Source organism: Sphingomonas colocasiae (genome assembly GCF_019880585.1).
Lineage (GTDB): Bacteria > Pseudomonadota > Alphaproteobacteria > Sphingomonadales > Sphingomonadaceae > Sphingobium_A > Sphingobium_A colocasiae.
Window position 1 is genome coordinate 621,557 of record NZ_JAINVV010000004.1, and the last position, 56,569, is coordinate 678,125.

Sequence of the window (56,569 nt, forward strand, 5' to 3'; positions counted from 1 at the left end):
CGTCATCCCGAGCGTGGTCTATACCATGCCCGAGATCGCCGGCGTCGGCCTGACCGAGGAAGCCGCGCGCGAGAAGGGTGAGGTGAAGGTCGGCAAGTTCCCGATGGCGGGCAACAGCCGCGCCAAGACCATTCACGACACCGCCGGCTTCGTGAAGGTGATCGCCGATGCCGAGACCGATCGCGTTCTGGGTGTCTGGATCATCACCTCGGTCGCCGGCACGATGATCGCGCAGGCGGCGCAGGCGATGGAATTCGGCGCCACCAGCGAGGATATCGCCTATACCTGCCACGCGCATCCGACCCATTCGGAAGCGATCAAGGAAGCGGCGATGGCGGTGACGGGCAAGCCGATCCATATCTGATCCGCGACGAGCCGAGGAACGGAAACCTCGCTCGAGCACTGACTCCCGTAGTTGATACGGGAGTGAAACATGAACAAGGCTCTGCTGATCGTCCTGCCCGGCCTGGTTGCGGCGACGGTCGCGTGCGGACCCAAGCAGGTCGCCCTCTCCGCCGATCCGGTGGAGCGGGCTGCGACCTGCGGTGTCGTCGCCGCTGCCCATGCGCGGGTGAACACCACGGATATCAAGGCGCCGCTCAGCGTGGAGGCCAAGGGCGAGACACTGCGCTATGCCCTGTTGACCGGCGCACGGCAGGAAAGCTTTTCCGCCGAACAGGCCGGCGCGGTGGTCAAACGCATGCCCGAGATCGCCGACGAGGTGACCGACGGCAAATGGGAAAAGCTGGTCGAGCCCTGTGCCCAGGCCTATCCGGCCGCCGCGACGGCGCAACCCGAACTGCCCAAGGATCCGCTCGTCGCCGGGCTGGGTTGCGACATGCTGCGTCAGTTCGTCGGCCGGGCGCTGGCGAGCGACGGGCGTTATGAGGAGACGCTCACCCAATATAGCGCGCTGGAGCGCAAGCTGGATGGCAAGCTGGCGCCGTTGATGGCACGGCAGGGTATCGACAATGGTGCGGAAGGAATCGAGCAGAAGCGCAAGGCGATGAGTACCGTCGCGAAGCTTGGAAATCCCACGGCGGTGATGGATGCCTGCGTGCAGCGCTATATTTGAGAAACTGCGGCGCCGTTTCTCGCATTGTCATTCCCGAGAAAGCGGGCGCCGAAGTCGACCGCAGGTCGCGTCTTCTCTCCGATACTTCACGGAAAAGCGGGATCGGCCAAGCCGAACTGGCGTTTCCCGCTTTCACGGGAATGACAGGTGAGGAATAAGGGCGGCAAGGGGGATATGCTGCCATGGACAAGCTGCCGATCGCGCTATGGTTCGCGACGCTCGATCTTGTCGGGATCGCGGTCTTTTCGGCGTCGGGCGCGCTCGCGGCGGCGCAGAAACGGCAGACGCTCGTCACCTTCACCTTCTTTGCCGTCGTCACCGGCGTCGGCGGCGGCACGGTGCGCGATCTGCTGATCGGCGCCCCCGTCTTCTGGGTGCAGGATCAGCGCGTGCCCTTCGTCTGCCTGTCGATGGCGCTGATCGTCTGGTTCACGCCCCGGCGGATCTGGCGCGAGAATGCCCTGGACTGGTTCGACGCGATCGGGCTTGCCGCCTATGCGGTGTTCGGCGCCGCCAAGTCGCTCGCCTTCGGCATCCAGCCCTTGCCCGCGGTGATGATGGGCGTGATCACGGCCTGCGTCGGCGGTATCATCCGCGACGTGCTGGCCGGCGAGCCGTCGATCCTGCTCCGCCCGGAAATCTACGTCACCGCCGCTGCGCTGGCGTCGCTGTCGTTCGTCGCCCTGACCGTATTGGGCGTACCCTCGCTGACCGCTGCGGTGATCGCGGCCTTTGCCGGTTTCCTGCTGCGGGGCTGGGCGATCGTGCGGGGCGTCGGCTTGCCGGGCTACCAGCGCTGACCGGTCGCGACCGGGCTTATTTCGGCCCGACCAGCCCGCTCGTCGCGAAGGGCTTGGGATCGCGCGGCGGTTCGGTCGGTTCGGACAGTTCGCGCTGCCACATGCCGATATCGTGCCACTGACCGCTCTTGTAGCCGATCTCGCGGACGATGCCGGCGCGGCGGAAACCCGTCGCCTCGTGCAGTGCGATGCTGTGCTCGTTGGGCAATGAGATCACCGCGATCGCCTGGGTGAAGTCCTGCGCGATCAGCGTCTCGATCAGCGCGGAATAGAGCAGCCGCCCGACCCCCTGGCCGGCGACGCCGCCGCCCAGATAGATCGAGGTCTCAACGGTGTAGCGATAGGCCGGGCGATCGCGGAACCGCGAGGCATAGGCATAGCCGAGCACGGCGTCGTCATCCTCGGTGGTCGCGACCAGCCAGGGGTAGAGCTGGTCATAGCCGTGCATCCGCTCCAGCATCTCGGCGGCGCTTGGCGGCTTCGTCTCGAACGAGATCGCGCTGCCCGTCACATAGGGCATGTAGATGGCGGAAATCTGGTCCGCGTCGCTGTCACGCGCGGCGCGTATCTTGATCGTCATTTAAACCACTCCAGAAGGCGCGCGACGGTGGCGCCGCGCAATGGCGCGGTGCGCGCCGGTTCGATGGGGCATTCGAGGCACTGGACGCGGACGGCCGGGCCGTCGGCAAGGGTTTCCGCATCCTTGAACGCGGCGAACAGGGTCGCGATGCGTTGCCGCGAGAGGCGGGTCAGCAGATCGGCATCGCGGCTGTCCTCGGGATCGCTCTGGGTCCAGCCCTGGAACAGCGCCTCGAAAAAGCCCGGCTGCTTTTCCAGATAGACCGGAACGGCCTTGGCGGGATCGAGCCTGGCGCGCTTCGCCGCATCGGCGATCGCATCCTCGAGCGATCCGAACTGGTCGATCAGGCCGATCTGGCGCGCGGTGCCGCCGTCCCAGACGCGGCCCTGCGCGATCTGGTCGACGCGCTGGGCGGGCAGCTTGCGCGACTGGCTGACCAGCCCGACGAAGCGGCCATAGACATTCTCGATGCTCGCCTGGATCACCGCGTCGAAGGTCGGATTGGTGCCGCCGAAAACATCCGGCTGGCCCGAAAGCGGAGTGGTGGCGACGCCGTCGGACGTGACGCCGATCTTGGCGAGCGCATTCTCGAAGGTGGGAATGATGCCGAACACGCCGATCGATCCGGTGACGGTGGAGGGTTCGGCGAAGATGCGGTCACCCGGCGTCGACACCCAATAGCCGCCCGATGCCGCGACCGATCCCATCGAGACCGTCACCGGCAGGCCCTTGGCCTTGGCCTGGAGGATCGCGAGACGGATCTTTTCGGACGCGAGCACCGATCCGCCGGGCGAATCGACGCGCACGACCAGGGCCTTCAGGTCCTTCTCCGCCAGCCCGTCCAGGATCAGCTTGGAAATCGTGTCGCCGCCGGCGGTGCCCGGCAGCGCATTGCCGTCGACGATGTCACCCGCGACGGTGATCACGCCGATCTGCCCGCCGGCGGGGGCGGGATTGGCCGCGATCCAGTTGGCGAGTCTGGTGTGGCGGAACGAGCCCGGCTGCTTGTTGTCGCCTTCGCCCGCGATCTCCGCGACGCGCTTGCCGAAGGCGATGCGGTCACCCAGTTTGTCGACCAGGCCGGCCTGGAGTGCGGCCTTGGCGAGATCGCCGCCCGCCGCGCGGATCTGCGCGTCGGGGCTGGCGATGAACCCGGCGAGCTGCGCTTTGGGCCGCGCCTTGACGACGGCGTCCTGCCAGTTCTGCCACAGGGCGCCGGCGAGCGCCCGATCGGCTTCCTTCGCCTCCGGTGACTGGTCGGCGCGTGTATAGGGCTCGACGAAGCTCTTGTAGGTGCCGACACGATAGACATGGGTGGTGACGCCCAGCCGGTCGATCAGACCCTTGTAATAAAGGCGCGAACCGCCGGGCCCCGTGAACAGCGCCATGCCGAAGGGATCGAGCCACACTTCCGACGCGTGCGACGCCAGCGCATAGCTGTCGTCGGTATAGCCCGTCGCGAAGGCGAGCACCGGCTTCCTGGCGGCGCGGATCGTGTCGACGGCGGCGGCGGCGCGCTGGATCGTCGTCTGGCCGCCGCCGACAAAGGTATCGAGGTCGAGTACGACCACCTTGATCCGGTCGTCCTTCGCAGCGGTTTCGAGCGCGCGGACGACGTCGCGCAGGCGGTGCTGGCGCGCGACCGAGGCGCCGCTGAGCATGGCGACGGGATCGCTCTCCTCCGGCTGTTCGACCAGGCTGCCGCCCAGATCGACGAGCAAAGCGCCGCTGGTCACCTTGGCCGGGTTGGGCTTCGCGGACAGCGCGGCCCAGATCATTCCGAAGAAGAGCAGCAGGAGGAACAGGACGAGCGCGTCCTTGACCCCCATGAGGATTCTCCACGCACCCCGAACGAACGCCAAGACCAGACTCCCGAATGAGCGTTACGCCCTTGGGGCTATAGAAGCTTGCCCGGCCTGTCCATGGCCGCGAGTCGCGCGAAACGGGCATGCGGGCTCGCGTCGCGATCGGCTCGGCCGACACGTGGGGCGCCGTATCGCAGCGGGATTTGGCGCGAAGATTATTTTGCCCACAACGCTTGACCTCGTCCGGACCGACACACATATGCGCGCCGCTGGCACTCGACAGGTGCGAGTGCTAATAGGTTCGCAATCGCAAGGGCCGATGCCCTGCACAATAGAGGAAAGGGTGACGCATGAAGTTTCGTCCGTTGCACGACCGCGTTCTCGTCCGCCGCGTCGAGGCTGAAGAGAAGACCGCGGGTGGGATCATCATCCCCGATACCGCCAAGGAAAAGCCGCAGGAAGGCGAAGTCGTCGCCGCCGGTTCGGGCTCGAAGGCCGAGGACGGCACCGTGACCCCGCTGGACGTGAAGGCCGGCGACAAGATCCTGTTCGGCAAATGGTCCGGCACCGAGGTCAAGATCGACGGTGAAGACCTGCTGATCATGAAGGAAAGCGACATCCTCGGGATCGTCGGCTGATCTTTCTCCCGTTTCGCGTCATGCCGGCCCTGGCCGGCGCTTCGCGCAGGTCCGGCCAAAGGCGCCGGTGACGCGGGGCACGACGACGGTTTCAACTTCTAGGAAGGAACATATCAATGGCAGCGAAAGACGTTAAATTTTCGCGCGACGCGCGCGAGCGCATCCTCCGCGGTGTCGACATCCTGGCCGATGCGGTGAAGGTCACGCTTGGCCCCAAGGGCCGCAACGTCGTGATCGACAAGAGCTTCGGCGCGCCGCGCATCACCAAGGACGGCGTCACCGTCGCCAAGGAGATCGAGCTCAAGGACAAGTTCGAGAACATGGGCGCCCAGATGGTGCGCGAAGTGGCCTCGAAGACCAACGACGTCGCGGGTGACGGCACCACCACCGCCACCGTGCTCGCTCAGGCGATCGTCCGCGAGGGCATGAAGTCGGTCGCGGCCGGCATGAACCCGATGGATCTGAAGCGCGGCATCGATCTGGCCGTCGGCAAGGTCGTCGAAGACATCAAGTCGCGTTCCAAGCCCGTCTCGGGTTCGAACGAAGTCGCCCAGGTCGGCATCATCTCGGCCAATGGCGACAAGGAAGTCGGCGAGAAGATCGCCGAGGCGATGGAAAAGGTCGGCAAGGAAGGCGTGATCACCGTCGAGGAAGCCAAGGGCCTCGAATTCGAGCTCGACGTCGTCGAAGGCATGCAGTTCGACCGTGGCTATCTGAGCCCCTATTTCATCACCAACCCCGAGAAGATGACGGTCGAACTCAACGATCCGTACATCCTGATCCACGAGAAGAAGCTCTCGAACCTGCAGGCGATGCTCCCGATCCTGGAAGCCGTCGTCCAGTCGGGCCGTCCGCTCCTGATCATCGCCGAGGACATCGAGGGCGAGGCGCTGGCCACGCTCGTCGTGAACAAGCTGCGCGGCGGCCTGAAGGTCGCGGCCGTCAAGGCGCCGGGCTTCGGCGATCGCCGCAAGGCGATGCTCGAGGACATCGCGATCCTGACCAAGGGCGAAGTCATCTCCGAGGATCTCGGCATCAAGCTCGAGAGCGTCACGCTCGGCATGCTCGGCACCGCCAAGCGCGTCTCGATCGACAAGGACAACACCACCATCGTCGACGGTGCGGGTGAAGCCGATGCGATCAAGGGCCGCACCGATGCGATCCGCCAGCAGATCGAGAACACCACCAGCGACTATGACCGCGAGAAGCTCCAGGAGCGTCTCGCCAAGCTCGCCGGCGGCGTTGCCGTGATCAAGGTCGGCGGCGCTTCGGAAGTCGAGGTGAAGGAGCGCAAGGATCGCGTCGACGACGCGCTGCACGCGACCCGCGCCGCGGTCGAAGAGGGCATCGTCCCCGGTGGCGGCACCGCGCTGCTCTATGCGACCAAGGCTATCGACGGCCTGACCGGTTCCAACGAGGATCAGACCCGCGGTGTGGACATCGTCCGCCGCTCGCTGACCGCGCTGGTCCGTCAGATCGCGGCGAACGCCGGCCATGACGGCGCCGTCGTCTCGGGCAAGCTGCTCGATCAGTCGGACACGTCGTTCGGCTTCAACGCCTCGACCGACACCTATGAGAACCTGGTTTCGGCCGGCGTGATCGATCCGACCAAGGTCGTCCGCACCGCGCTCCAGAACGCCGCGTCGGTCGCCGGCCTGCTCATCACCACCGAAGCGGCGGTGAGCGAGCTGCCGGAAGACAAGCCCGCGATGCCGATGGGCGGCGCAGGCGGCATGGGCGGCATGGGTGGCATGGACTTCTGATCGACCGATCGGACGTTCGACACCCGCCGACCAGGCGGAAAAAGGAAGGGCCGGGGAGCGATCCCCGGCCCTTTTCTTTTGGTGTCCTGACTGATCCGGATCAGGATGCCGGCACCGGCGCATCCGCGGGCGGCGGCGGCACGGCGCTGTTGGCGGCGCCCTCGTCGAGCATTTCCGCCGCCTCGTTCAGCGCCTTGGCTTCGCTCGGCGAGACGCCGCCGACCGTTGCATTGTCACCGGCCGCATCGCACGCGGCCAGCGCCGCGCAGGCCGGTATGATCAGCCAGCGCCGGGTCACGAACCCTTGCGTGCGTCGGCAGCGCCTTCTTTCAGCTTGTCGCCCGCTGCGTCGAGCGTGTTCGCGGCGCCGGCCTTGACCGCCTTGGCGCCGTTCTCGATCGCATCGCCCGTCCTGTCGGCGGCGTTCTCGGCCGCGCCCACCGCATCGGCGCCGATATTGGCGACGTCGGCGGCGGCGTTGTCGATCGTCGCGGCTGCGTCGCTGGTGATCGCGTTGGCGGCTTCGCCGGCTTCGTTCTGCGCCTTCTCGCTGCAGGCCGAAAGGCCCATCGCAGCGGCAAGGATCAGCGATGCGGTGATGGAAATCCTCATAAGCGCACTCCTGTTTCAATTTCGACCGGCCCGCGATACGGGCCGTGGCCAAGCCTATCCCGCCGTCCAGAACCGTGCAACGGGGCGGCGGTTCCGGGTCGGGCCGGAGAAATCCGTGCGTTGACCTCATATAAAGATATCTTTATATGATGCTATATGTCCGTCGAGCTCGAAGTCTTCCGCGCGCTTGCCGATCCGACCAGGCTTCGGATCTTCGCGTTGCTGCGCGCGATGGAATTGTCGGTGGGCGAACTGGCACAGGTGCTGGGGCAAAGCCAGCCGCGCGTTTCGCGCCATGTGAAGATCCTGTCCGACGCAGGGCTGACCGAGCGGCGGCGCGAAGGAAGCTGGGTGTTCCTGGGATTGGGCGATCAGCGCATCGTCGATCCCCTGGTCGCGGCGCTCGATGCGTGGCAGCACGGACGGCAGGTCGATCATTGGCAGGCGGCCGATGCCGCGCGGCTCGCGGCGGTGCGGGCCGACCGGGCGGAGGCGGCGGGGCGCTATTTCGATGCCCATGCCGAACAATGGGACGCGATCCGCAGCCTGCACGTCGCCGAGAGCGAGGTGGAAGCGGCGATGACGGCGCTGCTCGGGCCGGAACCGATCGGCCGGCTGGTCGATATCGGCACCGGCACGGGCCGTATGATCGCGCTGTTCGGCCATGGTGCCGAAGCGGCTTTGGGCATCGATCGCAGCCCGCAGATGCTGCGGCTGGCGCGCGCGCGTCTGGCGGAGGCGGGGCTCGATACCGTCGATCTGCGCCAGGCCGACATGTACGCGCTGCCGCTGGACGATCGATCGGCGGACACGGTGATCCTGCATCAATTGCTGCATTTCGCGCAGATGCCGGAACTCGCCATCGCGGAGGCGGCGCGCCTGCTGGCGCCGGGCGGGCGACTGCTGATCGCGGACTTCGCGCCGCACGATCGCGAGGAATTGCGCGCCGAACAGGCGCATGCGCGGCTCGGCTTCGGCGACGAGCAGATCAGGCATTGGTATGAGGAGGCGGGACTGGAAACCGTGGCGATCGAAGAATTGAAGGGCGGTGCGCTCACCGTGAAACTCTGGCTCGGTCGCCGTGTGCCAGCCGCGCTTGACCAGCGGAGGGCCGCATGACGCTCAGCATCAACCAGCTCGAGGAAGCGCGCCGCGCGCTCGACGCGCCGCTGTTCGCCGATCTGGCCGGCGACGCGCAGGTCTCGTTCGAATTCTTCCCGCCCAAGACCGAGAAGATGGAAGAGACGCTGTGGAGCGCCGTCCAGACGCTCGAACCGCTTGCGCCGCGTTTCGTGTCGGTCACCTATGGCGCGGGCGGATCGACGCGCGAGCGCACGCACGCCACCGTCGCGCGCATCCAGCGGGAAACCGCGATCCCCGCCGCCGCTCACCTGACCTGCGTGGAGGCCAGCCGCAACGAGATCCGTGAGGTCGCCGAATCCTATTGGGTGGCCGGTGTCCGCCATATCGTCGCGCTGCGCGGCGATCCGCCGGTTGCGGGCGCGCGCTTCGCCCCGCATCCGGAGGGTTATGCGAGCGCGGCCGAACTGGTCGCGGGCCTCAAGGAGATCGCGCCGTTCGAAATCTCGGTCGCGGCCTATCCCGAGACGCATCCCGAAGCGGCGAATGCCCAGGCGGATCTCGACAATCTCAAGCGCAAGCTCGATGCGGGCGCCAATCGCGCGATCACGCAATTCTTCTTTTCGCCCGACGCCTTTTTCCGCTTCCGCGATCAGGCCGCCGCCGCCAGCATCGATGCGGAGATCGTGCCCGGCATCCTGCCGGTGTCCAATGTGGCGCAGACGCGCAAATTCGCCGCCATGTGCGGCGCAGCGATCCCGCCCTGGATGGACCGGCTGTTCGAGGGGCTGGACGATCATCCCGCCGCGCGCCAGCTTGTCGCGGCGACGATTTCGGCCGAACTGTGCCGCAGGCTCTACGCGGGCGGCGTCCGGCATTTTCATTTCTACACGCTCAACCGCGCCGAGCTGAGCTATGCGATCTGCCATCTGCTCGGATTGCGGCCGGACGCGAATGCACGAGTGGAGGCGGCATGACGACGGTACGCGAACGGCTTCTCGCGGAAGCGGAGAAGCGCATCCTGCTCACCGACGGCGCTTTCGGCACCGAGATCCAGAACTGGAAGCTCGTCGAGGCCGATTATGCCGGCACGCTGGGCCTGGCCCATGACCAGAAGGGCAATAACGACATCCTGGCGCTCACCAAGCCAGAGGTGCCGGAGACGATCACGCGCGAATATCTGGATGCGGGATCGGACATGGTCTCGACCAACACATTTTCCGCCAATGTGATCAGCCAGGCCGATTACGGCGCCGAACATCTGGTGAAGGAGATCAATATCGCCTCCGCGCAGATCGCGCGGCGGCTGGCCGACGAATATGCGGCGAAGGACGGCCGGCCGCGCTTCGTGGCGGGCGCGCTGGGGCCGACCAACAAGACGCTGTCGCTGTCGCCCGACGTCAACGATCCCGGCTATCGCGAGATCGATTTCGACTATCTGAAGCAGGTCTATCGCGAGCAGATCGACGCGCTCGTCGAAGGCGGGGTGGATTTCATCCTGATCGAAACGGTGTTCGACACGCTCAATGCCAAGGCGGGCATCATGGCGGCGATCGAGGCGGGCGAGGCGCTGGGGCGCGACCTGCCGATCATGTTGTCGATGACGCTGACCGACCTTTCGGGCCGTAACCTGTCCGGCCACACGGTCGAGGCGTTCTGGCACGCGGTGCGCCACGCCCGGCCGGTGACGATCGGCCTCAACTGCTCGTTCGGCGCCGAACAGCTTCGCCCGCATGTACGGACCTTGAGCGGTATCGCCGACACGCTGATCATGGTCTATCCCAATGCCGGCCTGCCCAATGAACTGGGCGCCTATGACGAACTGCCCGATCAGACCGCGGCGCTGGTCCGCGAATGGGCGGATGCGGGCCAGGTCAACATTTTGGGCGGATGCTGCGGATCGACGCCGGCGCATATCGCCGCCATCGCGAAGACGGTGGCGGGCCTGCCGCCGCGCAAGGCGGCGAAGCCGGAGGTGCGCACGCGGCTGGCGGGCCTGGAACCGATGATCATGGCCGCCTGAGCTATTGGAACAAGCCCGTTCGGGCTGCGCCTGTCGAAGCCCCGTTCTTCTTCCGCACCGAGAGCGAAGAAGGACCGGGCTTCGACAGGCGCAGCCCGAACGGGGATTGAGGATTGGACGAAGTCGATCGCAAGCCGCATCGATTTCGCTTGGAAAACGGAAATTCGAATGACCCTGCAATCCGCCTCCTTCGTCAATATCGGCGAGCGCACCAACGTCACCGGTTCGGCGGCGTTCAAGAAGCTGATCATGGCGGGCGACTATACGCGCGCCGTGGAAGTGGCGCGCCAGCAGGTGGAGAACGGCGCCCAGATCGTCGACGTCAACATGGATGAGGGGCTGCTCGACTCGCAGGAGGCGATGGTCACCTTCCTGAAGCTGATCGCCGCCGAACCCGATATCGCGCGTGTGCCGGTGATGATCGACAGCTCCAAATGGTCGGTGATCGAAGCCGGGCTGAAATGCGTTTCGGGCAAGCCGATCGTCAATTCGATCAGCATGAAGGAAGGGCTCGACCAGTTCGTCGCCCAGGCGAAGCTGTGCATGGCCTATGGCGCCGCCGTCGTCGTGATGGCGTTCGACGAGGTGGGGCAGGCGGACACGCGCGAGCGCAAGCTGGAAATCTGCAAGCGCGCCTATGACGTGTTGACCGGCATTGGCTTTCCGCCCGAGGACATCATCTTCGATCCCAATATCTTCGCGGTGGCGACGGGGATCGACGAGCATCGCCGCTACGCGATCGATTTCATCGAGGCCTGCCGCGACATCAAGGCGGCATGCCCGCACGTCCATATCTCGGGCGGCGTTTCGAACCTGTCGTTCAGCTTCCGCGGCAACGAACCCGTCCGCCGCGCGATGCATTCGGTGTTCCTCTACCACGCCATCCAGGCGGGCATGGACATGGGCATCGTCAACGCCGGCCAGCTCGACGTCTATGATGCGATCGATGCCGAACTGCGCGACGCGTGCGAGGATGTGATCTGGGACCGGCGCGACGATGCGACCGAGCGGCTGATCGCGCTCGCCGAGCGTTATCGCGGCACCGACGCGGCTGCGGAGAAGCAGGCGGCGGAATGGCGTGGCTGGGATGTCGCGCGCCGCCTGGAACATGCGCTCGTCAAGGGCATCGACATGCATGTCGTCGAGGACACCGAGGAAGCGCGGCTTCAGTTCGCCAAGCCGATCGAGGTGATCGAAGGCCCGCTGATGGACGGCATGAACGTGGTCGGCGACCTGTTCGGATCGGGCAAGATGTTCCTGCCCCAGGTGGTCAAGTCCGCGCGCGTGATGAAGAAGGCGGTGGCCCATCTGCTTCCCTTCATCGAGGCGAGCAAGGAGCCGGGCGCCAAGGGCAAGGGCAAGATCATCATGGCGACGGTCAAGGGCGACGTCCATGATATCGGCAAGAACATCGTCGGCGTCGTGCTCCAGTGCAACGGCTTCGAGGTGGTCGATCTGGGCGTGATGGTGCCCTGGTCGAAGATCATCGAGGCGGCGAACGAGAATCATGCCGACATGATCGGCCTGTCGGGCCTGATCACGCCCTCGCTCGACGAGATGGTGACGGTGGCGGAGGAGATGCAGCGCTCGCAGATGACGATGCCGCTGCTGATCGGCGGCGCGACGACGTCGCGTGTGCATACCGCGCTTCGGATCGAGCCGGCCTATAAGGGGCCGGTCGTCCATGTGCTCGACGCGAGCCGCGCGGTCGGCGTCGCGACCACTTTGGTCAGCGAGACCCAGCGCGACGATTATGTCGCCAAGGTCGCCGACGAATATGCCGCGGTGCGCGCGGCGCGCGAGGGCAAGGGCCAGAGCGCGCTCGTGCCGATCGACAAGGCACGCGACAACGGCTTCGAGGCGGACATGGCGCTGAAGCCCGGCAGGCCGCGCCAGCCTGGCGTCCACGTCTTCGACGACTGGGATCTCGCCGATCTGCGCAACTATATCGACTGGACGCCCTTCTTCCGCGCCTGGGAACTGGCGGGCAATTATCCCGCGATCCTGGACGACGATGTGGTGGGCGAAAGCGCCCGATCACTGTTCAGCGACGCGCAGGCGATGCTCGACAAGGTGATCGCCGAGCGCTGGCTGGTCGCGCGTGGTGTCGCCGGGCTGTGGCCGTGCCGGCGCGAGGGCGACGACGTGATCGTGCATATGGAGGATGAAAGCCATGTGCGCCTGCCGTTCCTGCGCCAGCAGATCGCCAAGCGCGAGGGGCGGGCGAATATGTGTCTGGCCGACTTCGTCAGCCATGACGGTGACTGGATCGGCGGCTTCGCGGTCGGCATCCACGGCATCGAGCCGCATCTGGCGCGCTTCAAGGCGGCGATCGACGACTATTCGGATATCCTGCTGAAGGCGTTGGCGGACCGGCTCGCGGAAGCGTTCGCCGAACGGTTGCATCAATATGTGCGCACCGCGCTCTGGGGCTATGCCGAGGGCGAGCAACTGACCAACGAGGCGCTGATCCGCGAGCAATATCGTGGCATCCGCCCGGCGCCCGGCTATCCGGCCTGCCCGGACCACAGCTTGAAGCCGATCCTGTTCAAGATGCTCGACGCGCATCATGCGACCGGCATCTCGCTGACCGAAAGCTTCGCGATGCTGCCGACCGCCGCGGTTTCGGGCTTCTATTTCGGGCATCCCCAGGCCGAATATTTCGGCGTCGCGCGGATCGACCGGGATCAGCTCGAGGATTATGCGGCGCGGCGTGGCGTGAGCCTGGAACAGGCGACGCGCTGGCTGCGGCCCAATCTGGATTGAGTGGAACTTCTCGGCCCGAATGGGTGGAGCGGCGGCGCTTGAGCCGTTTTCGTCTCAGCGCCGTTCGAGCTGCTTCATCCAGCGCTGGCGGCCCCATTCGGTGATCAGCCGGTCGGCGCGAACGCGGTCGGCACCCGACAGCGCCGAATAGCGCGCGCGCCTGCCGGTATCGCCGAACCACATATCCTCTGTATCGAGGGTCAGGGTGGTGAAGGCGCCGCCGGCTTCGACGATGCCGATCGCGGTCGGCGCGTCGAGCGGGCCGATATGAAGGAAGGTCGGTTTCGCCGTCGTCGGAACCGCCGTTCCGCCGAGCGCCGCAAGGAACAGTCCGCGCATGTCCTTGAGGCCCAGGGGCCGGGCATCGCCCAGGCCGGGCAGGCTCAGCACCAGCGGAATATGCGTCTGATCGGGGTCGATGACATGGCCGTGGCCGAGAAATCCGTTCTCGAACAGCGCTTCGCCATGGTCGCCGGTCACTGCGAGCAGCGTATCCTCCCACACTCCCAGCGCTTTCAGTCGTGCGATGACCGCGCCCAGTTGCGCGTCGGCATAGGCGACCGCGTTCCAATAGGTCTGCTGCACGCGCGCCGCGTTTTCCGCGCCGATCCGGTCGCGCGGCAGCGGATCGATGCCGAGCGTGTCGGGCAGTCCGGGATGATGATAGGGGAAATGCGGCGACTGGAAGTTGAAATAGACGAAGTGCGGGCGGGTCCAGTCGGCCTTGTCGCCCATGCCCCGATCGAACTCGCGGAGCAGCTTGGTCTCATCGACCCTTAATGAGCCCTTGGCGGCGAAATTGAGGGCGCGCTCGTCCTTCAACGTCTCCGCATCGACGAAGATGTCGGCCGAACGCTGCATGCCGACCACCGCCGAAATATCGCCGAAGCTCTCGGGCTGTCCGGAAAAGACGCCGATACGATAGCCGTTCGCCTTCAGGTCGGTGAACAGCGAGGGATCGCCGGTCCGGGGATCGAGCCGGCCGGAGAACAGGCTCTTGAGCGAGGCGGTGGTGAAGCCGACATGGCTGTAGGCGCGGGGGAACAGGCTGCCGTCCTGCGCCAATGCGTTCAGATTGGGGGCGACGGGCCGCCCGTTGATGCGCTTGCCGATCACGTCGCCGCGCGTGCTTTCCATCACGACGATGACGAGGTGTTTCGGCCGGCCCTGCAGCCGGGGTGTCGCGATCACCGGATCCGGTCCGGTGAAGACCAGGTCGCCGCCAAAGCCGTCCTCGTCGATGCCGTTGCCCGGAATGTCGAGCGCAAGGGGATGGCGCGTCGCGTCGAAGGGGTGCCGGTCGATATGCGCCGAATACCAGCCATAACCGTCGCGATCGAAATCGGTCGCCTGTTCGAGGATCATGTTGGCAAGGCCATAGGCCGTCATCCGGGTGAGCCCGTAACGGACATCGGGATCGCGGTTGGCGAACGCCGCGACCAGCGGCATCGCGACCGCGAGTATCAGGACCCAGCGGCCGATCTTCAGCGCGGGCGGCGCATGATGCCGGCCGGCGCGCCTGCGGATATAGCGGACGCAGACCAGGTAGAAGAGCAATGCTATGGCGGCGATGCCGAGTATCAGCCCGCCTTCGCTGAGCGCGAACAGGAAGGCGTCGAACAGGCTGCCACCGCCCAGATTGCGGATCAGTTCGAAGCTGACGGCATCGCTGAAATAGCTCAGCACCTCGAACTTCGCGATCAGCGCGGCCGAAAAGGCGGCGACGCCGAAGAAGAGCAGGCTGAAGCGGAACAGCAAGGGATCGCAGAGCCGGCCGTGCAACCGGCGCAGAATCAGGAAGAAGACGCCCAGCAGCAATGCGTGTCCGGCGAGGGCGCTGATCGCGAATGTCGCGATCTCCCCCGGCGTATCGAGCACATGCGACTGGCCATAGCCGCCACCGAAGATCGCGAATTTGCGTTCGACGAGCACGAGTTCGAAGAGCTTCGTCAGCACGAAGGCGAACGCCAGGGTCCAGAGATCGCGGCGGCGCTCGGTCTGCATCGCCGCCGCTTAGTCCGGCCATGGTTAAGGGCGGGTTAGCTTCCGCACGTATCCTTCGGTCCCGCATCGAGATCGAGGCAGCGGCCGTCGATTTCCTGGCCAGGCACGTCGAGACCGATCAGCTTGGCCAGCGTCGGCATGATATCCACCGTTTCGATGCTCAGCGGCTGTTCGAACGGCACCGCACCTGGGCGATAGAAGATGATCGGCACGCGGCGATCATAGATCCAGGGCGAACCATGCGTCGCGACGCTGTCCTTGGTGGGGTCGGCGATCGGCGTGACATAGGGCTTCAGGAACATCACGAGATCGCCCGATCGTTCGGCGTTGAATGAAGCCCGGGCGCGTTCGGCGAGCGACCATTCCTCGACCGGGGGTTGGGGATCGGGCATGCGGCGCAGTTCTTCCGCGGTGAAGACGGCGGCGACCTGCCGATGCGCGAGCAGTTTCGCGCGGATCGCGGAGAGGACCTGTGGCCGGATGTTCGCCGGCACCTCGCGCGACAGATAGACATTGCCGCTTTCGACGCGGGTCAGCGGCCCGTCCAGCTTCAGTCGGAATTCGTCGGCGATGGGCTTCAGGAAACTGCCCGACCATAATGTGGCATCGACGCGCTCGGCGCGGGCGAAACCGCGCGCGGCGTTGCGCTCGGGCAGGTCATGGCCGCCATGATCGGCGGTCAGCGCGACCACATAGGGAACGCCCGTCGCATCGAGCGCGGCCAGGATGCGCCCGATATTGGCATCGAGCCCGATCTGCTGCGCACACATCTCCGCACCCTCGGGGCCGTAATAATGGCCGACATAGTCGTTGGCGGACAGGCCGATATCGATGATGTCGGTTGCCGGGCCCTGGCCCAGCTTCATGTCGCGGATCAGGCCGATCGCGAGATCGGCGGTCGCCGCGTCGAAATCGATCGCTGCGCGGAAATTCTTGAAATCCTCGGCCTTTCGGTCGGCGAGCACGCCCACCTGCTTGCCGCCGCCGACGGGAACCGCCACCGATCGCGCGCGGCAGATCGCGGGCAGCACCGGCTTGCCGGGTTTCGCGACGATGCCCGCGACGCGCGCGTTGATCTGGTCGACGATCGCGGGCACCGGGCCGGTGCGGCCGGGCAGGGTGACATAGCTCTTGCCGCCCCAGAACCAGATCTGATCGGTATTGTGCCCGCCCATCATGATCGCCGCGCGATCCTTGCCGGCGACCGAGACGCTGCGGCTGGCGGGGTTGGCCGCCTTCATCCGGTCGCCCAGCGTCGGCACCTTCAGGAAGCCGGTGGAGGTGGTGTAATTCTCCGAATCGCTGCCCGGCACCGTCGGATCCTCCGAGCAATAGATGCGCTTGTCGGCGCGCGCGACGCTCAGGTCGATCCATTCATTGGCGATGATGCCGGTGCGCGAGGGGCGGGATCCGGTCAGGATCGTCGAATGGCCCGGGCAGGTCTCCGTCGCGCCATGGCTTTGATAGCCCGAGGGAAAGACCGCGCCGTCCATTTCCAGCCGCTTCAGCCCCTGCGAATAGAGCTGGCGATATTCGGCGAAGAGGTCGGCGGAGAACTGGTCGACGGAGATGGCGACGACCAGCCTGGGCGGCTGTGTCGGCTTTTCCTGGGCAAGTGCACCGGTCGCGGCTCCGGCAAGAAGGGTTGCGGTGGCTGCGATGCGGGTAAAAGCCTTCACGAATATCTCCTGTCGCCAATCGGCCGGCCGGTCCCTATAGCGTTCCTGCGACCGAATGAAGACGTCTATGCCCTTGCTCAGATTTGTTCTGCTGATCCTCGCGCTGATCGCCACGCCGGCGATGGCGCAGCGTGCGCCCACCCATATCGCCCCCCGCCTGATCGCGGAAAGCGAGGTCCCGGCCGCCGGCCGCACGGTGATGCTGGCGCTGGCCATGTCGCCGGAGAAGGGTTGGCACGGCTATTGGGCCAATCCCGGCGATGCCGGCATCGGCCCCGAGTTCAAATGGACGCTGCCCGCCGGGGCCAAGGCCGGCCCGGCGCAGTTCCCGGTGCCGCACCGCCTGCTGATCGGCGGGCTGATGAACTATGTCTATGAAGGTGATTACGCGCATCTGATCGCGCTCGACATTCCGGCGGGCCTTGCGCCGGGGACGAAGCTGCCGATCAGCCTTGCCGTCGACTGGCTCGCCTGCACCGAAGAAATCTGCGTGCCTGAAAGCGGCAGCTTCGCGATCGAACTGACGGTGGGCGACGGTACGATCGACGGCGCGCGCAAGGCGCAGTTCGATCGCTGGCGTGCGGCCCTGCCGCGTCCGCTGGGTGCGGATGCGCGGTTCCAGGTGAAGGACGGGGTGTTCCGCATTGGTGTGCCGCTGCCGGCCAGCGCCGCGGCGCAGGACGCCTATTTCTTTCCGCTGACCGATGGCGCCATCGATTATGCCGCGCCGCAGACGGTGCGCCGCGATGGCGATCTGCTGACGATCGAGGTCAAGGCGCATGGTTCCGCCGCGTCGCTCCAGGCGGTGGAGGGCGTGCTGGCGCTCGATCGCGATACGGGGTTGTCGTTCAAGGCCGCGCCGGGCGCGGTCGCAACGGGCGGCGCATTGCTCGGATCGGATGGCGGCGCCGAGGGCGCGGGCGGTCTCGCCGGCACCATCGCAACGTCCTTCGGCCTGGCGTTGCTCGGTGGGTTGCTGCTCAACATCATGCCCTGTGTTTTCCCGATCCTGAGCCTCAAGGCGCTGAGCCTGGCCAGATCCGGAGAGGACGAACGCACCGCGCGGCGCGAGGCGCTGGCCTATACCGCGGGCGTGGTGCTGGTCTGCGTCGCGCTGGGGGCCGCGCTGCTCGGCCTGCGCGCGGCGGGTGCGGCCGCGGGCTGGGCGTTCCAGCTTCAGGATCCGCGCGTTATCCTCGTGCTGCTGTTGCTGGTCAGCGGGATCGCGCTCAACCTGGCCGGGCTGTTCGAGATCGGCTCGATCGGCGTCGGCGGCGCGCTCGTCTCCTCGGGAGGGGCGAGCGGCGCCTTCTGGACCGGCGCACTCGCCGCCTTCATCGCGACGCCCTGCACCGGCCCCTTCATGGGGGCCGCGCTGGGGGCGGCGCTGGTGCTGCCCGCCACCGCGGCGCTCACCATCTTCGCCGGGCTCGGCATCGGGCTGGCGCTGCCGTTTCTCTTGCTCGGCTTCGTGCCGGCGCTGCGGCGGCGGCTGCCCAGGCCGGGTGGCTGGATGGAGACCTTCCGCCGCCTGCTTTCCATTCCGATGTTCCTGACCGCGCTGGGCCTTGCCTGGATCCTTGGGCGCCAGTCGGGCGTGAACGGCATGACCATGGGGCTGGGGGCGGCGCTCGCGCTTGCGGTCGCGCTGTGGTGGATCGGCCGGCGTCAGTCCGCCGGCAGGCCGGGCTGGTTCGCACTCGCGCCCGCGCTCGCTGTCGCCATCGCGCTGATCGTCGTGCTGCCTCGCCAGCCGGCACAGGCATCGACCGCCGAGGCCGGCGGCATTCTGGCGGCCGAACCGTTCAGCGAGACGCGTCTTGCCGCGCTCCAGAAAGAGGGACGGCCGATCTTCGTCTATTTTACCGCCGACTGGTGCCTGACCTGCAAGGTCAATGAAAAGGGCGCGATCGAACGCGCGGAGGTAGCCGACGCCTTCAAGGCGAAGCAGGTGGCCGTGCTCGTCGGCGACTGGACCGATGGCGATCCGGCGATCGGCCGTTTCATCGAGAGCCATGGCCGCTCGGGCGTGCCGCTCTATCTCTTCTACCAGCCGGGCGCCGCGCCGCGGATCTTGCCGCAGGTGCTCACGCCATCGACTCTGACCGCGCTTGCGGGTTAGGTTGGGCACCGTCTTATCGGGCGGCGGGCGCGGACTGATCTGTTAGGAGGACCCTGGACATGACATTGCGTTACTGGATCGGCGGTACGGTCGCGGCGGCGGTCGCGGTTGCGGCGCCACTGCTGGCGGAACAGACCACCGGCGCCAAGGCCGGCAATTTCCGCCTGAACGATGCGAGCGGCAAGGTGGTGGAACTTTCCCAGTTCGCGGGCAAGACGGTGGTGCTCGAATGGCACAATCCGGGCTGCCCCTTCGTGCAGAAACATTATGACAGCGGCAATATGCAGAAGACCCAGGCGGCGGCGCGCGCGCAGGGCGCGGTGTGGCTGACGATCAATTCGGGCGCGCCCGGCAAACAGGGTTTCATGAGCGGCGCTGAAGCCCAGAAGCTGGTGGCGACGCAGGGCGCAAAGTCCAGCTATTATCTGCTCGATCCCAAGGGCGTGGTCGGCAAGGGCTATGGCGCCAAGACGACGCCGCACATGTATGTGATCGCGCCTGACGGTACCCTGGTCTATCAGGGCGGCATCGACGACAAGCCGACCGCGAACAAGGCCGACATCGCCGCCGCGCGCAACCATGTGCTCGCGGCGCTCGGCGAAGTGAAGGCGGGCAAGCCGGTATCGGTGAAGGAAGCGCGGCCCTATGGCTGCTCGGTCAAATATGAAGGCGTGAGCTGAGAGACTTTCTCGATCCTCTGCCTCAATCTTTGTCATTCCCGCGAAAGCGGGAATCCAGCTATTCCGTGAAGTATCCGGAAAAAGAAGAAGAAGCTGGATCCCCGCTTTCGCGGGGATGACCTCGAGGGAGGTACCCTATTTCCGCGTCCAGACCGGCCGGCCGTTGACCCAGGTTTCCAGCACCTTGGTCGCGCGGATTTCCTGCGGGGTCGCCATCAGCGGATCCTGGTCGATGAGGATGAAGTCGGCGCGCATGCCCGGCTCCAGCCGGCCCAGCCGATCCTCCGCGAAGCCGGCATAGGCGCCCCAGCTCGTGAAGCCCGCCAGCGCCTGTTCGCGACTGACCCGGTCTTCCGGGCGCCAGCCGCCGAACGGCTCGCCCTTGGCATCCTCGCGCGTGAAGGCGGCGGCGATGCCCGCGAAGGGATCGGGGCTTTCGACAGGCGTGTCGGATCCGAAGGCGAGCTTGCCGCCATCCTTGAGGATGGTCTGCCAGGCATAGGCGCCCGCCAGCCGGTTGGGCCCGAGCCGCGCCTCGGCCATCAGCCGGTCCGATGTCTGGTGGACAGGCTGCATCGACGCGATGATGCCGTTCCTGCCCAGGCGCGGCAGATCGACGGGATCGATGATCTGTGCATGTTCGATCCGCCAGCGGCGATCGCCGGGATAGCTCTGGACGAGTTCGTCGATCGCATCGAGCAACTGGGCGTTGGCCTGGTCGCCGATGGCATGGACCGCCACCTGGAAACCGTCCATCGCCGCGCGGCTCATCAGGTTGCGCAACTGCGCGTCGGTCAGGAAGCCCAGGCCGCGTTCGCGCGGGGAATCGTGATAGGGCTGCTTCAGCCAGGCGCCGCGCGATCCCAGCGCGCCATCGGAATAGAGCTTCACGCCCACCAGTTTCAGCCGGTCCTCATAGAGCCAGGGCGAGGGGCCGGGGCCGCCGATCTGCACCATCGCATCGACCCCTCCGGCATAGGAAAGGATGCGCATGTTCAACCGGCCGGCGTCGCCCGCGCGGCGAAAGGTCATCCAGTCGTCGAGCGTGGTGCCCATGTCAGCGATCGTCGTGATGCCGTAGGAAAGCAGGGTCTGCTGGGCCTTTACGAGCGCCAGATCGCGTTCGCGCGGCAGCGGTTCGGGCAAGATCTTCTCCACCAGCGGCATCGCCGCGTCGATGAAGACGCCGCTGGGCGCGCCGGTCGCGGTCTTCTCGATCTTGCCGCCGGTCGGCGCGATCGATTTGGCGGTGATCCCGGCGGCGGTCATCGCCGCGCTGTTGGCCCAGCCGGCATGGCCGTCGATCCGTGTCAGCCAGACCGGCCGGTCGGCGACGGCGGCGTCGAGTTCGGCGGCGGTGGGGAAACGGCCCAGGCCCCAGTTTTCCTGGTTCCAGCCACGGCCGATGATCCAGCGGCGATTGGGATTGGCCTGCACATAGGCGGCGACCTTGGCCTGGACTTCGGCGAGCGAGCGCGTGTCCGACAGGTCGAGGATCAGCTCCTGGAAACCCACGCCCATCACATGGCCATGGGCGTCGATGATGCCCGGCATCAGCGTCCGGCCCTTGCCGTCGGTCTTGAAATCGGGGCGTTCGGGGCGCTTGTCCTTGCGGTCGAGCAGCTTGGCGACCTTGCCGTCACTGGTCATCACCAGCCCGTTGAAACGGACGATGCGCCCGTCCTTGTCGATCGTGATGCCGTTGACATTGTCGATCAGCGCATCCGCCAGCGCCGGGGTGGGAAGGATCAGGGCAAGCAGCGGAAGCAGCAGGCGTTTCACTTGGGCAGTCTCCGGATCAGGGCGCTCGTGTCTTGTCTGTGGCCGCCCATCGCCTGGACGTCGGCATAGAATTGGTCGACCAGTGCCGCCACCGGCAGCACCGATCCATTGGCGCGCGCTTCGTCGAGCGCGAGGCCGAGGTCCTTGCGCATCCAGTCGACGGCCAGGCCGAAATCGAACTGTTCCTGCGCCATCGTCTTCCAGTGATTGGTCATCTGCCAGCTCGACGCGGCGCCGCCCGAGATCGATTCATAGACCTTGTCGAGATCGAGGCCCGCCGCCTGGGCGAATCTGATCCCTTCGGCCAGGCTCTGGATGATGCCGGCGAAGGTGATCTGGTTGACCATCTTGGTGGTCTGCCCGGCACCGGCCGGGCCGACATGGACGATGCGCGACGCATAGGCGCCGAGCAGCGGCGCCGCCGCCGCCATCGCGGCATCCGATCCGCCGCACATGATCGCGAGTGTGCCGCTCTCTGCGCCCACCTGTCCGCCGGTGACCGGGGCGTCGACGATGTGCAGTCCCCGGCTCTTGCCCTCGACGGCGAGCTGGCGCGCGATCCGCGCCGACACGGTGGTATGATCGATGAACACCGATCCCTTGCGCATCGCGCGGAACGCGCCTTCGCGGCCGAGCGTGACTTCGGCCAGATCGTCGTCATTGCCGACGCAGGTGATCACCGCATCGGCATCCGCAGCCGCGCTGGCGGGATCGGGGGCGGCGGTGCCGCCATGGGCGGCGACCCAGGCATCCGCCCGGGCATTCGTGCGGTTGTAGACGGTGAGTATGTGCCCGGCCTTCGCCAGATGCCGTGCCATCGGGCCGCCCATCACACCGATGCCGATAAATGCAATCTTCGCCATGCGCGCCTGCATAGCATCGTTTCCATCATGGGCTAGGGGCCGGCGCCATGACTGATGAGGTCGTGATGGTATCGGATCGCCCGATATGATGCCACCCTTCGGGCGAGGACGGATCGCGGCCTGGTCGTGGCAATTGAGTGCGTGCGCCAGATGGGCTAGTGGCCTCGGCTATCATGGCAAGCGAACCCATCCCCTCCGATCTCACGGCCGATCTGCCCGTGACCCTGCCCGACGTGCGCGCGGCGGCGGAGCGGATTAGCGGCGCGGTCGTCCGCACCCCGACATTGTTCAGCCAGACGCTGTCGAACCTGACCGGCGCGCGGGTGTGGCTGAAGTTCGAGAATCTGCAATTCACCGCCGCATACAAGGAACGCGGCGCGCTCAATACCCTGCTCCAGCTCGACGAGGCGGCGCGCCGCAACGGCGTGATCGCGGCGTCGGCGGGCAATCATGCCCAGGGGCTGGCCTATCATGGCGCGCGACTGGGTATTCCCGTCACCATCGTGATGCCCAGGCCGACGCCGATCGTGAAGGTGATGCAGACCGAGGGGCATGGCGCGACGGTGGTGCTGCACGGCGAAACCTTCGATGCGGCCTATGCGCATGCGCGCGAACTGGAGGTCGAGCGCGGGCTCGCCTTCGTCCATCCGTTCGACATGCCCTCGATCATCGCGGGGCAGGGCACCGTCGCACTCGAGATGCTGGAGGACGCGCCCGAGATCGATACGCTGGCGATCCCGATCGGCGGCGGCGGCCTGATTTCGGGCATGGGCGTCGCCGCGCGGACGCTGAAGCCGGAGATCACGCTGATCGGCATTCAGGCCGAGCTTTATCCCAGCATGTATAATCGCGTGAAGCACGCCTCGCTGCCCTGCGAGGGCGATACGCTGGCGGAAGGCATCGCGGTCAAATATCCCGGCGAACTCACCGCGCGTTTCGTCGAGGCGCTGGTCGACGATGTGCTGCTGGTCAGCGAACGCAAGCTGGAGGAAGCGCTCAGCCTGCTGCTCCAGATCGAAAAGACCGTGGTCGAGGGCGGCGGCGCGGCGGGCCTAGCCGCCATGCTTTGCTATCCCGAACGCTTTCGTGGCCGCAATGTCGGCATCGTGCTGTCGGGCGGCAATATCGATACGCGGCTGCTGGCGAACGTGCTCCTGCGCGATCTCGCGCGATCGGGCCGGCTGGCGCGGCTGCGTATCCGGTTGCAGGACCGGCCGGGCGCTCTGTTCCATGTCGCCAAGATCTTCCACGAGCAGCAGGTGAACATCATCGAGATCTATCACCAGCGCGTCTTCACCTCGCTGCCCGCCAAGGGGCTGATCACCGATATCGAATGCGAGACCAAGGATGCCGCGCATCTCGACGGGCTGATGGCGGCGCTGCGCGAGGGCGGTTATTCGGTGAGCATGGTGGAACTGGCGTGACCGGTGCTGTCGGGCCGGTTTCCGTCCCGTTTTGAATCGGATCGCGGCCCCCTTTGATGGGGCGGGCGCATCTTTCGTGGTAAACGCGCTTTTCAACCTCGCATTGTGAATCCATAACTTCGAAACAAGGTGAAGCACTCGTAAAGGTTTCGGGGGAAAATTTCAGGTGAGCGCACCGTTCCGCTTTCCACGTTTTTTCGTGACCAGCCCCAGCCCGTGCCCATATCTGCCGGGCAAGGTGGAGCGGAAGGTTTTCACCGAGCTTTCCGGGCCGCACGCGGCGGAGCTGAACGACGCGCTGGGGCGCATCGGCTTTCGTCGCAGCCAGGGTGTCGCCTATCGGCCGAGCTGCGCCGATTGCCAGGCCTGCGTCTCGGTGCGTGTCGTCGCCGACGATTTCGTGCCCAATGCCAGCCACCGCAAGCTGATGCGTCGCCAGGGCGATCTTCATGTCAGCGCCTGCAAGCCATGGTCGACGGGCGAGCAGTTCGATCTGCTCCAGCGCTATCTGGGCGCGCGTCATCCCGGCGGCGGCATGGCGCAGATGGACGAGATCGATTATGCCGACATGGTCGAGCACACCCCGGTCAACAGCCATGTCATCGAATATCGCGAGCCCGCCGCCGATGGCGGACCGGGGCGGCTGATCGGCGCCTGCCTGACCGACCAGCAGGCCGATGGTCTCTCGATGATCTACAGTTTCTTCGACGCCGCGCACGAGACCCGGCCGGGCCTGGGCACTTTCATCATCCTCGACCATATCCGCCGGGCCGCGAGCGCGGGCCTGCCCTATGTCTATCTGGGCTATTGGATTCATGGTTCGCAGCGCATGGCGTACAAGACCAATTTCCGCCCGATCGAGCGGCTGACGCCGGGCGGCTGGGAAGTCTTCGATCCGCCGGCACCGGGTTTCGTCGAGCGCCGCGCGCGCGAGCGTGAGACCGTGTTCAGCTGATCTCAGTTCGGCGGAGCCTCCGCACCCGTCGCCACATCGATCACCCGGCCGCCGTCATAGGCGAGCACGCCGGGGATGGCGGCCAATCGGCTGATCAATAGCGTGTTGGGATCGACAAAGGGGCCGATGGCGCGGAAGCGGGCGGGCAGTGTCCTCGCCGGATCGAGCCCGGCGGGCACGTCTTCCCCGGCGCGCTGCGGGCGCAACGCGATCGCCCAGAGCACATAATCCATCAATGCGCTCGGGCCCTGGTCGATCTCGCCGGCCAGTTCGGCAATGGGTGACGGGTCCGCTGCACGGGCGACGATCATCGTGCCCAGATCGGTCACCTGCCCGGCGGGCGCGGTAAAGCCGACCGTTCCCAGGCAGAAACATTGATAGAGAAAGCCGGCAAAGCCCTCGCCATAGAAGATATAGTCGCCGGGCGGCAGCTCGGCGAGCACGGTCGCGGTCTTGCCGGCCGAAACGATCGGCTTTTTCGCGGTCAGTTCGTAGAAATTGGGACGGCCTTCATAGACGAAGGCGAAGGATTCGAGCGGGCCGGCCTTGTCGCCGGCCTTGGCATGGGCTGCCTGTTTCGCCGCTTCATAGGCCTCGATTTCGGTCTTCTCTGGAATACGCAGGATATCGGCGGAGAATTTGCTGATGCTGGTATCGAAGCGCAGCAGCACATAGGCGCGATCGGGCTTGAGTTCGAGCGGCTCCCCCGCCTGGACCTGGCGAAAATCGGACGAGATGTCGGGCTTTGCAAAGGCCGGCGCGGCGATGCCGAGCGCGAGGCAGGCCGGCAGGATCAACGAACGCATCATCATGGCGCGACCCTCGGCGTGGGCGGGTTGGGGCCGGCCGCGATCAGCGCCTGCAGGCGGATCGATCGGGCGGCATCGTCCGAATTGAGCTGTTTCCACACCGTTTCGGATGTGCGGTAACGAACATAGCCACGCGGCAGCATGCAGCGATAGAGCCGCGACTGGCGCACGCTGCGGTCGAGCGGCCCGGCGATGATCGCGCCGATCGCGTCACCGACCAGCCCATAGGGATTGACGGCATAGGGCGCCTGGCGCGGCGCATCGGCCCGGTGCCAGGGGACGAAGCCCGGTGCCCGGCGCTGGACGCCGCGCGCCAGGAAGCGCCAGCAAAAGGCGAGGTCGGCCTCCGCCTGCGCGGCGGTGACGCCCGGTTTGTGGAACAGCACATATTTGCGCGCATCGCCAAGGTCTTTGGCGGGTATGTCCAGCACGGGCGGGGTGTCGCCCGTTTGCGCCCATGCCGAAACCGGCATTCCCGAACAAAGGGCGATGAGGACCCATGAATGGCGAGATCGCATGTCGTTTCCTAAAACCACATATCGCGGACGCATCTGCCATCACTCGGCAGATCGTCGAAGCTGTCGAGGCCGTCGAAATGGTCGATCGGCAGATGGGCGACCGCATCCGGCGGCGCCAGCCGCAGATTGACCGCGATGCGGCGGCGGCCATCCTCTTCCAGCCGCAGGCCGCGCCAGCAGATCACGCCGCCGCAGGATGGGCAGAAACGGATCTCGAGCGCCGGATCGGCCTTGCCCGGGCGCCGATAGGCGGTGCTCTCCCCAAAGACGCGGATACGACCGTCCTCGAAATCATAGGCCCACAGCGCGCCATAGCGGCGGCAGAGCGTGCAATTGCATGCGGTGACGGGGCCGGGATCGCCTTCCAGCGTCCAGCCGGCGCCACCGCAATGGCACGAGCCCTCAAGCATCGATCCCCCCTTTGCGACACCGATCGGTCTGGAGTCGTGACGCGATCTGCGTCATCATCCGATCTTCCACGGGGGAGGCGGCGTTTCAATGGGGTATCGGTTGCGTTCGGCGGTGACGGCCGCGCTCTGGCTTGTGTCGGCAAATGGCGCATATGCGCAAGGGGCGGCGCCGAAATCCGTGGGAGATGCCGCGCCCTCCGCCTTCAAGGGCACGGTCGCGCATGCCGGGCTGATGCGCGTCAATGTCGATGCCGATAACGGTCGCGTGCTGGTCACCTTGCCCCGGCCGGGGACGGACGGCATCGCCGCACGCTATCTCTACACGCCGATGTTGCGATCGGGCCTGGGCGCTGCGCCGGCGGTGCTCGATCGCGGGCGGATCGGGGATACCCAGCTTCTGGTCTTCCGCCGCATCGGCAAGAAGATCGCGATCGAGTTCGAGAATCCGCGCTTCCGCGTGCCCAACGCACCGGGCGCGCGATCGCCCGATTTCGCGACGTCCCTGGTCTGGATGGGCGAGATCGCGCATGTCGCCGCCGATGGCGCGATCACGGCCGATATCGCATCTTTCCTCGCCGCCGACATCCTCGGCATCGCGCGTGCGCTGGGGCAGGAGGGCGACGTGTTCGGCACCGGCAGCGGCCCGCAGGGCGCGGGGCGGGGCTTCCGCATCGATCCCGCGCTCTCGGCCGTCGATGCGGGCTCGGCCAAGGTCTTTCCCGGCAATGTCGAGATCGACGCGGTCCAGACCTATGTGTCCGATCAGCCGGGCGACGAGGTGGCGAATATCGCGCCCGATCCGCGCCGCGTGACGTTGAGCGTGCATCACAGCTTCGTGGCTTTGCCGCCGCCGGGTTTCCGTCCGCGTCCGCTCGATCCGCGGGTCGGCGGCATTTCCAGCCAGGCGGTGGATTACGGCGCGCCGCTGGGCGCGGACGTGGTGCGCGACTATGCCAATCGCTTCCGTCTCGAAAAGCTCGATCCCGCCGCCCCGCGATCGCGCGTCAAGGCGCCGATCATCTGGTATGTCGATCGCGCGGCGCCCGAACCGATCCGTTCGGCGTTGATCGAGGGCGGCAATTGGTGGGGCAAGGCGTTCGACGCCGCCGGTTATATCGACGCCTTTGAAGTGCGGCTGCTGCCCGAAGGCGCGGATCCGCTTGACGCGCGCTACAATATGATCAACTGGGTCGATCGCGCGACGCGCGGCTGGGCCTATGGCCAGCAGGTTGTGGATCCGCGCACGGGAGAGATCGTGCGCGGCATGGTCGTGCTCGGTTCCGAACGCGCGCGCCAGGATGTCGAGATCTATCAGGGACTGGTGGGCACCGCGTTGACGGGGCGGGGCGGCCCCAACGATCCCGCGCAACTCGCGCTCGCCCGGTTGCGCCAGTTGAGCGCGCACGAGATCGGCCATTCGATTGGCTTCCAGCATAATTTCGCGGCGAGCACGCAGGATCGCGCGTCGGTGATGGATTATCCGGCGCCGCGCATCGGCCTGGTCGATGGCAAACCCGATCTGTCCGACGCCTATGGCGTGGGCATCGGCGCATGGGACGTGGCGAGCGTGGATTGGCTTTATGGCGAGCCGGCGCCCGGCGCCGACCCGCAAGCCGCGCTCGATGCCAAGGCCGCCGCGATCGTCGCCGCCGGCTGGCGCTATGTGCAGGACGATAATGCGCGCGCCGCCGATACCGGCCAGCCATGGGCGGCCCTGTGGGACGACGGCTCCGATCCCGTCGCCGAACTGGACCGGATGATGGCGGTGCGCCGCACCGCGATCGACACTTTCGGGCTGCGCAATCTGGCGCCCGGCGAAACCGTCGCCAATCTGCGCCGCCGGTTCGTGCCGATCTACCTGCTCCATCGCTATCAGATGATCGCGGCGGCCAAGGCGGTGGGCGGTGTCGATTTCGCCTATTCCGTGGCGGGTGATGGTCGCGAGACCGCCGCACCGGCCCCCGCCGCCGTTCAGCGCGCCGCGATCACGGCGGTGCTGCGGACGATCGCGCCCGATGCATTGCGCCTGCCTTCAGCGACGTCGCTGTTGCTGTCGGCGCCGCGCAACGGCACCGGCAACCGCCAGTTCGATATCGAGCTGTTCGGCACGGCGGGTGGGCCGGTGTTCGATCCGCTGGTCGCCGCCGACACCGCCGCGGCGATGACGCTCGGCACATTGCTCGCGTCGAAGCGGCTTGCGCGGCTGGAGATCCAGCATGCTGCCGATCCCGCCATGCCGGGGGTTTCGGATCTGCTCGATGCGATCGAGGCACAGGCGGTGAACCTCCGGAGCGACGCGCTCGGCCGCCGCATCGCCACGCGCGCGATCGTCGCCATGGCGCAGGCCGCGCGCCGCACGGATACCCCGCCCGAGGCGGCGGCGCTGCTGGGCGACCGGGTCCACCGCATCGCCCAGTCGCTGGCGAAGGGGCAGGGCAAGGGATCGGGCAGTGCCGACGAGCGCGCCTGGGCGGCACAGATGTCGCGCCAGCTCCTCGATCCGCAGGCGCTCGACCGGCTGATCGCCGAACGCCCGCGCGCACCCGCGATCCCGCCGGGGGACCCGATCGGGGAAACCGACTGGATGGGGCCGCCGGGGCGGTGAGGCGTCTGTTCCAATTTTCGATGGCTCCGTCTAGCGTGCACCATCGCATGCAGTTCGGTCGTAGGCGCATGTGACTGAGAGACCCGCGCGCTCCCGCTTACATATGGGAGCGAGCGATGACCGTCATGTCAGCTGGCCGCGAGCGCGGATTCCAGCCCGCCGGCGCCATGTCCGCGAAGAGCCAGTCGGGGGACGCAGCGGTTGCTCTTGCATACGCCACGCTGAGCCGGGGCGCGCGATTCCTGGGCGCGGGACTGGTGATCTCTCCGGTCGCGTACAGGGCATATCCGATGGCCTATGGTGCGAAAGTACTTGGAAACGGGCTTCGCGAACTGGATCGTTTCCTCAACATATTGATCGGGGAGGTGGCGCGGGCCTGCGGCGCTCCCGTTTCGCCGAACGAGCGCAACACCGCGAACAAGCTTCGTCGGCTGCGTCACGCGCTGGCGGTCAGCGATTCCGATCATGCGCGCCTCGTCGCAATGGGCCGATCGCGCGACTGCCTGTTCCACTGTTCGGGCAGGGTCCATCGGGGCGACCGCCCGGGCGACTCCCGGATTACCGCTGGCTGGCCGGAGGCCGTGCCCCACCGCGTCGCGGTGGGTGGAGAACTGACCATGACCGCCAGCGAGCTCGCTGAAATCTGCGACTTCTATGTCGCGATTGCGGACGGCCTGATGCCATTGGCATCGGTGCCGCATCGTTCGGCCCGAACGAGCCTCAATCCACCGGCATGAACGGCGGATCGGGGATCGTCGCGCGCGCTTCGTTGAGCAGCATGCCCCAGCGCACCGACAGGTCGTTGAAGTAACGATCGTCCCAGTCGATGCGGCGGCGGATATCGGGCTGGGTGCGGTCCGCCGGGATCACGATCAGGTCCAGCGGGCGGCCGACCGCCAGGTTCGATCGCATCGTGCTGTCGAACGAGATCAGCCCAACCTTCACCACTTCGCCGAGCGAGGTGGTGTAGGAAAGCGCGCGATCGAGGATCGGCTTGCCGTATTTGGTCTCGCCGATCTGCAGGAACGGCGTTTCCGGATAGCATTCGATGAAATTGCCCTGGCTGTAGATCATGTAGAGGCGAAGCTGCTCGCCGCCGATGCTGCCGCCGATCAGGAAGGAGACGCCGGTATTGATGCTGGTGCCCTGCAGCGTGCTTTCCAGATCGCTGCGGGCATGGTGGATCGCCTCGCCGACAAGCTGGGCCGCGCGGAAGATAGTCGGCATATCCTCGATCCGCCGCACCTGGCCTTCATGCTGGGGATCGGGCAGTCCTTCGCGCAGCATCGCCAGCGCGGACTGGGTGACCGAGAGATTGCCCGCCGTCATCGCGACCACGATGCCGCGTTCGCCGTCTTCCAGCATATGCAGCTTGCGATAGGTGGAGATGCTGTCGACGCCCGCATTGGTCCGGGTGTCGGCGATCATCACCAGGCCGGCCTCGACGAGCATTCCAACACAATAGGTCATCGTCGCTTAATTCTGCTGCTGGCTCTGGGACATGCTGACGCGCACCGCGACGGACAGGTTTTCATGGCCGCCGCCGGTACGCGCCCCGGATAGCGGAGCCGCGGCGGCATAGTCCAGCCCCGTGGCGACGCGGACATAGGCGTCGTCGCCGCAGATGCCGTTGGCGGGATCGAAGGCGATCCAGCCGAAACCCGTGACATAGGCCTCCGTCCAGGCATGGGCGGCGGGCTGTTCCTCCAGCCCGTCGCGGCGGAACAGATGGCCGGAGACATAGCGCGCGGGCGTGCCCATCGCGCGCGCCGCCGCGCAGAAGATATGCGCGAAATCCTGGCACACGCCGTGGCCCGCCTCGAACGCCGATCCGGCATCGGTATCGACCTGCGTCTTGCCCGGATCGAAGCGCATCCGCCGGTTGAGCTCGCGATTGAGCAGGTGCAGCCGGGAAAGCTCGTCCTTCTCCACTTCGGCCAGTCGCGTCGCGAGATCGACGATCGCGCCATTGGGCCGGCTGAGCGGAGTCGATCGCAGGAAGATCGCGGGCGGCAGCGGCTCGGGCGCATCGCGGATCACGCCGGCGGTGTCGTCGGTGAACACTTCTCCCCACACATTGACGCTGACATGATCGACCGGGCCGGGCACGTAGAGCATCGTCACCTTGTTGCCATAGCCGTCGACATGGTTGCGCAGCCGCGCATCGCATTCCACGTCGAGCGTCCAGTTGACGATGATCTGCCCGGCATGGCTGTCCGGCGTCACGCGCAGCAACTGGATGATCCGCGTCTGCGGCTGGCTGAACCGATAGTCGGTGCGATAGTCGATCGTCAGGTGCATGGGGCCTCAGGTGAACCGGAACTGCTCGGCGATTGCAGCATCCAGCTCGTTATTGTCACGAATGAAGCCCAGCAGGAACTGGTGAAGCCCGTTCTGGAAGACGCTGTCGATGGTCAGCCGCTCCAGTGCCGCCTCGCGCCGGCGCGCCAGCCGGTCGGCCTGGCCCTGTTTGCCGATCGCGCCCGCGATGGCGCTGAGCATCTGACTGGCCTCGTCCGCCGTCGCGACCAGCGATCGTGGCATCGCGCGGCGGAAGATCAGCATCTCCGCGACCAGCCAGGGCTTCAATCCCTCGGGATAAAGCATGTGATAGGCGGTCCGCGCGGAGACGACCTGCAACAGCGTCAGCCATTGGTCGCGGTCGATCAGGCCGCCCACTTTCTCACCCTCGGGCAGCAGCAGGTGATATTTCACGTCGAGCAGCCGGGCGGTCGCCTCGCCGCGCTCGATGATCGATCCCAGCTTCACGAACCAATAGGATTCGCTGTGGAGCATGCGGTTGATCGCGCCTTCGAAGCCGCGCGCTTCCGCCTTGATCTGGTCCGCCAGGTTGAGCGTCGCCTGGGTGCCGCCCGTGCTGGTGCGGCCTTTCAGATTGTTCCAGGCGCGGTTGATCGTTTCCCATGCCTCGCGCGTCAGCGCGACGCGGGCGGCGCGGGCATTGGAGCGCGCGGTCTGGATGCAGGACCGGATCGAGCTGGGATTGTTTTCGTCGAGCGCCAGATAGCGGCTGACATGCATGGGCGAGATCGTCTCGCCCGTCGCCTTGAAGCCCTGCGCGGCGGACGCGACGGCGAGTGCGCTCGTCCAGGCGCCCATGCCGGCGGGGCGGGCGGAGAGCGAGTCGAGCCGGATCGTCGCTTCCAGCAGCCGCGCGGTGAATTCCGCGCGTTCGACATAGCGGCCGATCCAGTAGAGATTGGCGGCGGTGCGCGACAGCATGATCAGGCTCATCGCGCGGCCCCCGGAGACTGGGACTGGGTTTGCGATGGGGCCTGGGATTGTGGCTGGGATCGAGACTGGCCGGCGTCGTCGTCCATCAGCACGAAACTGTCCTTGGTGCCGCCGCCCTGGCTGGAATTGACGACCAAAGATCCTTCCTTGAGCGCGACGCGCGTCAGCCCGCCCGGCGTGACGGTGATGCCGTCGCGGCCCGTGAGCAGGAAGGGACGGAAATCGACATGGCGTGGGGCGATGCCCTTGGCCGTCCAGGTCGGCACCGTCGAGAGCGCCAATGTCGGCTGCGCGATATAGCGCGCGGGCTCGGCCTTCAGCGCGGCGCGGAAATCCTCGATCTCGGCGCGGCTCGCGGTGGGGCCGACCAGCATGCCATAGCCGCCCGAACCATCGACCAGCTTGACGACAAGCTGTTCGAGATTGTCGAGCACATATTTGAGCGCTTCCGGCTCGCGGCAGCGCCAGGTTTCGACATTGGGAAGCTTGGCCTCCCCGCCCGAATAATATTTCACGATCTCCGGCATATAGCTGTAGATCGCCTTGTCGTCGGCGATGCCGGTGCCGGGCGCGTTGACGATGGTGACGTTGCCCGCCTGCCAGGCGGACATCAGCCCCGCGACGCCCAGCATCGAATCCGGGCGGAAGACCAGTGGATCCAGGAAGTCGTCGTCGACGCGGCGATAGATCACGTCCACGCGCACGCGGCCGGAGATCGTGCGCATATAGACGACGTCCTCGTCGACCTCGAGGTCGGATCCCTCGACCAGCGCGATGCCCATCGTATCGGCGAGGAAGCTGTGTTCGTAAAAGGCCGAGTTGAAATGGCCGGGGGTCAGCAGCACGCAGACCGGATCGCGCCGCGCGCTTTCGGGCGCGACCGAAACGAGGGTGCGGAACAGCGAGTCGTTATAGGTATCGACCGGACGGATCGGATAGGTTTCGAACAATTCGGGGCACAGCCGCAGCATCGCCTCGCGATTCTCGATCATGTAGCTGACGCCCGATGGCGTGCGGGCATTGTCCTCCAGCACGAAGAACGCGTCGGGGCCGGTGCGCACCAGATCGATCCCGCAGATATGCGCATGGATGTCGTGCGGCGGCCGCGCGGCAGATGCCGGAATGCAATATTGCGGGTTGGTGAAGATCAGTTCCGGCGGGATGATGCCGTCCGCCAGGATGCGCTGCGGCCCGTATATGTCCTTCAGAAAGGCGTTGAGCGCCTCGACGCGCTGGACCAGCCCTTCGGAGAGCGATGCCCATTCGGTAGCGGTGAAGATGCGCGGCACGATGTCGAACGGGATAATGCGTTCCGCGCTGTCTTCTTCGCCATAGACGGCGAAGGTGATGCCGAGATCGCGGAAATATTGTTCGGCGGCGCCCTGCCTTCGTTCGAATTCGGCGCGCGATGTCGCCTTTGTCCAGGCGGCCAGTTCCTCCAGGCCCGGGCGGGCGTGGCGCCGTGCGCCGAAGCCCCAGATCTCGTCGAATGTCCCGCGTGATGCCATGCCCGTGATATCGAACCCGCTTCCCCAGTTGCGTTCCGAACGCGAGACTGCACGGCTTTGTTGCATCGCACAAGGGGGCGTTCATGCACTCAAAGCATGAAGCTGCCTTCGATCACGGTGACGCAGCGGCCGCCCAGGATCACGCGATCGCCATCGAGCCGGCAAGTCAGGTGCCCGCCGCGGCGGCTGGCCTGATAGGCGGTGAACTCTGTCCTCCCCAGCCGCTTCGCCCAATAGGGTACCGAAACGGCGTGCGCCGATCCCGTGACGGGATCCTCGTCGACACCGACACCGGGGCCAAAGGCGCGGCTGACGATATCGGTCTTGTCGCCCGGCGCGGTGACGACGGTCAGCACGTCACCATCGGCGGCGAGCGCGCGGAAGTCGGGTCGGATCGCGCGGACGGTCGCTTCATCCTCCACCACGATCAGGCCGTAGCGGCTCGAATGCCATAGCGTCTCGACCGCGCCGGCAAGCCCGAGCGCCGCGACCAGATCGGGCAGGGGCCTGGGCTCGGGCGTCCAGACGGGAAGGGCGAGCGCATAGCCGTCGCTTTCGCGCGCGACTTCGAGCACGCCCGCCCGGCGCGTGCGGAAGCGCACCGCCGGCCGCGCCGGATCGGCCGAAAGCACGACATGGCCGCTGGCGAGCGTCGCATGGCCGCACAAGGTCACTTCGCCGCCCGGTGTGAACCAGCGCAGTTCATAATCGGCTTCACCGCTTGCATCGGGCAGGATGAAGGCGGTTTCGGACAGATTATTCTCCCCCGCGATCGCCAGCAGCACATCGTCGTCGAGCCAGGCGTCCAGCGGCATCACCGCCGCCGGATTGCCGGTGAAGGGGCGATCGGCAAAGGCATCGACCTGGATGATGGGCAGTTTCATTGCGGCGTTTCCCTCAACCGTTCGTCATCCTCGCCCGCACGGTCGATCTGGCCGACCGGATCGGGGTGGATCAGGATCTCGACATCGGGAAATTCGACGGAGAGCTTCGTCTCCACTTCGTCCATGATGCGATGCGCTTCGGCGACGGTCAGATTCGGATCGACCCGGACGTGGAATTGCACGAAATCCTGCGAACCGCTGGTGCGCGTACGCAGATCGTGAATGTCGACCAGTTCGGGATGCCGCGCCGCGATCTCCAGGAAGCGCGCGCGTCGCTCGGCGGGCCATTCCTTGTCCATCAACTGATCGAGCGCCTGGGAGGAGGCGCGCCAGGCGCCATAGAGCAGCCAGAGCGCGATCAGCACGCCGAACACCGGATCGGCGCCTGCCAGCCCCAGATAGTGTTCGATGACGAGCGCGGCGATCACGGCGCCGTTCAGCAGCAGGTCGCTCTGATAGTGGACATTGTCGGCGCGGATCGCCACGGAGCGCGTGCGTGCGATCACGTTGCGCTGATAGGCGACGAGGCAAAGCGTCAGCAGGATCGCGACGATCGAGACGCCGATGCCATATTCCGCATTGGCGGTGGTATCGCCCGTCATCAGCCGCGATGCCGCGCGCACCGCGATCGCCAGCGCCGAAACCGTGATGACCACCACCTGGAACATGGCGGCGATCGCCTCCGCCTTGCCATGGCCGAAGCGGTGCCCCTCATCGGCGGGCTGGGCGGCGATATGGACGCCGAACAGCGTGACGAGCGATGCCAGCAGATCGAGGCCGGTATCGGCGAGCGAGCCCAGCATCGCCACCGATCCCGTCGCCCAGGCAGCATAGCTCTTGAGCAGGAGCAGGATGAAGGCGACCGACAGGCTCGCGATCGCGGCGTTGCGCGTCAGTCGCGCGCGATCGGCGGGCGTCGCGGCCACGGTCATGGATAGAGGAGCGTCTCGCTCCATCCCGCGCCGGCGGCGGCATCGGCGCGCAGAAACAGGCGGCGCTCATGCAGCCGATATTCGCGATCCTGCCAGAACTCGATCCGCTCGGGCGTCACCAGATAGCCGGACCAATGCGGGGGGCGGGGGACGTCACCACCCTCAAACCGGGCCTTCGCCTCGTCGAACCGGCGTTCGAAGGTCTCGCGCGTGTCGAGCGGCCGCGACTGGTCCGATGCCCATGCGCCAAGCTGCGAATCGCGGTGGCGGGTCGCGAAATAGGCGTCCGCCATCGCGTCGCTGACGGTCGAGACCGGGCCTTCGATCCGCACCTGCCGACGCAATGATTTCCAGTGGAAGAGCAGGGCGGCATTGGCGTTGGCGGCAAGCTGTCCGGCCTTGCGGCTCTGCTGGTTGGTGTAGAAGACGAAGCCTTCGGGGCCATGGCCCTTCAGCAGCACCATGCGCACCGATGGGCGGCCCTCGCCATCGACGGTGGCGAGCGCCATCGCATTGCTGTCGTTGATCTCGCTGGCGCGCGCGGCGGCGAACCAGTCGTCGAAAAGGGCGAAGGGATCCTGCGTCATGGCGGCGGTTTAGGCGATTGTGCGGCAATGCCAAAGGGCCAGTTGCATGGGGGTGGCGTTCATGCCGGCCCAATCCCTTGTCTCCGTTTGGGATCGAACCATTCGTCATGGTTGCCGGAAAGCGCGCCACGCACTAGCTAGGCGGCATGGCAGATCCTTATGCGACTTTGGGCGTGGCCCGCGGGGCCAGCGAGGCCGAGATCAAGAAGGCCTATCGTGGCCTGGCGAAGGAGCTTCATCCCGATCGCAACAAGGACAATCCGAAGGCTGCCGAACGCTTCAGCCAGGTGACGGCCGCCTATGACCTGCTGACCGACAAGGACAAGCGCGCGCGCTTCGATCGCGGCGAGATCGATGGTGACGGCAATCCGACATCGCCCTTCGGTTTCGGCGGCCATCCGGGCGGCGGCCGGCCCGGCGGATCGCAGCATTTCGAGTTTTCGGAAGAAGGGCTCGATCTCGGCGATATCTTCGATGGCCTGTTCGGCGGCGGCGGGCGCCAGCGTCCGAGCGGCGGATTCGGTGGTTTCGGCGGGCAGCGCCGCGCGCCGCCGCAAAAGGGGGGCAATGTCTCCTACCGGCTGGCGGTGGCGTTCGAGGATGCCGCGGCGCTGAAGCCGCAGCGGATCACCCTGCAGGATGGCGCGACGATCGATCTGAAGCTGCCCGGCGGGGTCGAGACCGGCACGCAGATGCGGCTGGGCGGCAAGGGCCAGCCCGGGCCGGGTGGAGCGGGCGATGCGATCGTCACCGTCGAAGTGCGGCCGCATCGCTTCTTCACGCGCGATGGCGACAATGTCCGCGTCGATCTGCCCGTCACCCTGTCCGAAGCGTTGCTCGGCGCGAAGGTGAAGGTGCCCACGGTCGATGGGCCGGTGATGCTGGGCATCCCGGCCGGATCGAATTCGGGCAAGGTGCTGCGGCTGAAGGGCAAGGGGTTTCATGGCAAGTCCGGCACGCGCGGCGACCAGCTCGTCACGCTGATCGTCGACATTCCGGCCGACGATGCCGCGCTCAAGGCGTTCGTCGGCGAGTGGGAGGGAGACGCCGCGCGAAACCCGAGGGCCGCGCTCGGCGTTTGATCCCCGATGCAGAATATATCGCCCCAATCGCCGGAGGAGAGGCGCAAGCGGCTCTCCGGCGCGCGCGCGGCGATGCAGGGCGGGCTCGATCGGATCAGGCCGGGCACCTATCCCTTCACCGTCGCCAAGCGGGTGGCGATCGGCGTCTATAGCGACGGTTTCATCCATGCGGGGAATCTCGCCTATCTGGCGCTGGTCACGCTGTTTCCCTTCTTCATCGTCGCCGCCGCGGTCGCGCGCCTGTTCGGCCGCACCGAGGATGGGTTGCATGCCGTCGACGCGTTCCTGCGCACCGTGCCCCCCGGCGTCGCGGAGGTATTGGCCAAGCCGATCGGCGATGTGCTGGGCGCGCGTTCGGGCTCGCTGCTGTGGCTCGGCGCGCTTGTCGGCCTGTGGACCACGGGCAGTTTCATCGAGACGATCCGCGATATCCTGCGCCGCGCCTATGGCGTCCGCTATTCGCGGCCCTTCTGGGAATATCGGCTGGGGTCGATCGGGCTGATCGTCGGATCGGTGATCCTGGTGATGATCGCGTTCAGCTTTCAGGTGATCCTGCTCGCGGCGGAGCAGTTCATCATCCGCGTGCTTCCGGTCGAATCGGAACTCGCCAATCTCGTCACCTTTTCGCGCGCGGCGCCGGGGCTCGCGCTGTTCGCCGCGATGTACATGCTGTTCGTTTCGCTGACGCCCAAGGCGTATCGCGGCCGCGAATATCCGAAATGGCCCGGCGCGCTGATCGTCACCGCTTGGTGGCTGGGCGTCAGCGCGCTGCTGCCGATGGCGATCGCCCATTTCGGTTCGTACGATCTGACATATGGAAGTCTCGCCGGTGTCATGATCTCGCTCATTTTCTTCTATCTTGTTGGCTTCGGCGTGGTTATCGGGGCCGAACTCAATGCGGCGCTGGCGGAAAGCCCAGGGACGCGGCGCGGGGACGACAGCCCGGCGCCGGTGGCGAAGGCAGCGTCGTCGACAGTTACGGAGGACGTGTGAACGGCTTGATGACCGGAAAGCGCGGGCTGATCATGGGGCTCGCCAACGATCGCTCGCTGGCATGGGGGATCGCGCAGCAACTGCGTGCGGCAGGCGCGGAGCTCGCCTTCAGCTATCAGGGCGAGGCGATGGAGAAGCGGGTGCGCCCGCTTGCCGAACAGGTCGGTTCGGACCTGCTGATCGATTGCGACGTGTCGGACATGGCGAATCTCGACGCCGCGTTCGCGACGCTGGCGGCGCGTTGGCCGACGATCGATTTCGTCGTCCATGCCATCGGCTATTCGGACAAGAACGAGCTGCGCGGCCTGTATGTCGATACCAGCCTCGACAATTTCCTGATGACGATGAACATCTCCGCCTACAGCTTCGTCGCGGTGGCGCAGCGCGCGCGCGCGATGATGCCCAATGGCGGCGCGCTGCTGACGCTCAGCTATTATGGCGCGGAAAAGGTGATCCCGCACTATAACGTCATGGGCGTGGCGAAGGCCGCGCTGGAGACGAGCGTCAAATATCTGGCGATGGACCTGGGGCCGGAGAATATCCGCGTCAACGCGATCTCCGCCGGGCCGATCAAGACGCTGGCCGCATCGGGCATCGGCGATTTCCGCTATATCCTGAAATGGAACGAGCTGAATTCGCCGCTGCGCCGCAACGTCACGATCGACGATGTCGGCGGTGCCGGCCTGTATCTGCTGAGCGATCTCGCCAGCGGCGTGACGGGCGAGACGCATCACGTGGACGCGGGCTATCACGTCATCGGCATGAAGGCCGAGGACGCGGCGGACATCGCGCTGGCTTAACACCTTCCCTGCGGGGGAAAGGGAAGAAGCAGATGAGCTTCAACACGTTCGGCCGGGTGTTCCGCTTCACCAGTTGGGGCGAATCGCACGGGCCCGCGCTCGGCGCGGTCGTCGACGGCTGCCCGCCGGGGCTTGCGCTGTCCGAAGCCGATATCCAGCCCTTTCTCGACAAAAGGCGCCCCGGCCAGTCGCGGTTCACGACGCAGCGGCAGGAACCCGATCAGGTGCGCATCCTGTCGGGGGTGTTCGAGGGGCGGACGACGGGCACGCCGATCTCGCTGATGATCGAGAATGTCGACCAGCGCTCGAAGGATTATTCGGAGGTCGCCAGGGCCTATCGCCCAGGCCACGCCGATTATGCCTATGACGCCAAATACGGCTTTCGCGACTATCGCGGCGGCGGGCGCAGTTCCGCGCGCGAGACGGCGGCGCGGGTGGCGGCAGGGGCCGTGGCGCGGCTGGCTATCCCTGAAGTGTCGATCCTGGCCTGGGTATCGGAGATCGGCGGTGACGCTGTCGATCCGGCGCGCTTCGATCCGCGCGAGATCGATCGCAATCCCTTCTTCTGCCCCGATCCGCAGGCGGCGATCCGCTGGGAGAAGCTCGTCGACGATGCGCGAAAGTCGGGATCGTCGCTGGGCGCGGTGATCGAATGCGAATGCAGCGGCGTTCCCGCCGGATGGGGGGCGCCGCTCTATGCCAAGCTCGACAGCGAACTGGCAGCGGCGATGATGAGCATCAACGCGGTGAAGGGTATAGAGATCGGCGACGGCTTCGCGGCCGCGCGGCTGACCGGCGAGCAGAATGCCGATCCGATGCGACCCGGCAATGACGGCCCCACATTCCTCGCCAATCATGCCGGCGGCATCGCGGGCGGCATTTCCACGGGGCAGCCGGTGCGGTTGCGCGTGGCGTTCAAGCCGACCAGCTCGATCCTGACGCCGGTCGAGACGATCGATCGCGACGGTGCGGCGGCGGAGATCCGGACCAAGGGACGTCATGATCCTTGTGTCGGAATCAGGGGCGTGCCCGTGGTCGAGGCGATGGCGGCGCTGGTGCTGGCCGACCAGAAACTGCTCCATCGCGCCCAGTGCGGTAGCTGACGACGGGCTGGGCGACGGTTGAACCCGCCGGTTCCGCTATCCGTCCCGCGCATCCAACGCCCTGTCTTCGCGGTTCGGCGGGCGGGGCCGCTGCCGGGATGAACCGCGCATCTTAACCGCGTGCGCGACGTTGGTTCGTCGCTGATCAAGGCACGCTAGTCAGGAGTTTTCATGCGCAATCTCATCATCTTCGCGGGCTCTGCCCTGTTCTTCGCCGGTGCCGCCCAGGCCCAGGATACCGCCGCCCAGCCGCCCCAGGCGCCGGTCGAAACCACCACGCAGGACACGACCACGGCCCCGGCAGATCCGGTGGCGCAGCCCGCCGATCCGATGGCGCAGCCGGCCGAGGCGCCGAGCGACAGCGCGGCCCCGCCCGCCGACGAGACGGATCACAGCAAGCACAAGAAGGGCAAGAAGAAGGAAAAGAGCCCCGAATAACCGGGCCTTTCCGAAGATCGATCAGGCCGATCGCCCAAGGCGGTCGGCCTTTTTGCAGTGGATCAGCCGCGCCGGATGCCGATGACGGTGCCCTTGGCGCCGCTCAGGTCCAGCCGGAACTCGAAATCGGGCCAGCGTTGCCGCCAGCGCTGGAGCAGGATGCGTTCGCCCGGTCGCGCACCGTCGTCGAGCAGCACCACGCCGCCGGGCGAAATGCGATCGAACAGGCATTCTGCGGCGCCCCGCACCTGGGGATGAATGGTCCAGGGTGGACCATCGATCACCAGCATGTCGATACGGTCGGGCAGGGCGGCGATATCGTACCAATAGCCCGGCCAGTCGCCCGGTGCGGGCAGCAGCGCCGCCCCGCGCATATCCGCGTCCATGCCATGCTCGTTCAGCCAGCCGCGCGTGGCCTCGACGAAATCCTGATGCTGGTCGAAACTGATCAGGCGTCCGCCGCCATGGCGCTGGAGGGCGCGGGCGGTGATGAAGGACGATGCGCCGGCGCCCAGTTCGACCACCACCGCCGGCCTGGCCCGTTCGATATGATCGACGATCAATCCAAGCAGCGCCGTATCCGCTTTCCAGCTTCCGAGATTGGGCAAGGAATCGTGCGGCAGGCCCAGCCGGTCGAGCAGCGCGATCTTGTCCTGAAGGCGTCCGCCGGACAGGCTGCGCAGCAGCCATGGCCATCCGATCGCGCCGAAAAGCAGGATATGCGCCCAGTCGGTGAGCGAGGTCACGATCTCGCGCGCATGCGCGCCATGCGATCGCGGCAGCAGCCCGGTGGCGTCGCGTGTGGTCATATAGGGGTGCTACACGGCATCCCAAGCCAAACAAGCCGGCTCGGCTTCGGTTCCCCTTATGCCAAGGCCGGATGACCTGACTCCGCGGGGCGTTGGTTGTCTTCCAGACCCGATGAGCATGGCTCACCGGGTCTGGCGCCGTTCGGCGGTCAGTCCGAGAAGGGATCGCGGACGAGGATCGTGTCCTCGCGCTCGGGGCTCGTCGAAACCAGCGCGACGGGGCACTGGATCAGCTCCTCGATGCGACGGATATATTTGATCGCCTGCGCGGGAAGCTGCGCCCAGCTCCGCGCGCCCGCCGTCGATTCGTGCCAGCCCTCGATCATTTCGTAGATCGGCTCCACGGCTGCCTGGTCGGCGGCGTTGCTCGGATAATGGTCGATCACCTGCCCACGCAGCCGGTATCCGGTGCAGATGCCGACTTCGTCGAAACCGTCGAGCACGTCGAGCTTGGTGAGGGCGATGCCGGTGACGCCCGACACCGCGACCGACTGGCGGACCAGCACCGCATCGAACCAGCCGCAGCGGCGCTTGCGGCCGGTGACGGTGCCGAATTCATGGCCACGCGTGCCCAGCCGCTCGCCGATCTCGTTTTCCTGCTCGGTCGGGAAGGGGCCGGAGCCGACGCGCGTCGTATAGGCCTTGGCGATGCCGAGCACGAACCCCACCGCGCCGGGGCCGAGGCCCGATCCGCCGGCGGCGGTGCCGGCGATGGTGTTGGAGGAGGTGACGAACGGGTAAGTGCCGTGATCGACGTCGAGCAGCACGCCCTGAGCGCCCTCGAACAGGATGCGGCGGCCGCGCTTGCGCGCGTCGTTCAGCATCAGCCAGACGGGCTTGGCGAAGGACAGCACGAAATCGGCGATCTCGCGCAATTCGGCGAGCAGCGCCTCGCGATCGACGGGCGGTTCGCCGAAACCGGCGCGCAATGCGTCGTGATGCGCGGTCAGCCGGTCGAGCTGCGGACCGAGATCGTCGAGATGCGCCAGGTCGCAGACGCGGATCGCGCGGCGGCCGACCTTGTCCTCATAGGCCGGGCCGATGCCGCGGCGCGTCGTGCCGATCTTGCCGGCGCCGCTCGCATCCTCGCGCAGCGCGTCGAGATCGCGGTGGAAGGGCAGGATCAGCGCGCAATTGTCGGCGATGTGCAGCGTTTCGGGCGTCACCTTCACGCCCTGGGCCGTCAGCTTCTCGATCTCGGCCTTGAGCGCCCAGGGGTCGAGCACCACGCCATTGCCGATCACGCTGGGCGTGCCGCGCACGATGCCGGAGGGCAGCAGCGACAGCTTGTAGACATTCTCGCCGATGACGAGCGTGTGCCCGGCATTGTGGCCGCCCTGGAAGCGGACCACCATATCGGCCCGCTCCGCGAGCCAGTCGACAATCTTACCCTTGCCCTCGTCGCCCCATTGAGCGCCGATTACCGCGACATTTGCCATAAATGCGAGTCTCCGCCTGCCGAGCGGATCCGGGACGCCCTTCGACAGGACTCGGCGACCGGATGTGATGGGTGCGGGTATTTACCCGCGTTCGGGCGCTCCTCTGCCTCCGGTACGCCCGAAGGTCAAGCGATCAGAGCGCCTGCGGCGCTCCGTCGCGCAGGATGTGCGAACAGATCTGCGCCGCCGGACTGTCGTCTTCGGTCAGCGCGGCGACCGTCACCCAGCCCTGCTCGCGCAGCCGCGCCGCTTCCGCCGGATCGGCGCCGAAGGGCACGAACAGGCGGCGGCGCGCCTCGGCGGCGAGGCCCGCATCGACCAGCGGATCGCAATAGAGCGAAAAGCCGATCGCGGGTTCCTCGCGTCCGTCGGGATGGACGATGCTGTACGATCCGCCGCGCCCGATCTCGCCGCTGACGCCTTCGGCGAACAGCGAGAAGCCGAACCAGTTCTGATATTCGAAGCCGTGGCGCTCGGTGGGGTCGAGCGTGATCGCGACCTTGTCGCGAATCGCCGCGGCGATCCGTTCCAGCCCGTCGAGCCGCGATGCGAGCGCGCCCTGGGTGTCGAAGGTGCGCAGGCGCGCGATCGCGGCATCGAAGGTGCCGGCCGCCTCGATCAGCGGCAGGAATGCCGCGCCGCCGCGCGCGACCAGCCCGCCGGCATCCTTGGCGTCGAGCAGCGCGCGGATCTCTGAAACCGCGCCGGCCTCCAGCGGCAATGGTCCGGCGGACAGATGGTCGACCAGATCGGGCAGGGTGAAATCGACGGTGACGCCGCTCACGCCCGCACGTGACAGCGCTTCCACGGCGACGCTGACGATCTCGAGTGCGGCGGCGACGGTGTCGAGACCGATCAATTCGGCGCCGACCTGCATCATCTCGCGCTCGGGGCGAAGCTGCGTCGCCTTCAACCGGAGCACCGGCCCGCCATAGCTGAGCCTGAGCGGGCGGGGGTGGTGCGCCATGCGAGTTGCGGCGATCCGGCCGACCTGCGTGGTGATGTCCGGGCGGATCGCCATGGTCCGTTGCGAGACGGGATCGACGAAGCGGAGCAGGTCCTGGACGCTCGCGGTCTTCAGCCCCGCGCGCAACCCGTCCTCGAATTCGGCGAGCGGCGGCGAGACGCGCTCATAGCCATAGCCGGTCGCGGTATCGAGGACGCAGCGGACAAGCCGCGCCGACGCATCCGCCTCGGGCGGAAGCCGGTCGCGATATCCTTCGGGAAGCAGGCCAGGCAGGATCATGCTGGGGCTCTTAGCGGATGATGCGTCCCTTGCCACCCTTGTCATTCCCGCGCATGCGGGAATCCAGCTTTTCCGTGAAGCATCAGGATAAAGAAGAAGAAGCTGGATCCCCGCTTTCGCGGGGATGACACCGTATAAGGCATTGATATGCCGGTACAGGAAACGGGGCGGGTCCGTTTCCGAACCCGCCCCGTCAGCGTCAGAATTTGAGCGCCTTGACCCGCTTCACGCCAGGCAGGTTGCAGACGGACCACAGCACCGGTTCAGGCACGGGCGAATCGACCGAGAGCAGCAGCGCCGCCTCTCCGCCGGGGCCGCTGCCGCGGCGGCCGAGATGGAAGGTCGCAATGTTGACTTCGGCCTCACCCAGCGCCGATCCGATGCGGCCGATGAAACCGGGTGCATCCTGATTGACGACATAGAGCATCTCGCCGTCGAGATCGGCCTCGACCTTGATGCCGTGCAGTTCGACGAGGCGCGGTTCGGTGTTGGAGAACAGGGTTCCCGCGACGGAGCGCTCACCCGCCTCGGTCGAGACGGTCACGCGCAGCAGCGTGTGATAATCGCCCTCGCGGTCGTGACGCACTTCGCGCACGTCCAGGCCGCGCTCGCGCGCCAGATAGGGCGCGTTGACCATGTTCACCGTGTCCGAATAGGCGCGCATCAGGCCCGAGAGCACGGCGGCGGTGATCGGCTTGGGGTTGAGCTCGGCGGCGGCGCCCTCGACCTCGACCGCGACGCCCTTGATCTTGTCGCCCTCAAGCTGGCCGACCAGCGAACCGAGCTTTTCGGCGAGCGTCATATAGGGACGAAGCTGCGGCGCTTCCTCGGCGGAAAGCGACGGCACGTTGAGCGCGTTGGTGATGCCGCCATTGACCAGATAATCGGCCATCTGTTCGGCGACCTGGAGCGCGACATTGACCTGCGCCTCGCTCGTCGATGCGCCCAGATGCGGCGTCGAGATGAAGTTCGGCGTGCCGAACAGCGGGCTTGCCGTGGCGGGTTCCTCGACGAACACGTCGAGCGCGGCGCCGCCGACCTGACCGGAATCGAGCGCCGCCTTCAGCGCGGCCTCGTCGATCAGCCCGCCGCGCGCGCAGTTGATGATGCGCACGCCCTTCTTGGTCTTGGCGATGTTCTCGGCGGACAGGATGTTGCGGGTCTGGTCGGTCAGCGGCGTGTGCAGCGTGATGAAGTCGGCGCGGGCGAGCAGCTCGTCCAGCGTCACCTTCTCGATGCCCAGTTCCACGGCGCGCTCGGGCGTCAGGAAGGGATCATAGGCGGCCACCTTCATCTTCAGGCCGCGCGCGCGATCGGCGACGATCGAACCGATATTGCCCGCGCCGATCAGGCCCAGCGTCTTGTTCGTCAGCTCGACGCCCATGAAGCGGTTCTTTTCCCACTTGCCGGCCTGGGTGGAGGCGTCGGCTTCGGGAAGCTGGCGGGCGAGCGCGAACATCAGTGCGATCGCATGTTCGGCGGTGGTGATCGAATTGCCGAACGGGGTGTTCATCACCACCACGCCCTTGGCGGAAGCAGCGGGGATATCGACATTGTCGACGCCGATGCCGGCACGCCCGACGACCTTCAAATTGGTCGCGGCATCCAGGATTTCCTTCGTGACCTTGGTGGCGGAGCGGATCGCGAGGCCGTCATACTGGCCGATGATCGCGATCAGTTCTTCCTTGGTCTTGCCGGTGATCTCATCGACTTCGACGCCGCGCTCGCGGAAGATCGCGGCGGCCTGGGGATCCATTTTGTCGGAAATAAGGACTTTTGGCATTGCTTCATTCTCCACTCTCCCTCTCCCGTTTGCGGGAGAGGGCTGGGGTGAGGGCAATTTCGGGAAAGCGCGCCTCGGCTGGTCGGGCCCTCACCCGACCTCGCGTCGCTCGGCCACCCTCTCCCGTGAACAGGCGAGGGGTTATGCGGCCTTCACGGTCGCATAGGCCCAGTCGAGCCAGGGGCCGAGCGCTTCGATATCGGCGGTCTCGACGGTGGCGCCGCACCAGATGCGAAGCCCTGCGGGCGCATCGCGATAGCCGGCGATGTCATAGGCCGCGTCCTCTGCTTCGAGCAGCGAGGCGAACTTCTTGATCATCGCCTCGTCCGCGCCCTCGACCGTCAGGCAGACGCTGGTGGTCGAACGCGTCGCCGGATCGGGGGCGAGATGGCCCAGCCAGTCACGGTCGGCGACGATCCGGTCGAGCGCCGCCGCATTGGCGTTCGCCCGGCCGATCAGCCCTTCGAGGCCACCGATCGACTTCGCCCATTCGAGCGCGAAGATCGCGTCCTCGACGGCCAGCATCGATGGCGTGTTGATGGTTTCGCCCTTGAACACGCCTTCGGCCAGCGCACCCTTGGAAACCAGACGGAACACCTTGGGCAGCGGCCATGCGGGCGTATAGCTCTCTAGCCGCTCGACCGCGCGGGGGCCGAGGATCAGCACGCCATGCCCGCCTTCGCCGCCCAGCACCTTCTGCCACGAGAAGGTGGCGACATCGATCTTGTCCCACGGAATATCGTAGGCGAAGACCGCGCTGGTCGCGTCCGCGAAGGTCAGGCCTTCGCGAGTCTCGGGGATCCAGTCGCCATTCGGCACGCGTGCGCCGGACGTGGTGCCGTTCCAGGTGAACAGCACATCGTTGGTCCAGTCGATCTGCGTCAGATCGGGGATATGGCCATAATCGGCGCGCAGCACGGTCGGATCGATCTTGAGCTGCTTGGCGGCATCGGTGACCCAACCTTCACCGAAGCTCTCCCAAGCGAGCGCGGTGACGGGGCGGGCGCCGAGCATCGTCCACATCGCCATTTCGAAGGCGCCGGTGTCGGATCCGGGAACGATGCCGATGCGATGCGTATCGGGCAGGCGCAGCATCTCGCGCATCAGGTCGATGGCGTATTGCAGTCGCGCCTTGCCGATCTTCGAACGGTGCGAGCGGCCGAGCGAACCCGTCGCGAGGCGCTCAGCCGACCAGCCCGGAGGCTTGGCGCAGGGACCTGAGGAAAAATGGGGGCGCGCCGGCTTGGTGTCGGGGCGAGTCGTCGCGATATCGTGCGCATCGCGCAGAGTCGCAGAAGCGTGCGCATCGCGCACCGGCGGGGTATTCGTCATGTCAGTCTCTCCTTACAGAGAGCACGCGCTGCGTTGGGACAGCGTGGCCCGGCGCCGCTCCTAAAGTCGCGCCCGCCGGTGTCAAGCGACGAGTTTGTGAAACCGATATCTTAGGATGTTGTTAACCATCGATGGCCTAGGGTTCGCGCCATGGTTTCGCTTCGTGGAAATCGGATTTTCCTGGCCGGGCCGCTGGTTGCCGTGATGGCGCTGGCGGCCTGTGTCGGTGCTCCGGACGTTCGCAGGAGCGTGCCGGTCAAGCGGCCGGTGGCACAGAAACCGGTCCTGACTCCCGCGCCGCGCTTCGCCGACGACGTTTCGACTCGCCAGTGCATGGCCGATCTCGGCGCGGCTTCGGTGCAGTACAGCGCCTTGCCTGACCGCCAGTTCGATGGCGGCTGTTCGACGCTGGGCAGCGTGAAGCTGATCGATATCGGCACGCCCGTCACCAATCTCGGCGCGATGACCTGTCCGCTGGCGAAGAATTTCGCCGCCTGGGCACGTTATGGCGTGCGCCCGGCGGCACGGCAGATCCTGGGCGCCGAAGTGGTGAAGATCGAGACGATGGGCACCTATAATTGCCGCACCGTCAACGGCAATGGCGGTGCCACCGGCCGGCTTTCCGAACATGCGCACAGCAATGCCGTCGATGTCGCCGCCTTCGTGCTCGACGATGGCCGCCGCATCGCGGTGCGCGGCGGCTGGAAGGAAGGGACGAGCAGCGAACGCGCTTTCTTGAAGACGATCCACAACTCGGCGTGCAAGCGATTCGCGACCGTTCTCAGCCCCGATTACAATGCGGCGCATTACGATCACTTCCATCTCGACATGGGGCGGGGGCCCTTCTGCCGTTGAGGGCTTGGGCTATCCGCCAAAGCCCGCTAAATGCCCTCGATGACTGACAAGATCGTACCCAGCCGGGTTTTCCCCCAAGCCAAGCAGGATGCCGAAAAGGCCAAGCAGGGCGTTTCGACCCCCCAGACCGAGCATCCCGCCTACAGGCTCGCATTCCAGGACACGGATTTTCTGCTGCGCGAGGATCTGCGCCCCGTCCGTTTCCAGCTCGAACTGCTCAAGCCCGAATTGCTGCTCGATGAAGCCAAGATCGCGTCGATGTTCGTCTTCTATGGATCTGCGCGTATCCCCGAGCCCGAAAAGGCGGCGGCGCTGCTCGATCTGGCGACCGACGACGCCAGCCGGCGTATCGCCGAGCGGCTGATCGCAAAGTCCAGATATTACGAGGTCGCGCGCGAACTCGCGCGGATCGCCAGCCAGAGTCCGCGCGACACCGAGGGCTGGCGTCATTTCGTCGTCTGTTCGGGCGGCGGCCCGTCGATCATGGAAGCCGCGAACCGGGGCGCCGCCGATGTCGGCGCCGAGACGGTGGGGCTCAATATCGTGTTGCCGCACGAACAGGCGCCAAACCCCTATGTCACGCCGTCGCTGAGCTTCCAGTTCCACTATTTCGCGCTGCGCAAGATGCATTTCCTGCTTCGCGCCCGCGCGCTGGCGGTCTTCCCCGGCGGCTTCGGTACGTTCGACGAGACGTTCGAACTGTTGACCCTGATCCAGACCGGCAAGATCAAGCCGATTCCGGTGCTGCTCTTCGGCCGCGAATTCTGGGAGCGCGTGGTGAATTTCGATGCGCTGGTGGAAGAAGGGGTGATCGCCGCGCGTGACCTCGATCTTTTCCACTATGTGGAAACGGCGGAGGAGGCCTGGGCGATCGTGCAGGATTTCTATTCGGAGCCTGCATCGGCCTGACCACGGATCCATTCGTTCGAAAATGACGATCTTGGCCGCAGCGCGTATCAGGCCAGCGTCTTCATCCAGAACTGCATGGGCTTCTCGGTTTCGGCCGGCTCGCCGACATCCTTCCATGAAAAACCGGTGGTGATGCCGTCGAGCAGGCCGTAGCCGCGCTTGCGCCAGAACGAATCGAGCGGCGAATAGTCGGCAGGACGGGCAGGGTGGCCCGTCGGGCGGATCACCGCGCAGAAGGTCGCGTGGTCGCGCCCCAGCGCCCGCGCATGCGCTTCGCGACCGTCGAAAAAGGCATGGCCCAACCCATGGCCGCGATAGTCGGGCAGCAGCACCGATTCGCCGAAATAAAGGATCGTCGAAAGATCATGGCCGCGCGCTTCGAACGGGGCGGCGAATTCGGCCGCATGATCTTCCATCGGCGCGGCGGTCGCGGCGCCGATCAGCCGATCGCCGTCGAACGCGCCGATCACGATCGCGCCGGGGCTGTCGGCATAGGCCCTTAGATAGGCGCGCTCATAGTCGATGTCCCCATCGTAGAGATAGGGAAAGGCGCGGAAGACGGCGATCCGCAACGCCGCCAGATCGTCGATCCGCTCGCCGAGCGCTGGCCCGGCGAGCGGTTCGACGCGGATCAATGCGCGGCGGGTGCCGCGGCGTTGGCAGCGGGTGCTGCTTCCGCGGCATTTTCCGCCGGCGCCGCGCCATTGGCGGCGGGGGCGGCAGCCGTATCGGCGGCGGCAGGCGCCGCAGCGGCCGGAAGCGGCAGGTTCGAACCCTGCGCGTTCAGGTAAACGAGCAGATTCGCGCGATCCTCCGGCTTGGAAAGGCCGGCGAAGGTCATCTTCGTGCCGGGCGCGAACTTGCGCGGGCTGGCCAGCCAGGCATCCATCTTCTGGAAGTCCCAGTTGCCGCCGACACCCTTCAGTGCGTCGGAGAAGGCGAAGCCGCCCTTGCCGTGGCCGATCTCTTCACCCATCGTCCCATAGAGATTGGGGCCGATGCCGTTCGCGCCACCCTGGTTGATAGTGTGGCAAGCCGCGCACTTCTTGAAGACGTCTGCGCCCTTGTTGGCGTCGGCCGCCGGCAGCAGCGTCGCGATATCGATCGCTTCGGCCGCGCCGCCGCCACCCGCCGGATCGGCGTCCGCGACCTCGTAGCCGGGCTTTTCAGGCGCTTCCGCATGGAAGTACATGCCGCTGGCGATCGAAGCGCCCAGTGCCACGATCCCCGCAAACAAGGTCCAGCCTGCGATCGTGTTGAACCTGTCGTCCATCAGAATCCCTCTGTTCGTCCCGCATTCGAATGGCGCTCCCTTTAAGAGCCAGTGTCGAGCATCGCAAGCGCGGCTTGTGCCGAATCCGCTTCCTGCGTAAGCGGCTCGCCCTATCATGGAAAAATATCCCGCCCCCGCCCGCCCGATCGTCGCCGCCATGCTGGAGGCCGCAGCCCGCGAACCCGCGCGTGCCGTAGCGTTTCAGGGCGCCCCGGGCGCCAATTCGCATCTGGCGGTGGAACAGGCGCTGCCAGGCGCCCTGCCGCTCCCCTGTTTCAGTTTCGAGGATGCGATCGATGCGGTGAAGGAGGGGCAGGCGGGTTGCGCGCTCATCCCGATCGAGAATTCGCTGCATGGCCGCGTCGCGGACATGCATTTCCTGCTGCCCGAATCCGGGCTGGTGATCACCGGCGAGTATTTCCTGCCGATCCGGTACAGCCTGATGGGGCTGGGCCCGATCGAGGGGATCCGGGATGCGGTGAGCCATCCCCAGGCGCTGGGGCAGTGCCGCCGCTGGCTGCGTGCGCGCAACATCACGCCGGTGCCCTATGCCGACACTGCCGGTGCCGCGGCGCTGGTCGTCGAAATGAACGATGCCGGGGTGGCCGCGCTGGCGCCTCCGCTCGCGGCGGGCATCTACGGGCTGGAGACGCTGGCCGAGGGGCTCGCCGATTCGGAAGACAACGTCACCCGCTTCGTCGTGCTGGCGCGTGAAGCGCGTGCCGAACAGCCTGAAGGCAAGCTGATGACCACCTTCATCTTCGAGGTGAAGAATATTCCGGCCGCGCTCTACAAGGCGATGGGCGGCTTCGCGACCAACGGCGTCAACATGACGAAGCTGGAAAGCTATCAGCGCGGCGGCAGCTTCGCTGCGACCGAATTCTTCACCGATATCGAGGGTTCGCCCGATGATCCGGCGGTGAAGCGCGCGCTGGAGGAACTGGCGTTCCACACCAAATGGGTGCGCATGCTGGGCACCTATCCGCAGGCGCGCCCGCGCGGGTAGTCGGGTGACCGTTGCGGCTTAGAGCGGGCTGCGCGCATATGAATCGCGTGGCCCGCTCCAGATGTTTGTGATCGCATCGTTTTTACGGAAAACCGGTTCCCACTTTTCCGCACGATGCTCTAGGACCAATCGACATTCAGCCCATACCGGCCTGCAAATGGCGCTTTTCCGTGCTTCCGGTGCTCACGTACGATAAGTACGCTGCGCTCCGGGTCACGAAAAATCACCATTTTCGACTCGGTCTGAACTGAATGTCGATTGGTCCTAGCCCAGCGCTTCATCGAGCAGCCGCGCCAGCCTCAGTCCGCCGCGCTCGACCTGCAGCCGCAGCGGCTGGATGAGCGTTTCGATCGTCTCGTTCGACAGTTTCGAGCGTTCCTGTGCCGGCCCCGTGCAGGGATCGCCGCCATAGGCGCTGGCATAGACGGTGTCGCGCGCGACCTGCCAGCTTTCCCGGCTCCAGTCCTCGGTGGTGCCACCGTTCATCGCCGCGCGTTCCTCGGCGGAATAGATGCGTACCAGCGGTGGCGGCGTCGAGATCGCGCGTTCGGCCAGATATCCGTCCCAGATCGCATGCAGATTGAGCCTTTGCGTCACAAAGTCGCCATAGGCCGCGCGCGCGCGATTGCCGCCCAGATCGCTCTTGTCGCCGGCATGGAGCGGCTGATGCAGGTCGCCGACGAAATGGACGAGAAAGACGAGCGCCATCAGGCGCTCGCGCTCCGGCACCGATTTGTCCTTGAGCAGCTTCAGATTGCGATCGACCTGCGCCGAGACGCAATTGCCGTCACGGCAGGCCGCCTTCAGGTCGAACGGCTTGCAGATATCGACATTCTGATAGTGCCAGGAATAGGCGTAGGAAAAGCGCAGGCCGAGCTCCTTGGCACAGTCGGGCCAATAGCTCGCCAATTCGATCGTATTGACCGGGCAGGTCGGCGTTTCCAGCAAGCGTCCCTTGCTGAGTAGCGCGTCGATCGCGGTGCGCGCCTTGGGTGTCACATTGCGATACGCGATCGCGCCGACGGTTTCATGGCCATATTCCCACCAGGCCTGGGCCGGGGCGGGCACCAGCAGGAACAGCGTGGCGAGGAAGGCGAGGAGGCGAGTCATCGCCGACGCTGTACCAGCAGCGACCGCTTTCGCGCCACCCTCTCGACGTTCCGCGCGCGGGCGGTTCGTCAGGCCGCTTCGAGAGGCTGCAATCCCGTCTTGCTCGCGGTTTTCGCGTCGATTTCCGCCAATGTGCGGATCAGGCCATCGCTCAGATCATAGACCCAGCCGTGCAGCGTGAGCGGCTGGCCGGTGGCGAAGGCATCCCGGACGGTCTCGGTGCGCGCGAGCCGTTCGAGCTGATCGATGACATTGAGCTCGACCAGGCGGTTAATCTTCGACGTCTGGTCGTCGAGGCACGCGATTTCCCCGCTATGGCGATCGCGGGTCGCGCGCGGACTGGCGAGCCATTCGTGAACGGGGCCCTCGGTCCCGCCGTTGAGCGCCGCGGTCACGCCGCCGCAGCCATAATGGCCGCAGACGATGATGTGGCTGACGCGCAGCACGGTCACCGCATATTGGATCACCGACATCAGATTCAGGTCGTTCTCGTCGACCAGATTGGCGATGTTGCGGTGCATGAACATGCCGCCGGGCTGCGTCATCGTCATCTGCTCGGGACTGACCCGGCTGTCCGAGCAGCCGATCCAGAGGAAGTCGGGCTTTTGCCCCACCACCTGCCGGCTGAAGAACTCGGGATGTTCCTCGACCATCTCGGATGCCCACGCCTTGTTGGCGAGGAGGAGCTGCTTATACTGTCTCATGCGTATTGAACCCTGGTGAGCGGGGCGTTGATCAGCGGCGCGGTGTTCTCGGCGATATCGCCACGGACGATCACCGAAATCTCGCGGAAGCGCGCACCCTTGATGAAGGCGTTGATGATCTCGACATTGTCGAGGTCGACATAATTGGTCGACGACAGGTCGATCAGCACGTTGGAGCCGTCGGGCACGCGGCCCAGTTCGCGCTGCAACTCGTATTTATGCATGAAATAGAGGTTGCGGCGCGCGCGGATCAGGCAGTCCTTGCCGTCGCAGGCGAAGGTGATCGCGGGGCGGAGGTTGCGGCCGACGACGAAGACGAAGCCCACGGCCAGGCCGATGCCGATACCCATCAGCAGGTCGGTGAACAGGATCGCCACCACCGTCACCACAAAGGGCACGAACTGCGTCCAGCCCTGCTTGTAGCGCTGCAGGAACAGCTTGGGCTTGGCCAGCTTGTACCCGGTCGCGATCAGGATCGCGGCGAGCGCGGACAGCGGGATCAGGTTGAGAACCGTCGGGATCAGCAGCACGCTCAGCAGCAGCCAGGTGCCGTGCATGATCGTCGATGCCTTGCTCTCGGCCTTGGCTTCGACGTTGGCGGACGAACGCACGATCACCGAGGTGACGGGGATGCCGCCGATCAGGCCGGAGATCAGATTGCCGCCGCCCTGCGCGATCAGTTCGCGATTCTTGTCGGTGGTCCGGCGCTGGGGATCGAGTTCGTCGACGGCCTTGACGCTGAGCAGCGATTCAAGGCTCGCGACGATCGCCAGCGTGATCGCGATCGTCCACGTCGCCGGATTGGAGATCGCCGAAAAATCGGGGAAGCTGAACAAGGACAGGAAGGCCGGAATGTCCTCGGCCACCGGCACCTTGACGAGATGGGTGACGTCGATCTGGAGCGTCGGCATCGCCAGGCCGAACAGGGCGTTGCCGAAGATGCCGATCAGCACGACGACGAGCGGGCCGGGCAGATAGCGCAGCGGCCCCTCGGTCGGCTTCGCGCTGTCCCACCAGAACAGGAAGGCCATACTGATCGCCGCGATCAGAATCGCGCCGGCGTGAACGCTGCTCGTCAGCGAATGGATGATCGTGCTGAAGGTGTTGAGGCCGTCGGCCTGCATGAATTCGAAGCTGCCCTCGTAAGTGCCGTCATAGCCGAAGGCGTGCGGCAGCTGCTTCAGGATCAGGATCAGGCCGATCGCGGCCAGCATGCCGGTGATGACCGAGGAGGGCACGAATTCGGCGAGCACGCCCGATCGCGTCAGGCCCAGGATGATCTGGAGCACGCCGGCCAGGACGACCGCGAGCAGGAACGCTTCGAAACTCGGCATGCGTTCGATCGCGGACAGGACGATGACGGTCAGGCCGGCGGCGGGGCCGCTCACCGAGAGCGGTGATTTCGAAAGCGCGCCGACGACGATGCCGCCGACGATGCCCGCGATGATGCCCGAGAAAAGCGGAGCGCCGGATGCGAGTGCGACGCCAAGACACAGGGGGAGAGCGACGAGCGCCACGACGATGGACGCGGGTACGTCGGCCTTCCAGCGATCGAATATGCTTGTCATGGTCACAGATGATCCTTGAGGGGGCGCGATTGGGACAGAATGGGGTGTGCGGTTGCAACGCACAATGAACTGTGTTGCGGAGCAACAATATTTAGCAAGGCAGACATGATCGCTTACAAACTGGCCTGTCGGCCAAGATCATATCGCTTCCGATATGGATTGTTGTTGGCGGGCATCGCCTAGAAATCGAGTTCCATGCGCAATCCGGCGACGTTGATTCCGAATTCATCGAGATCTGCCGTCTGATAGCGAATATGGCCATAATTCATGTTGAGTCTGAGATAGTTGACGGGTGTCCAGATCAGGCCGAGCAGCAGGGCGTTCTGGTTTCCGCCGCGAATGATATCGTCGTTCAGATCGAGATAATCGTATCGGAGGTTGAGCTGGATCGATCCGATGCCGCCATCGGTGATGCTCGATTTTGGCGGAGCGCGATCGAAGATCCCGTTCTTGTAGACCCGGCTGTCTCCGCGCGTCAGGAAATAGCCCAGTTCCACATAGCCGCCGAAGAATGACGGATCGGCAAGGCCGGCGCGCGACGCACGCAGCCAGTGCGCCTCCGCCGCGAAATGCCAGCGATCGTGGATCCCCGCAAATTCGGCGCCATAATGGAGTTCGTTGGTCACCGCGAAGGCGGGCGTCGAGATCACGCGGGTGTTGCTGCTGTGAAGATAGGGGCGCTGGCCGTAGCGCGTCGGCCGCTCCGCCGTGCGATTGAGCGCGCGCCAATGTGCGGATGCACCGAGATGGAGCAAGGTCCGGCCGAAGCGGCGGACATGGACCAGCCGACCATCGACACCGAAACTGTCATTCTCGTCGCCGCCTGCAGGCCCGTCGCTGTCATTGGCGAGCGAGCCGGGATCGTCCGAAAAGATGCCGGCCTGCATCAGCCAGTCGCCCTTGCGGTAGCTCGCGGCCAAACCCAGTCGTCGCTCGAAATTGAACGCGTCGGTGAAGGCCGCGCGTTCCATGAACGAACCGGTGGTGTCGCCGACGAGTTCGTCGAGCGACTGGAACTGGTTCTGATTGCCGAGCGCCAGAGCAAGGGGGCCGGATTCATAGGTCACGAAGGCATCGACGAGATCGACGCTGTTGTCGGACAATTCCAGCTCGAGCTTGTAGCCGAAACGCGAGTCGAGATTGCCTTCGCCGCCCAGGCGGATCCGGCGGAACTCGTTGGAGAAGCCGAAGGCCCGATCCTTCGATCCGGGTGGCGGAGAGACATAGCCGGCATCGACCTGCAGGCGGCCCTTCACCTTGAAGCGCCGATCGCCCGACACGAATTGGGGCGATCCGCGCCATTGGATGCGGTCGCCGTCCTTGGCCGGCGCGGGAGATGGCGCGGCGGCAACCGCGACCGGGGCTGGAGCCGCGTCCGCCGGTTGCTTGGGCGAGGCGCCCTCGCTCGCGGCAAGGCGCCGTTCAAGCGATTCCAGCCGCGCCTTCATCGATGCGACCTCGTCACGCAGCGCCTGCGCCTCTTCAGCGGACAGCGCTTGCGCCCAGGCCGCCGAAGGGGAGGCGCAACACAGCATGGCTGTCACGAATGTCACTCGCGAATGACTGGTCACTATCTCAACTCGTACATGAGCGGATGGGTCGCCGGTGCGTCAGCCGGCCTGATCGCGTGCGCCGGGTTCGCGACGCGGTACGGCGGGGGTTCGATAGTCATCGACGGCAAGCAACAGGCCGGCGGCTTCGGCCGGGGCGATCGAACTCACCATGTCGCGGCCGGTGCCGTCCTTGAACTTGAATTTCCAGCCATCCGCGGTTCCGGAACGATAGCGCGCGGCGACGCTCCGCAACACCGTTTCCTCGATCGGGAACGCCATGGTCTTGGTCATGACGCAGTCGCCGTTCGTTTCGGGTTCCGGGCAAAGATCGGCTCCGTGGCGCGCGACCGACAGCGGCCGGCGCTCGACATTTTCGCCGGCTTCGAAATGAACGGACTGATAGGCGC

Annotated in this window: 53 protein-coding genes (2 of these 53 cut by a window edge); 23 read left to right on the plus strand and 30 right to left on the minus strand. The window is 66.1% G+C overall.

Features of this window, described 5'->3' with window-relative positions; all coding sequences use genetic code 11:
* From lpdA to K7G82_RS09275, 3 genes are all read left to right on the plus strand, one after another.
* Positions 1–364, plus strand: partial view of a dihydrolipoyl dehydrogenase gene (gene lpdA / locus K7G82_RS09265; RefSeq protein ID WP_222989557.1) — the end only. It extends 1,031 nt beyond the left edge of the window; only the last 364 of its 1,395 coding nucleotides appear in the window; its start codon lies beyond the left edge, outside the window; its stop codon occupies positions 362–364.
* A gap of 69 nt (positions 365–433) precedes the next feature.
* Entirely contained in the window at positions 434–1,075 is a 642-nt protein-coding gene (locus tag K7G82_RS09270; RefSeq protein WP_222989558.1) for a hypothetical protein, read from the plus strand.
* A gap of 182 nt (positions 1,076–1,257) precedes the next feature.
* Positions 1,258–1,875, plus strand: a complete 618-nt coding sequence (locus tag K7G82_RS09275) for a trimeric intracellular cation channel family protein (RefSeq protein WP_222989559.1) — start codon at positions 1,258–1,260, stop codon at positions 1,873–1,875.
* A gap of 16 nt (positions 1,876–1,891) precedes the next feature.
* On the opposite strand, the gene K7G82_RS09280 is transcribed toward K7G82_RS09275, so the two are convergent.
* Together K7G82_RS09280 and sppA are read right to left on the minus strand one after the other, a co-directional pair.
* Positions 1,892–2,455: a GNAT family N-acetyltransferase gene (locus K7G82_RS09280; RefSeq protein ID WP_222989560.1), complete on the minus strand. Its 564-nt coding sequence runs from the start codon at positions 2,453–2,455 to the stop codon at positions 1,892–1,894.
* The gene (gene sppA / locus K7G82_RS09285; protein ID WP_222989561.1) at positions 2,452–4,317 is read right to left on the minus strand and encodes a signal peptide peptidase SppA; all 1,866 of its coding nucleotides are present in this window, start codon (positions 4,315–4,317) and stop codon (positions 2,452–2,454) included. The genes K7G82_RS09280 and sppA overlap by 4 nt, the downstream gene beginning before the upstream one ends.
* Positions 4,318–4,610: 293 nt before the next feature.
* Between sppA and groES the strand changes: the two genes are divergently transcribed.
* On the plus strand, positions 4,611–4,898 hold the full coding sequence (gene groES, locus K7G82_RS09290; RefSeq protein WP_222989562.1) for a co-chaperone GroES: 288 nt from the start codon (positions 4,611–4,613) through the stop codon (positions 4,896–4,898).
* Positions 4,899–5,014: 116 nt separating this feature from the next.
* Positions 5,015–6,661 carry a chaperonin GroEL gene (gene groL / locus K7G82_RS09295; RefSeq protein WP_222989563.1) on the plus strand — a complete coding sequence of 549 codons (1,647 nt, stop codon included), beginning with the start codon at positions 5,015–5,017 and terminating at the stop codon, positions 6,659–6,661.
* A 100-nt stretch (positions 6,662–6,761) separates the two neighbouring features.
* Here groL and K7G82_RS09300 read toward each other — a convergent pair whose 3' ends face one another.
* Together K7G82_RS09300 and K7G82_RS09305 are read right to left on the minus strand one after the other, a co-directional pair.
* Positions 6,762–6,959, minus strand: coding sequence for a hypothetical protein (locus K7G82_RS09300; protein WP_222989564.1), 198 nt, complete (start codon positions 6,957–6,959; stop codon positions 6,762–6,764).
* Complete coding sequence (locus K7G82_RS09305) at positions 6,956–7,273, minus strand: hypothetical protein (RefSeq protein WP_222989565.1); 318 nt, start codon at positions 7,271–7,273, stop codon at positions 6,956–6,958. Before K7G82_RS09305 ends, K7G82_RS09300 begins: the two co-directional genes overlap by 4 nt.
* 156 nt (positions 7,274–7,429) lie before the next feature.
* Between K7G82_RS09305 and K7G82_RS09310 the strand changes: the two genes are divergently transcribed.
* The 4 genes from K7G82_RS09310 (at position 7,430) to metH (ending at position 13,142) form a co-directional block, all read left to right on the plus strand.
* Positions 7,430–8,392, plus strand: coding sequence for an ArsR/SmtB family transcription factor (locus K7G82_RS09310; RefSeq protein WP_222989566.1), 963 nt, complete (start codon positions 7,430–7,432; stop codon positions 8,390–8,392).
* Positions 8,389–9,330: a methylenetetrahydrofolate reductase gene (metF, locus tag K7G82_RS09315; protein ID WP_222989567.1), complete on the plus strand. Its 942-nt coding sequence runs from the start codon at positions 8,389–8,391 to the stop codon at positions 9,328–9,330. The genes K7G82_RS09310 and metF overlap by 4 nt, the downstream gene beginning before the upstream one ends.
* Complete coding sequence (locus K7G82_RS09320; protein WP_222989568.1) at positions 9,327–10,376, plus strand: homocysteine S-methyltransferase family protein; 1,050 nt, start codon at positions 9,327–9,329, stop codon at positions 10,374–10,376. Before metF ends, K7G82_RS09320 begins: the two co-directional genes overlap by 4 nt.
* A 168-nt stretch (positions 10,377–10,544) precedes the next feature.
* A complete protein-coding gene (gene metH / locus K7G82_RS09325; protein ID WP_222989569.1) occupies positions 10,545–13,142 on the plus strand; it encodes a methionine synthase in 2,598 nt (865 codons plus the stop codon).
* Between the two features lie 54 nt (positions 13,143–13,196).
* Here metH and K7G82_RS09330 read toward each other — a convergent pair whose 3' ends face one another.
* A complete protein-coding gene (locus tag K7G82_RS09330) occupies positions 13,197–15,146 on the minus strand; it encodes an LTA synthase family protein (RefSeq protein WP_222989570.1) in 1,950 nt (649 codons plus the stop codon).
* A gap of 35 nt (positions 15,147–15,181) precedes the next feature.
* Positions 15,182–16,825, minus strand: coding sequence for an alkaline phosphatase family protein (locus tag K7G82_RS09335; RefSeq protein ID WP_343228551.1), 1,644 nt, complete (start codon positions 16,823–16,825; stop codon positions 15,182–15,184).
* A 67-nt stretch (positions 16,826–16,892) separates the two neighbouring features.
* Here K7G82_RS09335 and K7G82_RS09340 point away from each other — a divergent pair, with 67 nt between their 5' ends.
* Both K7G82_RS09340 and K7G82_RS09345 read left to right on the plus strand, forming a co-directional pair.
* Positions 16,893–18,947, plus strand: coding sequence for a protein-disulfide reductase DsbD family protein (locus tag K7G82_RS09340; RefSeq protein WP_222989571.1), 2,055 nt, complete (start codon positions 16,893–16,895; stop codon positions 18,945–18,947).
* 59 nt (positions 18,948–19,006) lie between these two features.
* Entirely contained in the window at positions 19,007–19,627 is a 621-nt protein-coding gene (locus tag K7G82_RS09345; protein WP_222989572.1) for a redoxin domain-containing protein, read from the plus strand.
* Between the two features lie 135 nt (positions 19,628–19,762).
* Here the strand turns inward: K7G82_RS09345 and K7G82_RS09350 are convergent, their stop codons facing one another.
* Together K7G82_RS09350 and K7G82_RS09355 are read right to left on the minus strand one after the other, a co-directional pair.
* Entirely contained in the window at positions 19,763–21,409 is a 1,647-nt protein-coding gene (locus K7G82_RS09350; RefSeq protein ID WP_222989573.1) for an amidohydrolase, read from the minus strand.
* Positions 21,406–22,272, minus strand: coding sequence for an NAD(P)-dependent oxidoreductase (locus K7G82_RS09355; RefSeq protein ID WP_222989574.1), 867 nt, complete (start codon positions 22,270–22,272; stop codon positions 21,406–21,408). The genes K7G82_RS09350 and K7G82_RS09355 overlap by 4 nt, the downstream gene beginning before the upstream one ends.
* Positions 22,273–22,445: 173 nt before the next feature.
* On the opposite strand from K7G82_RS09355, the gene K7G82_RS09360 reads away from it, so the two are divergent.
* Positions 22,446–23,696 (plus strand): threonine ammonia-lyase, encoded by a 1,251-nt coding sequence (locus K7G82_RS09360; protein WP_222989575.1) that lies wholly within the window; start codon positions 22,446–22,448, stop codon positions 23,694–23,696.
* 166 nt (positions 23,697–23,862) lie between these two features.
* On the plus strand, positions 23,863–24,651 hold the full coding sequence (locus tag K7G82_RS09365; RefSeq protein WP_222989576.1) for an arginyltransferase: 789 nt from the start codon (positions 23,863–23,865) through the stop codon (positions 24,649–24,651).
* A gap of 2 nt (positions 24,652–24,653) precedes the next feature.
* On the opposite strand, the gene K7G82_RS09370 is transcribed toward K7G82_RS09365, so the two are convergent.
* Genes K7G82_RS09370 through K7G82_RS09380 form a run of 3 tightly spaced genes read right to left on the minus strand, consistent with a single transcriptional unit; the run spans position 24,654 to position 26,388 of the window.
* On the minus strand, positions 24,654–25,463 hold the full coding sequence (locus K7G82_RS09370; RefSeq protein WP_222989577.1) for a hypothetical protein: 810 nt from the start codon (positions 25,461–25,463) through the stop codon (positions 24,654–24,656).
* Positions 25,460–25,933, minus strand: a complete 474-nt coding sequence (locus K7G82_RS09375; RefSeq protein ID WP_222989578.1) for a hypothetical protein — start codon at positions 25,931–25,933, stop codon at positions 25,460–25,462. Before K7G82_RS09375 ends, K7G82_RS09370 begins: the two co-directional genes overlap by 4 nt.
* Before the next feature lie 53 nt (positions 25,934–25,986).
* Positions 25,987–26,388 carry a GFA family protein gene (locus tag K7G82_RS09380; RefSeq protein WP_222989579.1) on the minus strand — a complete coding sequence of 134 codons (402 nt, stop codon included), beginning with the start codon at positions 26,386–26,388 and terminating at the stop codon, positions 25,987–25,989.
* A gap of 88 nt (positions 26,389–26,476) precedes the next feature.
* Here K7G82_RS09380 and K7G82_RS09385 point away from each other — a divergent pair, with 88 nt between their 5' ends.
* Both K7G82_RS09385 and K7G82_RS09390 read left to right on the plus strand, forming a co-directional pair.
* A complete protein-coding gene (locus K7G82_RS09385) occupies positions 26,477–28,993 on the plus strand; it encodes a zinc-dependent metalloprotease (protein ID WP_222989580.1) in 2,517 nt (838 codons plus the stop codon).
* Between the two features lie 116 nt (positions 28,994–29,109).
* Positions 29,110–29,730, plus strand: a complete 621-nt coding sequence (locus K7G82_RS09390) for a hypothetical protein (RefSeq protein WP_222989581.1) — start codon at positions 29,110–29,112, stop codon at positions 29,728–29,730.
* On the opposite strand, the gene K7G82_RS09395 is transcribed toward K7G82_RS09390, so the two are convergent.
* The 7 genes from K7G82_RS09395 to pdxH all read right to left on the minus strand — a co-directional run bounded on the left by K7G82_RS09395 (position 29,714) and on the right by pdxH (position 36,159).
* Complete coding sequence (locus tag K7G82_RS09395) at positions 29,714–30,463, minus strand: proteasome-type protease (protein WP_222989582.1); 750 nt, start codon at positions 30,461–30,463, stop codon at positions 29,714–29,716. The genes K7G82_RS09390 and K7G82_RS09395 overlap by 17 nt on opposite strands.
* A 6-nt stretch (positions 30,464–30,469) precedes the next feature.
* Entirely contained in the window at positions 30,470–31,294 is an 825-nt protein-coding gene (locus K7G82_RS09400; protein WP_222989583.1) for a transglutaminase family protein, read from the minus strand.
* A gap of 6 nt (positions 31,295–31,300) precedes the next feature.
* Complete coding sequence (locus K7G82_RS09405; protein WP_222990242.1) at positions 31,301–32,236, minus strand: alpha-E domain-containing protein; 936 nt, start codon at positions 32,234–32,236, stop codon at positions 31,301–31,303.
* 8 nt (positions 32,237–32,244) lie between these two features.
* Entirely contained in the window at positions 32,245–33,756 is a 1,512-nt protein-coding gene (locus tag K7G82_RS09410) for a circularly permuted type 2 ATP-grasp protein (RefSeq protein ID WP_222989584.1), read from the minus strand.
* Between the two features lie 89 nt (positions 33,757–33,845).
* A complete protein-coding gene (locus tag K7G82_RS09415) occupies positions 33,846–34,640 on the minus strand; it encodes a PhzF family phenazine biosynthesis protein (protein WP_222989585.1) in 795 nt (264 codons plus the stop codon).
* Positions 34,637–35,572 (minus strand): cation diffusion facilitator family transporter, encoded by a 936-nt coding sequence (locus K7G82_RS09420; RefSeq protein WP_222989586.1) that lies wholly within the window; start codon positions 35,570–35,572, stop codon positions 34,637–34,639. Before K7G82_RS09420 ends, K7G82_RS09415 begins: the two co-directional genes overlap by 4 nt.
* Positions 35,569–36,159 (minus strand): pyridoxamine 5'-phosphate oxidase, encoded by a 591-nt coding sequence (pdxH, locus tag K7G82_RS09425; protein WP_222989587.1) that lies wholly within the window; start codon positions 36,157–36,159, stop codon positions 35,569–35,571. Before pdxH ends, K7G82_RS09420 begins: the two co-directional genes overlap by 4 nt.
* Positions 36,160–36,305: 146 nt before the next feature.
* Between pdxH and K7G82_RS09430 the strand changes: the two genes are divergently transcribed.
* The 5 genes from K7G82_RS09430 (at position 36,306) to K7G82_RS09450 (ending at position 40,575) form a co-directional block, all read left to right on the plus strand.
* Complete coding sequence (locus K7G82_RS09430; RefSeq protein WP_222989588.1) at positions 36,306–37,241, plus strand: DnaJ C-terminal domain-containing protein; 936 nt, start codon at positions 36,306–36,308, stop codon at positions 37,239–37,241.
* 6 nt (positions 37,242–37,247) lie between these two features.
* Positions 37,248–38,234: a YihY/virulence factor BrkB family protein gene (locus K7G82_RS09435; RefSeq protein ID WP_222989589.1), complete on the plus strand. Its 987-nt coding sequence runs from the start codon at positions 37,248–37,250 to the stop codon at positions 38,232–38,234.
* Positions 38,231–39,034 (plus strand): enoyl-ACP reductase FabI, encoded by an 804-nt coding sequence (gene fabI, locus K7G82_RS09440; RefSeq protein ID WP_343228552.1) that lies wholly within the window; start codon positions 38,231–38,233, stop codon positions 39,032–39,034. The genes K7G82_RS09435 and fabI overlap by 4 nt, the downstream gene beginning before the upstream one ends.
* Positions 39,035–39,066: 32 nt before the next feature.
* On the plus strand, positions 39,067–40,137 hold the full coding sequence (gene aroC / locus K7G82_RS09445; RefSeq protein ID WP_222989591.1) for a chorismate synthase: 1,071 nt from the start codon (positions 39,067–39,069) through the stop codon (positions 40,135–40,137).
* 171 nt (positions 40,138–40,308) lie between these two features.
* The gene (locus tag K7G82_RS09450) at positions 40,309–40,575 is read left to right on the plus strand and encodes a hypothetical protein (RefSeq protein WP_222989592.1); all 267 of its coding nucleotides are present in this window, start codon (positions 40,309–40,311) and stop codon (positions 40,573–40,575) included.
* 62 nt (positions 40,576–40,637) lie between these two features.
* On the opposite strand, the gene K7G82_RS09455 is transcribed toward K7G82_RS09450, so the two are convergent.
* The 5 genes from K7G82_RS09455 to K7G82_RS09475 form a co-directional block, all read right to left on the minus strand.
* Positions 40,638–41,384, minus strand: a complete 747-nt coding sequence (locus K7G82_RS09455; RefSeq protein WP_222989593.1) for a class I SAM-dependent methyltransferase — start codon at positions 41,382–41,384, stop codon at positions 40,638–40,640.
* Positions 41,385–41,533: 149 nt separating this feature from the next.
* Positions 41,534–42,823 carry an adenylosuccinate synthase gene (locus tag K7G82_RS09460; RefSeq protein ID WP_222989594.1) on the minus strand — a complete coding sequence of 430 codons (1,290 nt, stop codon included), beginning with the start codon at positions 42,821–42,823 and terminating at the stop codon, positions 41,534–41,536.
* Positions 42,824–42,956: 133 nt separating this feature from the next.
* Positions 42,957–44,069, minus strand: a complete 1,113-nt coding sequence (locus tag K7G82_RS09465; RefSeq protein ID WP_246623392.1) for an ATP phosphoribosyltransferase regulatory subunit — start codon at positions 44,067–44,069, stop codon at positions 42,957–42,959.
* A 199-nt stretch (positions 44,070–44,268) separates the two neighbouring features.
* Positions 44,269–45,852: a phosphoglycerate dehydrogenase gene (serA, locus tag K7G82_RS09470; RefSeq protein WP_222989596.1), complete on the minus strand. Its 1,584-nt coding sequence runs from the start codon at positions 45,850–45,852 to the stop codon at positions 44,269–44,271.
* 141 nt (positions 45,853–45,993) lie between these two features.
* Positions 45,994–47,184, minus strand: coding sequence for a phosphoserine transaminase (locus K7G82_RS09475; RefSeq protein ID WP_222989597.1), 1,191 nt, complete (start codon positions 47,182–47,184; stop codon positions 45,994–45,996).
* Positions 47,185–47,334: 150 nt separating this feature from the next.
* Here K7G82_RS09475 and K7G82_RS09480 point away from each other — a divergent pair, with 150 nt between their 5' ends.
* Complete coding sequence (locus tag K7G82_RS09480) at positions 47,335–48,039, plus strand: extensin-like domain-containing protein (protein ID WP_222989598.1); 705 nt, start codon at positions 47,335–47,337, stop codon at positions 48,037–48,039.
* A gap of 39 nt (positions 48,040–48,078) precedes the next feature.
* Positions 48,079–48,948, plus strand: coding sequence for an LOG family protein (locus tag K7G82_RS09485; protein WP_222989599.1), 870 nt, complete (start codon positions 48,079–48,081; stop codon positions 48,946–48,948).
* Between the two features lie 47 nt (positions 48,949–48,995).
* Here K7G82_RS09485 and K7G82_RS09490 read toward each other — a convergent pair whose 3' ends face one another.
* Both K7G82_RS09490 and K7G82_RS09495 read right to left on the minus strand, forming a co-directional pair.
* Positions 48,996–49,583 carry a GNAT family N-acetyltransferase gene (locus K7G82_RS09490; RefSeq protein ID WP_222989600.1) on the minus strand — a complete coding sequence of 196 codons (588 nt, stop codon included), beginning with the start codon at positions 49,581–49,583 and terminating at the stop codon, positions 48,996–48,998.
* The gene (locus K7G82_RS09495; RefSeq protein ID WP_222989601.1) at positions 49,580–50,221 is read right to left on the minus strand and encodes a c-type cytochrome; all 642 of its coding nucleotides are present in this window, start codon (positions 50,219–50,221) and stop codon (positions 49,580–49,582) included. Before K7G82_RS09495 ends, K7G82_RS09490 begins: the two co-directional genes overlap by 4 nt.
* Positions 50,222–50,336: 115 nt before the next feature.
* Between K7G82_RS09495 and K7G82_RS09500 the strand changes: the two genes are divergently transcribed.
* On the plus strand, positions 50,337–51,227 hold the full coding sequence (locus K7G82_RS09500; RefSeq protein WP_222989602.1) for a prephenate dehydratase: 891 nt from the start codon (positions 50,337–50,339) through the stop codon (positions 51,225–51,227).
* Positions 51,228–51,491: 264 nt separating this feature from the next.
* On the opposite strand, the gene K7G82_RS09505 is transcribed toward K7G82_RS09500, so the two are convergent.
* The 5 genes from K7G82_RS09505 to K7G82_RS09525 form a co-directional block, all read right to left on the minus strand.
* The gene (locus tag K7G82_RS09505) at positions 51,492–52,337 is read right to left on the minus strand and encodes a S1/P1 nuclease (protein ID WP_222989603.1); all 846 of its coding nucleotides are present in this window, start codon (positions 52,335–52,337) and stop codon (positions 51,492–51,494) included.
* 68 nt (positions 52,338–52,405) lie between these two features.
* Positions 52,406–53,041: a carbonic anhydrase gene (locus K7G82_RS09510; RefSeq protein WP_222989604.1), complete on the minus strand. Its 636-nt coding sequence runs from the start codon at positions 53,039–53,041 to the stop codon at positions 52,406–52,408.
* On the minus strand, positions 53,038–54,609 hold the full coding sequence (locus K7G82_RS09515; RefSeq protein ID WP_222989605.1) for a SulP family inorganic anion transporter: 1,572 nt from the start codon (positions 54,607–54,609) through the stop codon (positions 53,038–53,040). The genes K7G82_RS09510 and K7G82_RS09515 overlap by 4 nt, the downstream gene beginning before the upstream one ends.
* 179 nt (positions 54,610–54,788) lie before the next feature.
* Positions 54,789–56,144, minus strand: coding sequence for an OprO/OprP family phosphate-selective porin (locus tag K7G82_RS09520; RefSeq protein ID WP_222990243.1), 1,356 nt, complete (start codon positions 56,142–56,144; stop codon positions 54,789–54,791).
* A 75-nt stretch (positions 56,145–56,219) separates the two neighbouring features.
* Positions 56,220–56,569 carry the 3' portion of a hypothetical protein gene (locus K7G82_RS09525; RefSeq protein ID WP_222989606.1) on the minus strand. The gene runs 265 nt beyond the window's last position, so 350 of the gene's 615 nt are visible here — the last part of the coding sequence; its start codon lies off the right edge, out of view; its stop codon occupies positions 56,220–56,222.

Bases quoted from the DNA above. Each gene is read 5' to 3' on its own strand.
- K7G82_RS09270 (WP_222989558.1), top strand. From the start codon at position 434: ATGAACAAGGCTCTGCTGATCGTCCTGCCCGGCCTGGTTGCGGCGACG.
- K7G82_RS09275 (WP_222989559.1), top strand. From the start codon at position 1,258: ATGGACAAGCTGCCGATCGCGCTATGGTTCGCGACGCTCGATCTTGTC.
- K7G82_RS09280 (WP_222989560.1), bottom strand. From the start codon at position 2,455: ATGACGATCAAGATACGCGCCGCGCGTGACAGCGACGCGGACCAGATT.
- groES (WP_222989562.1), top strand. From the start codon at position 4,611: ATGAAGTTTCGTCCGTTGCACGACCGCGTTCTCGTCCGCCGCGTCGAG.
- groL (WP_222989563.1), top strand. From the start codon at position 5,015: ATGGCAGCGAAAGACGTTAAATTTTCGCGCGACGCGCGCGAGCGCATC.
- K7G82_RS09305 (WP_222989565.1), bottom strand. From the start codon at position 7,273: ATGAGGATTTCCATCACCGCATCGCTGATCCTTGCCGCTGCGATGGGC.
- K7G82_RS09310 (WP_222989566.1), top strand. From the start codon at position 7,430: ATGTCCGTCGAGCTCGAAGTCTTCCGCGCGCTTGCCGATCCGACCAGG.
- metF (WP_222989567.1), top strand. From the start codon at position 8,389: ATGACGCTCAGCATCAACCAGCTCGAGGAAGCGCGCCGCGCGCTCGAC.
- K7G82_RS09320 (WP_222989568.1), top strand. From the start codon at position 9,327: ATGACGACGGTACGCGAACGGCTTCTCGCGGAAGCGGAGAAGCGCATC.
- metH (WP_222989569.1), top strand. From the start codon at position 10,545: ATGACCCTGCAATCCGCCTCCTTCGTCAATATCGGCGAGCGCACCAAC.
- K7G82_RS09330 (WP_222989570.1), bottom strand. From the start codon at position 15,146: ATGCAGACCGAGCGCCGCCGCGATCTCTGGACCCTGGCGTTCGCCTTC.
- K7G82_RS09340 (WP_222989571.1), top strand. From the start codon at position 16,893: ATGCCCTTGCTCAGATTTGTTCTGCTGATCCTCGCGCTGATCGCCACG.
- K7G82_RS09345 (WP_222989572.1), top strand. From the start codon at position 19,007: ATGACATTGCGTTACTGGATCGGCGGTACGGTCGCGGCGGCGGTCGCG.
- K7G82_RS09355 (WP_222989574.1), bottom strand. From the start codon at position 22,272: ATGGCGAAGATTGCATTTATCGGCATCGGTGTGATGGGCGGCCCGATG.
- K7G82_RS09360 (WP_222989575.1), top strand. From the start codon at position 22,446: ATGGCAAGCGAACCCATCCCCTCCGATCTCACGGCCGATCTGCCCGTG.
- K7G82_RS09370 (WP_222989577.1), bottom strand. From the start codon at position 25,463: ATGATGATGCGTTCGTTGATCCTGCCGGCCTGCCTCGCGCTCGGCATC.
- K7G82_RS09375 (WP_222989578.1), bottom strand. From the start codon at position 25,933: ATGCCGGTTTCGGCATGGGCGCAAACGGGCGACACCCCGCCCGTGCTG.
- K7G82_RS09380 (WP_222989579.1), bottom strand. From the start codon at position 26,388: ATGCTTGAGGGCTCGTGCCATTGCGGTGGCGCCGGCTGGACGCTGGAA.
- K7G82_RS09385 (WP_222989580.1), top strand. From the start codon at position 26,477: ATGGGGTATCGGTTGCGTTCGGCGGTGACGGCCGCGCTCTGGCTTGTG.
- K7G82_RS09390 (WP_222989581.1), top strand. From the start codon at position 29,110: ATGACCGTCATGTCAGCTGGCCGCGAGCGCGGATTCCAGCCCGCCGGC.
- K7G82_RS09395 (WP_222989582.1), bottom strand. From the start codon at position 30,463: ATGACCTATTGTGTTGGAATGCTCGTCGAGGCCGGCCTGGTGATGATC.
- K7G82_RS09400 (WP_222989583.1), bottom strand. From the start codon at position 31,294: ATGCACCTGACGATCGACTATCGCACCGACTATCGGTTCAGCCAGCCG.
- K7G82_RS09405 (WP_222990242.1), bottom strand. From the start codon at position 32,236: ATGCTGTCGCGCACCGCCGCCAATCTCTACTGGATCGGCCGCTATGTC.
- K7G82_RS09410 (WP_222989584.1), bottom strand. From the start codon at position 33,756: ATGGCATCACGCGGGACATTCGACGAGATCTGGGGCTTCGGCGCACGG.
- K7G82_RS09415 (WP_222989585.1), bottom strand. From the start codon at position 34,640: ATGAAACTGCCCATCATCCAGGTCGATGCCTTTGCCGATCGCCCCTTC.
- K7G82_RS09420 (WP_222989586.1), bottom strand. From the start codon at position 35,572: ATGACCGTGGCCGCGACGCCCGCCGATCGCGCGCGACTGACGCGCAAC.
- pdxH (WP_222989587.1), bottom strand. From the start codon at position 36,159: ATGACGCAGGATCCCTTCGCCCTTTTCGACGACTGGTTCGCCGCCGCG.
- K7G82_RS09430 (WP_222989588.1), top strand. From the start codon at position 36,306: ATGGCAGATCCTTATGCGACTTTGGGCGTGGCCCGCGGGGCCAGCGAG.
- K7G82_RS09435 (WP_222989589.1), top strand. From the start codon at position 37,248: ATGCAGAATATATCGCCCCAATCGCCGGAGGAGAGGCGCAAGCGGCTC.
- aroC (WP_222989591.1), top strand. From the start codon at position 39,067: ATGAGCTTCAACACGTTCGGCCGGGTGTTCCGCTTCACCAGTTGGGGC.
- K7G82_RS09450 (WP_222989592.1), top strand. From the start codon at position 40,309: ATGCGCAATCTCATCATCTTCGCGGGCTCTGCCCTGTTCTTCGCCGGT.
- K7G82_RS09455 (WP_222989593.1), bottom strand. From the start codon at position 41,384: ATGACCACACGCGACGCCACCGGGCTGCTGCCGCGATCGCATGGCGCG.
- K7G82_RS09460 (WP_222989594.1), bottom strand. From the start codon at position 42,823: ATGGCAAATGTCGCGGTAATCGGCGCTCAATGGGGCGACGAGGGCAAG.
- K7G82_RS09465 (WP_246623392.1), bottom strand. From the start codon at position 44,069: ATGATCCTGCCTGGCCTGCTTCCCGAAGGATATCGCGACCGGCTTCCG.
- serA (WP_222989596.1), bottom strand. From the start codon at position 45,852: ATGCCAAAAGTCCTTATTTCCGACAAAATGGATCCCCAGGCCGCCGCG.
- K7G82_RS09475 (WP_222989597.1), bottom strand. From the start codon at position 47,184: ATGACGAATACCCCGCCGGTGCGCGATGCGCACGCTTCTGCGACTCTG.
- K7G82_RS09480 (WP_222989598.1), top strand. From the start codon at position 47,335: ATGGTTTCGCTTCGTGGAAATCGGATTTTCCTGGCCGGGCCGCTGGTT.
- K7G82_RS09485 (WP_222989599.1), top strand. From the start codon at position 48,079: ATGACTGACAAGATCGTACCCAGCCGGGTTTTCCCCCAAGCCAAGCAG.
- K7G82_RS09495 (WP_222989601.1), bottom strand. From the start codon at position 50,221: ATGGACGACAGGTTCAACACGATCGCAGGCTGGACCTTGTTTGCGGGG.
- K7G82_RS09500 (WP_222989602.1), top strand. From the start codon at position 50,337: ATGGAAAAATATCCCGCCCCCGCCCGCCCGATCGTCGCCGCCATGCTG.
- K7G82_RS09505 (WP_222989603.1), bottom strand. From the start codon at position 52,337: ATGACTCGCCTCCTCGCCTTCCTCGCCACGCTGTTCCTGCTGGTGCCC.
- K7G82_RS09510 (WP_222989604.1), bottom strand. From the start codon at position 53,041: ATGAGACAGTATAAGCAGCTCCTCCTCGCCAACAAGGCGTGGGCATCC.
- K7G82_RS09515 (WP_222989605.1), bottom strand. From the start codon at position 54,609: ATGACAAGCATATTCGATCGCTGGAAGGCCGACGTACCCGCGTCCATC.
- K7G82_RS09520 (WP_222990243.1), bottom strand. From the start codon at position 56,144: ATGCTGTGTTGCGCCTCCCCTTCGGCGGCCTGGGCGCAAGCGCTGTCC.